Source organism: Bradyrhizobium sp. AC87j1, assembly GCF_002936975.1.
GTDB lineage: Bacteria > Pseudomonadota > Alphaproteobacteria > Rhizobiales > Xanthobacteraceae > Bradyrhizobium > Bradyrhizobium shewense.
Genome location: NZ_PTFE01000072.1, coordinates 1 through 43,868, shown reverse-complemented (window position 1 = coordinate 43,868; position 43,868 = coordinate 1). Strand labels below are relative to the sequence as shown.

Sequence of the window (43,868 nt, the reverse complement as noted above, 5' to 3'; positions counted from 1 at the left end):
CGAGATGCACACCTGTTGAACGCCATCATGCGGCGGCTGTAGAGACGACCGCGGAAAGAACCATGAACCCGGCAGTGGATCACTTTTGTCTATCGGGGTTGACATCGTGCCCGCGATTAAAGAACGGGCGACTAGTTATCCATCTCCCTCACCCGCCGCGCATAGAGCCGCCGCAGCGGCTCGAGCTGTGTCGCCGCAGTCGCTGCCTGATACGCCTCGCACGCTTCATCCTTGCGCCCCACCCGCCGCAGCAAATCCGCGCGCACTGCGGGCAGCAGCTCATAGCCGCGGAGCCCGCCTCGGGCGCTGATCGCATCGACGAGATCGAGCGCACGTGCCGGCCCATCGACCATCGACAGCGCGGCAGCGTGGTTGAGCTCGATCACCGGAGAGGGACTGATGCGCAGCAGCACCTCATAGAGCCCGGCGATCTGCCGCCAGTCGGTCTGCTCGAAGCTCGGCGCACGCGCATGCAGCGCGGCGATCGCGGCCTGCACAGCATAAGGCTGCGGCCGTCCGGGCACGCGCAGCGCATCCTCGACCAGGCGCAGGCCCTCCTCGATCTGCCTGCGGTCCCACAGCATGCGGTCCTGCTCCTCGAGCAGCACGATATCGCCGGCCGCGGTCTCGCGTCCGGCGCGGCGCGCATCGTGCAGCAGCATCAGGGCCAGCAGGCCCTTGATGCCGCCGCGATCCGGCATCAGCCGATCAAGCAAGCGGCCGAGCCGGATCGCTTCAGTTGCAAGATCAGGCCGCATCAGATCCGCGCCCTCGGTCGCGACATAACCTTCGGTGAAGACCAGATAGATCACGGCGAGCACGCCATCGAGCCGCGGCGCCAGCGTGTCGCGCTCGGGCACCTCGTAGGGGATGCCGGCGAGCCTGATCTTCTGCTTGGCGCGGACCAGCCGCTGCGCCATTGCCTCCTCGCCCACGAGAAAGGCGCGCGCGACCTGCGTGGTCGACAGCCCGCAGACCGTGCGCAGCGTCAGCGCGACCCGGACTTCGGGCGCGAAGGCCGGATGGCAACAGGTGAAGATCAGCCGCAGCATATCGTCGTCGAGCATTGTCGCCGGCTCGTCGACTGTTTGCGCATTGAGCTCGATCTCGTGCACGAGCACCTGCTGCTTGCCGCGGAAGATAGCCTGGCGCCTGACACGATCGATCGCCTTGTGCCTGGCGACATTGACCAGCCAGGCGCGCGGATTGTCGGGGACCTCGCACGCCGCCCAGCGTTCCAGCGCGACGGCAAAAGCATCCTGAAGCGCGTCCTCGGCGAGATCGAAATCGCCGACGAGGCGGATCAGCGTGGCCAGCGCCCGCCCCGCCTCATCGCGGAAGATTTTGTCGATCTCGCCAGGGGTCATGCGGCGACGCGCGGCCCGGCCGTCACTTGTCGTAGACCCAGATCGGCCGCACCTCGATCGAACCGACGCGCGCGCTCGGAATCCGCGCCGCGATCTCGATCGCGGCGTCGAGATCCTTGGCCTCGATCAGATAGTAGCCGCCGAGCTGCTCGCGGGTCTCCGCAAACGGTCCATCGGTCGTCAGCATCTTGCCGTCGCGCACACGCACCGTCGTCGCGGTCGTGGTCGGCCGCAGCCGATCGCCGGCCTTGAAATTGCCGTTCCGGATGATGGATTGCGTGAAGGCTTCATACTCCGCCGACATCTTCTGGCTGGTTCCCGTGTCAATCTTCGCGTACTCGGCCTCGTTCTGGTAGATCATCAGCAGATATTGCATCGCTTCACTCCTGTTGTTCGGCTGTGTCGCCGACATCCAGTCGATCGGGGCACGCAGCAAACGACATCTTCAGGATAAATTATTTCGGGCGGATCGTGGGCCGCGATATCGGCTTGACGAAACCGTCACAAATGCCCCATGCGTTGTCAGTCAGTCGGCCGGACGGCCGCTCCGGCAGGTGCCGAAAGGCCGCCGGGGAGGAAAGTCCGGGCTCCCTTGACATACGGTGCCGGATAACGTCCGGCGGGGGCGACCCCAGGGAAAGTGCCACAGAGAACGAACCGCCCGCCTTCGTCCCTACGGGGCTTTGGCGCGGCAAGCCCTCGGGCCTGCCGCGTCGTAGCAGCGAACGCTGCGTAGACGGGTAAGGGTGAAAAGGTGCGGTAAGAGCGCACCGCGGGTCCGGCAACGGAGCCGGCATGGCAAACCCCACCGGGAGCAAAACCGAATAGGGACAGCGTAGCGGGCTGTTCGCGCAAGCGATAACGCCGCGGGGCGATGTCAGGCCCGCCGTCCGGGTAGGTTGCTCGAGGCCATGTGTAAACATGGTCCCAGAGGAATGGCCGTCACGTATCGTTCGCGCAAGCGGACGGTGCCTTACAGAACCCGGCTTACAGGCCGGCTGATATCTTGCAACGAGGGGTTCGATGCTGACCGCATCGAACCCCTCACCACTTTCAGGAACGCCTCAACGTCGCCGCGCTTCAGGCCGCGCGCGTGTCCGCTTTTACCAGCACCGGCGCAAGCTCGTCCGCCTCACGCCGCTGCTTGCTCACTTCAAAACCGTGCATGCCGATCTGCCATTGCAGCCCGACGATGGCGCCCTTGGTCGGCTGCAGCAACGCGAGCGAGGCGAACAGCGTCACCGGCAACCACACCACGAGTTGCAGCCAGACCGCCGGCGCATACGCGGTCTCGACCGCGAGGATCGCGGGGACCACGAGATGGCCGACCACGACGATCACGAGATAGGCGGGAAAGTCATCGGCGCGCTGGTGGAACAGCTCCTCGCCGCAATGATCGCAGCTGTTTGCGACCTTCAGGAAACGGCCGAACAGATGGCCTTTGCGGCAGTTCGGGCACTTGCCGCGAAAGCCGCGCCACATCGCCTTCGCCAGAGAGACTGAATCGGCCGCCATGACCCACCTCTTCCTTTTCGACAATCCATACAATAATATCTTGCATCCATACATTCAAAGGATAAGGGCTTAATTGCATGGATTGGAGCCCGACAATCTCGGAGCTATCAGGGCCGCGCTACCAGCGCATCGTCGAGGCCATGGAGGCCGACATCGCCGCCGGCCGGCTCGTGCGTGGCCAGCAACTGCCGACGCAGCGCGCGCTGGCAAAGGCGCTCGACGTCGACCTCACCACGGTGACGCGCGCCTACACCGAGGCGCGGCGTCGCGGAATCATGGAGGCGCGGGTCGGACAGGGCTCGTTCGTGTCGGAGACCAGCGCGCGCCGCGCGGTCGATCTGCCGCATCCCGTCGCGATCGATCTTTCGATGAACGTGCCGCCGCATCCGCTGGAGGCGCAGCTCGACGAGCGCATCATCGCCGGGATGGAAACGATCCGCGCGCAATCGGGCCTGACGGCGTATCTCAACTATCAGCCGCCCGGCGGCAGCGCGCATGAGCGCGAGGTCGCCGCGCGCTGGATGCGCGCACGGGTACCGCACGCGCATGCCGGCAGGCTGGTGATCTTTCCCGGCACGCAGACGATCCTGTTCAACTTGCTCGCCCATCTGGCGCGGCCCGGCGACATCGTGCTGACGGAGGCGCTCACATTCCCCGGCATCAAGGCCGCAGCAGCGCGGCTCGGCATCAAGCTCGTCGGCGTCGCCATGGATGATGGCGGTATCCTGCCCGATGCGCTGGCAAAGGCGTGCCGCACGCACAAGCCGAAGGCCGTCTATCTCATTCCGACACTGCACAATCCGACCACGGCGACGCTTGCCGCCGAGCGGCGCAGTGCGATCGCAAAGATCATCGGCGATACCGACACGATCCTGATCGAGGACGACGCCTACGGCCTGCTCGACCGCTCGGCATCGCCAATCGCCAATCTCATTCCCGAGCGGTCTTATCTTGCGACCACGATGTCAAAATGCATCGCGCCGGCGCTCCGCGTTGCCTATCTGGTGACGCCCGACAGCGAGGCGCAGCGGGAGATGCGGACATATTTGCAGGCGACCGTGCAGATGCCGGCGCCGCTGATGGTCGCGCTGGTGACGCATTGGATCGAAAGCGGCATTGCCGATCGTATCATCACCGCCATCCGGAGCGAGGCGGTCGGCCGTCAGCAGCTCGCGCAGCGCGCATTGAAAGGCTTCCAGTTCCTGGCCAAGCCCGCGGCGCATCATCTGTGGCTGCGGCTGCCTGAGGACCGGCCCGATGTCGCGGCGCATCTGTTGCGAAACGGACTTGCGGTCGTCGCCGGCAATGCCTTCACAATCGATGGGACACCGCCGCATGCGGCGCGCGTCTCCCTGGGCGCGGCACGCAACAGGTCAGAATTGACGGAAGCGCTACGCATCCTGGTCGGCGCGCTGCAGAAGCCCGCCGACACCAGACAGATCGTCTAGATCATCGACGATGACGGCGATGGGTCGAGCGCACGACCGGCGCCCCAGGCGACGGATAGGCCTGCAAAGCATACGCATCGCTGGGCGTGCCCTGCTGGCCGAGAGCCGCACGCGCCGCAGGCGTGAGCTGGCCGCCATTCAGCACGTCGCGGTCGGGATGAGCTGCCTGATAGGCCGCAGGCTCGGAAAGCTGCGCCTGGGCCATTGTCGGCATCAGCGCCGCCGCCAACAGCGCGGCCGCAGCGGCGATTTCAGTGCGGGTCATGATCATTCTCCATCATCGCATTCGGGACCGACCGATCCGAGCGCAGGATGGCGGCGGGGCCCCCGATTTGAAGTACGACCGTCATGTAGGCGTGTCTTTCGCGAACGCCCGGCGCCGCAGATCACGCTTGCGTGCAGGGCGGATTGACTTGCACAGCAGCAAGCATGCTATGCGGGCGACGGCGATCAACAGTTCGAGATCGCCCCGGCGACGAGGACATTCCGTTGGAAACGCTCACCTACGCGCTGCTGCTGCTCGGCGCATTGGCCGGCGGCTTCGTCTCGGGCCTGGCCGGGTTCGGCACGGCGCTGATGGCGCTCGGCATCTGGCTCTACGTGCTGCCGCCCTCGCTCGCGGTGCCACTGGTGTTGATCTGCTCCGTGATCGCGCAGACCTCAACGCTGCCCTCGATGTGGAAGAGCTTCGACCTCTCGCTGGTCTGGCCGTTCCTGATCGGCGGTCTCATCGGCGTACCGATCGGCACCATGCTGATCGCCTCGGCCGATCCAAAAGTGTTCAAGCTGAGCGTCGGCATTTTAATTCTGATGTTCTCGAGCGCGCTCTATCTGAACAAGAGGCCGCTCGCGATCAAATTCGGCGGCCGCCTCGCCGACGGCGCGATCGGCTTTGCCGGCGGTATTCTTGGCGGCCTCGCCGGGTTGTCCGGGCCGCTGCCGATCCTGTGGGCCAACATCCGCGGCTGGAACAAGCACGAACGGCGCGGCATCTTCCAGCTCTTCAATTTCACGGTGCTCGCGACAGCGCTGGTGCTGCAGACCGCATCGGGTCTCGTCGAGCTCAAAGTGGTCTGGCTCGCGCTGGTCGCGTTTCCGGGCACCTTGATCGGCGCCTGGGCCGGCGCGCGCGTCTATCACGCCCTCAATGACAAGCATTTCGGCGATGTCGTGCTCGGCCTGTTGTTCCTGTCGGGCCTGACCCTGGTCTGGAACAGCCTCGGCGCGCTCTAATTCTGCGTCTTCCTGGCAAGCGCCATGCCGCCGGCGACACCGACGCCGAGGACGTAGATCCAGCCCGGCGTGAAGTCGAACAAATGCGTGTTGAGCAGTGAGGTCAGCATGTTCTGCACCACGACCAGCAGGCCGATCCAAGAGGCCAGCCCCGCGCCGCGAAACAGCGAGAGATGCGCAAACCAGAGCGCGTAGAGGATCAGGACACCGACGATTCCCCACTGCACGGCCACGCTGAGGGTCTGATTGTGCGGGTTGCTGACGATCTCGCCGCGCAGCGGATCGATCTTCGCATCGGCGGCCACGCTTGCGAACAGGCCGCGGATCGAGCCGGTGCCGTGACCGACCAGCGGTGCATCGGCGATGAAGCGAAGGGACTTCCGCCAGTATTCCAGACGCGAGCCCATGCCGCTGACCTGACTGTCCTGCACGCTCGTCTCATAGTCGGCCTGAAATTTCGCAACCGTCGTCCGCAGATGCGGCGACACGCCAAAGAGCAGCACCGCCGACAGCGCCATCGCGCCGGCGGCAAGCAGCGCCGCACGCAGGCGCAGATACAGCAGCGCGAACAGCACCACCAGGATCGGCAGCGTCACCAGCGCCGTGCGCGAGACCACGACGAAGATCATGTTGGCGAGAAATCCGATCGCGAGCACCGCGAACAGCGCCGCGGTGGCGGCGCGGCGCTGTCGCAGCAGCGACACGACCGGATAGACCAGCGCGAGCACACAGAGCGCGAACTCCTGGCTCTGGTCGATATAGTTGCGCACCGCGATCCCGCTCTCGACCCTGAAAGGCCCACGCGACAGATAGAGCTTCAGCGAGAGTGCGGGGTCGATGGCGACGGCGAAGGAATAGAGCATCAAGGCCGTGCAGGACGCCAGGAAGGCGCAAAACACCCAATGGCCGTAGGGCCAGCGCTCGAACTGGTAGATCAGGAGCGGAATGACCAGCAGCTTCGCCACCGGCCCGATCGCGTGGATCCGTTCCGGCCACGGCGCATCCGACCAGAGCGTGCCCACGGCGGCGAGCGCGACCAGCGCGATCGGCAGCAGGCAGATCGGGCGCAGCAGCGACCGCGGAAACGCGCGGAGATCGACGAACGCGAAGGCGATCAGCCAGGGTATGAGCGCGAAGGTCAGCCCGGTCGTGGTCCACGGCAGCAGCAGAGCGATCAGCGCGACGAAGCGGGCCGGCGTGCGATAGCGCGCCGCCCAGATCGCGGCGAGCCATGACGCCGCCCGCGGCTCGTTCGTCACTCCGGTCATTGGCCCTTCTGCAGCCCACCATCCTCGACCGGCCGGCAAGTTAGCCGGAGCAGCCAGGATGGAACAAGCCACCGTTACGCAGGCTCGCGGGCGAGAGGCGCAATGGGCTCGGCGCTCTCCTGCTCTGGGGTCTTCTCCTTCGGCGCCGAAGTCAGGCGCTTCCTGAACTCGCGGCGCAGCAACCACAGGCTCAAACCCGCCTGCAATATTGTCGCCGCGACCGACAAATACCAGACGTACTCCATGCGAAAGCCCGGCCGCGTCGACAGCCAGATCGCCGGCAGTGAATAGGTGAACACGCGCGTCGCCGAGCTCAAGAGCACCGGCCTGGTGTTGCCAAGGGCCTGGAACATGCTCGAGCAGGTGAAGATCAGCCCCTGTGCGACCATGTTGAGCGAGATGATCCGCAGGAACAGGTAGGCGATGTCCATGGTCTCGCGGTCGTTCGAGAATCCGGCGAGCAGCAGCTCCGGCTTCACTTGCGCAAGGATCATGAAGCCGGTCATCACGATCGTGACGATCAAAGCGGCCTTGACGAAAGTTTCCCGCACGCGCGCAGCGTTGGCTGCGCCGACGTTCTGGCCTGCGATCGGTCCGGCCGCCAGCCCAACCGCAAGCGCCGGCATATTGATCAGGCCGAGCACGCGCTGCCCGATGCCGAAGCCGGCCTGCGCCGCCGCGCCGAAATCGCGCAGCACGTAATAGACCACCGCCATGAAGATGAACATCATCGCGAACTCGCCGCCGGCCGGCAGGCCGACATTGAGAATGCGCTTCAAATGGTGCGGCTGCGGGCGCCATTGCGCCGGATTGAAAGCGACATAGCGCTCGACCTTGCGGAAATACGCCAGCAGCACCAGCACGCCGATGGCGACCGCGATCGAGCTCGCCAGCCCCGCACCAGCGACCCCGAGCGCATGGCCGGTGCCCCAGCCCGTGATCAGGACCGGCGCCAGCACGATATTGATGGCCACAGCAAACGCCTGCACCAGCATGGTGGGACGCACGATACCGGTCGCGCGCAGCGCAGCCCCCATGACTTGGGTCGCGAACTGCAGCGCGAGCGCCGGCATGAACCACAACAGATAAGTGGTTCCGGCCTCGATCGTGGCCTGGTCCGCTGCGATCGAACGCATGTAGGCGCGCGACAGCGCGGCACCTGCGAGCAGGGTCAACAGTCCGAACAGCACCGACAGCACGATCGCCTGGTTGAAGATCAGGTTCGCATCCGGCCGGTCCTTGCGTCCCACGGCATGCGCGATCAGTGCCCCCGCGCCGACACCGAGCACCTGCATCAGCCCGTTGACGAGAAAGCCAGCATTGCCGGCCGCGGCGACGCCCGCCACGGCGGCATCGCCCAGGCCCGACACGAAGTACAGATCGACCAGTTGGCAGACCATGATCGATATCATGCCGGCCATGATCGGAGGTGCCATGGCCAGGATGTGTCTCACGATGGAGCCGTTCGTCAGGTCTTTCATCTCATTTCATCCTTGACGCATTCCTTGACGAATTCCTTGGCGGCGTGACAGCGGGACCTTCGCCCCGCTGCCGCCCCCCTCACTCCGCCGCTGCGACGCGCCCGAGCTCCACCACCTGGCGCTCGAACAGGCCGCGATAGATGCCTGCGGGCTTGCTCGCGAGCACGGCGTGGGTGCCCTGCTCGACGATCTCGCCGCGGTCGAACACCAGGATGCGATCGAGGCTGCGCACCGTCGACAGCCGGTGCGCGATCACGATCGAGGTGCGGCCCTTCATCAGCCGCTCCATCGCCTCCTGGATCAGCGCCTCCGATTCCGAATCGAGGCTCGACGTCGCCTCGTCCAGGATCAGCACCGGCGCATCCGCCAGGAACGCGCGCGCCAGCGCCACGCGCTGCCGCTCACCGCCCGACAGCTTCACGCCGCGCTCGCCGACCAGCGTGCCGTAGCCCTTCGGCAGGCGCAGGATGAAGTCGTGCGCGTTCGCAAGCCGCGCCGCCTGCTCGATCGCCTCGAGGCTGGCGCCGGGCCGGCCATAGGCGATGTTCTCGGCGAGCGAGCGGTGAAACAGGACCGGGTCCTGCTGCACGATCGCGATCTGGCTGCGCAGCGATTGCTGTGTGGCCAATGCGATGTCCTGCCCGTCGATCAGCACGCGGCCGCCGGTGACGTCGTAGAGCCGCTGCACCAGCTTGACGAAGGTGGTCTTGCCGGAGCCGGAGCGTCCGACGAGGCCGACGCGTTCACCAGCCCGGATCGTCACCGACAGCCCGTCATAGAGCGGCGCGCGATGGCCGCCATAATGGAACGTCACGTCGTCGAACACGATCTCGCCGCCCTCGATCGCGATCGGCCGCGCACCGGTTGCATCGGCGATGCCGATGGGCTCGGCATGGATCGCCACCAGCTCGTCCATGTCGTTGACCGAGCGCTGGAGGTTGTTGATGTGCATGCCGACGTCACGCAAATAGGCGTGGATGATGTAGTAGCTGGTCAGCACATAGGTCACGTCGCCAGGCGAGGCATGTCCCGACATCCACAACAGCACCGCGCCGCCGATCACGGACGTGCGGAGGCAGAGCAGCAGCGACAGCTGCGCCATGGCCGTGTAATTGTAGCGCAGCCAGGTCCGCCGCACCCGCACGCGCCATCGGTTGATGACGCGGCCGAGCCGCGTATCCTCGCGCGCTTCCGCGCCGAACGACTTCACCACCGCGTTGCACGTCAGGGCATCCGCAAGCGTGCCGCCGACCTTGGTGTCCCAGGCATTGGAGACTCGGGCGGCCGGCGCGATGTAGCGCGTCGAGAACACGACGGTGATGGTGACGTAGAAGAACGCGCCGACTGCGATCACCACGCCGAGCGAGGCCCAATGCATCCCAATCAGGACCATCGAGCCGATCAACACCAGCAGCGAGGGCGCCAACGCCATCAGGATGGTGTCGTTGAGCAGGTCGAGCGCCCACATGCCGCGCGTGATCTTGCGCACGGTGGAGCCCGCGAAGGAGTTTGCGTGCCAGTCGGTGGAGAAGCGCTGCACACGGATGAAGGCCTCCTGTGCGACGTCCGACATGGTCTTGAGCGTGAACGGCACGATCGCCTGCAGGCCGGCCAGCCGCAGCGCCACGGAGGCTGCGCCCAGCGCCACGATGGCGCCGAAGGCAACCAGGGCGGCATGCCGCGCATCGGGATCGGACGGGCCACGCGTCAGCGCATCGACCAGCCGGCCCGAGAAGACCGGCATGAACAGGTCGGCAATGGTCGCACCCAGCAGGCCGCCGGCCACGATCAGTCCCCGTCCCGGCTGCTTCAGCCAGTGCCGGAACACGAAGGGCAGCACCAGGCGGATCGCCGCGGGCTTTTTTGACAGAGCGGTCATGACATCATCCGGCCGCCTTTGGCGCGGGCCGGCTCCATCGATGGACGCAGGCCGGCCGCGAGGGCCGAGACGGCGTCACTTAAGGTTGGCTTTGACTTGGGAAAGAAAGCGATCGGGACGCTTGGTCGAAAACTTGGCCCAATCGAAACTGGCGGAGGAGGCCTCTAACAGGCCGCGTACATACCGAACCAGAACATCATCGAGCGCGGGCGTACGATCTGCGAATGCGACGAAATCATGCAAATCTCTCCCCGGCTCGAGTGAATGAGGTGCGCTTTATAGATGTGTCGTTCGCGACTTGCAACGGGGCTCGCGCGAGATCACGGATGAGTGTTGCAATTTGGTGCGCGCGGCCTTGGTGCGCTCCACAGCCGCCCCACCCTCCGCCGTCATGCTCCGCGAAAGGGGGCATCCAGTACGCCGCGGCGGATGTGGTGAGAGCGAGTTCACCAACGCCGGCCTCTGGATACTGGATCGCTCGGTCGAGGCCGGGCGATGACACCGCCTTTGTGGCTTGCCCGATTTGGGCAGCATCAATGCGCGTCGCCGCCGCCGGTCAGTGGGGCCGGCTTGCTCAGCAGCGTCACCAGCAGGGTGAGGCCGAGATAGAACAGCGTCAGCACGAAGAAGGCATCGCCGAAGCTCATCACCACGGCCTGGCGATGCACGAGCTGAGAGAGCTGCTTCATCGCCATCAACGTGGAATCGCCGAGCCCCTGGAACTTCTGCATGAACATGGTCAGGGTTTCGGTCGCGGTCGCATTGCCCCAGGTCACGCGCTCCTGGAGGCGGGTGATGTGCAGATCGGTGCGGTCGTTGAGCACGGTGTTGATGACGGCAAGGCCGAGCGCGCCGCCGAGATTGCGCATCAGGTTGAACAGGCCGCTCGCGTTCTTCACCTTGTCCGGCGCCAGCGTGCCGAGCGCGATGTTGTTGGTCGGCACCATCGCGAACATCATGCCGACGCCGCGCAGGATCTGCGGCACCAGCAGCTCGTAGAAATCGTAGTCGCGCGTGATCCAGGTCATCTGGTAGGAGCCGATCGCGAACACGATGAGGCCGAATGCGATCATGTAGCGCATGTCGAGCTTCACCATGAGGCGGCCGACCAGCGGCGCGACCAGGAACATGGTGATGCCGGAGACGAACATGGTCTCGCCGATCATCAGCGCGCTGTAGCCGCGCACCTCGGCGAGATAGCGCGGATAGATGTAGGTCAGGCCGTAGAGGCCGATGCCGATGCAGAATTGCAGGACGCAGCCGATCGCGAAATTGCGGTTGGAGAAGGTGCGCAAATTGACGATCGGCTCGGCCGCCGTGAAGACGCGCCAGAAGAAGGCGATCGCCGAGATGGCGCAGATCCAGGCGCAGATCGCCACCGAGGTGTCCTGCATCCATTCATATTGCGGGCCCTCCTCCAACACATATTCCAGCGTGCCGAGGAAGCCGGCCATGAACAGCAGACCCCACCAGTCGAAGCGGTCGAGCAACTCGAAATGCGGCTCGTCGAAATCGACCAGCGCCAGCACGCCGACGGTGATGCCGATTCCGGGCACGACGTTGATGAAGAACAGCCAGTTCCACGACATCAGGTCGGTGATGTAGCCGCCGACCGTGGGCCCGATGGTGGGGGCGAGCGTCGCGACCAGCCCGATGATCGGGCCGACGATGTGGAATTTGGTGCGCGGGAAGACGGTGTAGGCCGAGGCGAACACCGTCGGGATCATGCCGGCGCCGAGGAAGCCTTGCAGCGCGCGCCAGAGGATCATCTCCTCGATGGTGGTGGCGAAGCCGCAGAGCAGGCTCGAAGCAGTGAAGCCGGCCGCCGAGATCGCGAACAGCAGCCGCGTGCCGAAGGCGCGCGACAGGAAGCCCGACAGCGGGATCGCGATCACCTCGGCGATCAGATAGGCGGTCTGGACCCAGGAGACTTCGCTGGAGCTCGCCGACAGCCCGGCCTGGATCTCGCTCAGGGACGCCGAGACGATCTGGATGTCCAGGATCGACATGAACATCCCGAACACCATGATGATGAAGGCGAACAGCCGCTTCGGCGCGATGCGCTCCGAAGCGGGCGCCGCCATCATGGCGGGTGAAGCAGTCGTGGCGTCAGCCATGGTCCGACCTCGCAGCGTTTAGCGCGCGCCTACTGCGGATGGATCGCGGTGGGATCGTCGAGATCGACCTCGCTGTCGGCATCGGCCGCGCCCTTGTTGGTGTCGACGGTCGCATAGACCGACATGCCGGCACGGAGCAGGTTCTGCTTGGCCACCGACTTCGGCACGCGGATGCGGACCGGCACGCGCTGCACGATCTTGGTGAAGTTGCCGGTGGCATTGTCGGGCGGCAGCAGCGTGAACACCGAGCCCGCGCCCGCCGCGATGCTGTCGACGACACCGGAGAACTTGCGCATGCCGTAGGCGTCGACCTTGATCGTCACCGGCTGGCCGGGGCGGATGCGCTTGAGCTGCGTTTCCTTGAAATTGGCGTCGATATAGACGTCGTCGAGCGGCACGACGTTGCCGAGGCGCTGGCCGACCGCGACGAAGTCGCCGGCGCTGACCAGGCGATTGGAGAACGTGCCGTTGACCGGCGCACGCACCGCGGTGAAGCCGAGGTCGCGCTCGGCCTTGGCAAGCGTGGTCTTGAGTTCTGCGAGCTGGGCCTGGGCTTCGGCCTGTTGCGCCTTGGCGACATCGACATTGCTGACGGCGACGTCATAGGCGGCCTGCGCGGCCTTGACCGCGGCGGCGCCCTGGTCGCGTCCGGCTTCCGAGCTCTCGAAGGTGGCGCGCGAGGCAAACCCCTTGTTGCTCAGGGCCTGCTGGCGCTCATAGTCGAGATCGGCGCGCTTGAGGCCCGCTTCAGCCGAGACGAGTTGCGCCCTGGCCTGCGCCACCTGGCTGTCGAGCGCCGCGACCTGGCGGCCGATGCGATCGATGGTGGCCTGCTGGGTCGCGATCCTGGTCGCGGCGGCATCGACCGCGATCTTGTAATCACCGTCGTCGATGCGGAGCACGACGTCGCCGGCGCGCACCACCGTGTTGTCGCCGGCGAGGATTGCGGCGATGTGGCCGGAAACGCGCGCGCCCAGCATGGTGTTGTTGGCGCGGACATAGGCGTCATCGGTGGAGATGTAGAAGCGGCCGACCAGCGTGTAGTAGCCGGCATAGCTCGCGGCCGCGAGCGCCAGCACGAGGCCGACGCCCATCAGAACGAATTTGCGCTTGCCGGACTTCGGCGCGCCGGCGGCGGGCGCGTCCGGCGCGGGTGCGGCCGGCTTGTCGGTCACTGGCTTCTCCGGCGCCTCGCCGGTGCGGCGTTTGGCTTCGTCGACCAATTGAGCGCGCAATTGCTCGGCAGGGGGTGCGGAGCTCTCGATCGCAGCCTCACCACCCGCGTGCTCCTCCGTCGCTTGCTGGCGAAGGACGCGCGCAGCCTGGTCTCTCGATACGGCCATAAAGGCCTCCTCAAAAAAAGCGCGATCAAGGAAACGACAGGCGTGCGGCCTGCCCCCCTTTCGCTGTTCCAAATACCATTGACCGAACGGTTCGGTCAATATACATAATGATCCCGGCCGGGGACCCTACTGACGAGAATCCTTTATTCGGGTTTCATGGCCGCAGACCCGACTCAAAAACCTTCCGAGACCCTGAACCAATGGTTGTAGCCGGCCACGACGATCTGCACGTCCTCCAAGAGGAGGACGGCTCCAAACGTCGCCAGATCCTGGACGGTGCCCGCAAGGTGTTCATGGATCTCGGCTTCGACGGCGCCAGCATGGGCGAGATCGCGCGCGCGGCGCAGGTTTCCAAGGGCACGCTCTACGTCTACTTCGCCGACAAATCCGCGCTGTTCGAAGCCATCCTCGAGCAGGAGGCGCTCCAGCACGGCCAGGTCGTGTTCAATTTCGATCCCACGCGCGATGCCGAGACCACGCTGAAGGAGTTCGGCCGGGCCTATATCCATTTGCTCTGCCGGCCCGGCGGCGGGTCGGCGATCCGCACCGTGATGGCGATCGCCGAGCGCATGCCCGATGTCGGCCGCCGCTATTATGCGCGGGTGCTGGACAAGACCATCAACCGCCTCTCCGACTATCTCAAAGCCCATGTCGCCTCGGGCCATCTCGCGATCGACGATTGCGATCTTGCCGCCTCGCAGTTCATGGAGCTGTGCAAGGCCTCGCTCTTCCTGCCCTTCGTCTTCCAGGCCGCGCCCGCGCCGTCGGAAGAGCGCATGACCGAGGTGGTCGACAGCGCGACGCGGATGTTTCTGGCGGCGTATAAGGCGAAATAGCAGCGCGTTGCGCAGGCGGGTCGGGCAACCCTATATTGCGGCCATGTCCCGTGATCTTCGCCCGCCCGTCGATATCCTCCATTACGAGATCGTCCAGGAACAGGCCTCGGCGCTTGGACGGATGGGGCGCACACTCGAACAGGCGCTAACGCGGTTGCGCGAGTTCGATGCCGCGCACCCGTCCTCGGAGGCGCCGGCCTCGCTGCAACCGGCCAGGCGCAAGCTGGTGGCGGAAGCCGGCCAGGCGCTCTGGATGTTCGTGGTGCAGCGTGAGGCGACCGGCTTGCGCGACAGCCGCCATATCATGCGCACCTACAATGTCCCCGGCGAGGTGCAGCTCTGCATGGGGTTGGTCCCCGCACCGGCGAAGCGGAAGTAGATCCGTAGCCTCCCTGAGCGCAGCTACAAGAGCAACTGCTCCGTCTAATCGTCGGCGTAGTCGTCTTCCTCGCGCTTGTGCCCCGTGCTCTTGCGCGCACCGAGCGAGCCGGTCACGGAAGGCTCGCGCGCATTCGCGTACGGCCTGCGCGACTGCGCGCGCGAGGCGACCTCCTCGCCGGAGACGGCGGCGGGCTGGCAGATCAGGCGGCGGCTGGCACGGCGCATCAGATCGACGTGGATGTGATCGTAGTGATAGACGTTCGACCCCGGCGCGAGCACCGTGGTGAAATGCGCGCAGGCGCCGGACTGCACGTCGCGCAAAAATCCCTGCTCCTCTGGCATGCCGCGCCAGCCGTCCTTCACGGTGACGCGGCGGCCGTCGGCGAGCACGAAGGCGGCAATGTCGAGCGCGTTGCCGAAGGCGTGTTCGGAGATGTGAGAATGCGGATTGCCGTTCATGCCGCGACAGGAATAGGCGGAGATCTGCTTGATCTCGGCGACGCGGACGCCGAACCAGCGCATCGCCGATGGCTGCACCGTGTCGGCGAGCCAGCGGTCGAGCTCGGACACGATCGGACAGGCGAGCGTCGCGGTCGGCTTGATCGCAACCGGACCGACGGCCGTGACGGGATTGCCCTGCGCCGGGCCAAGGCGCGGCGGCGGCTGCTGGGCAGGCGCCTGCGAGTAAGGTGCAGGCCGCGCCGGATAGCTCGGCGAATTCATGTAGCGCGCCGCGCCCGCGGCATCGGTGCCATCGGGCGGCAGGTCGATCTCGTCCTCCTGCGCCGCCACGCCGGGCGCGTTCAGTGACACCGGCCCGCTTGAGCTGCCATAGCCGGAGGGTTGGCGCACCGCGCTTTCGGGATAGTTCGATCGTTGCGGATAGGACGATGCCGGATAATTCTGGCTCTGAGGGTAATTCGACCGCGGCTGCGTCACCGGCCAGCGTGGCTGGCCGCCGATGCTGCCCGGCGGGCGCAGCTCCTCGTCGGCAAAGCCGTAACTGCTCGAGGCTTCGCCGATGGCGGCGACCTTGAGCGGAAACTCGGCGCCGCACATGCCGGGCCCGGAGATCGGATCGATGCGGACGAGATCCGGCCCCTCTTTCACCGCGCCCGATTTCAGGCATGCGGCTTCGGCCTCGGCCCGCCACGGTTCGCGTTCGGCCTGGAAGAAGCCGCGTCCGCAACCCGCTAGCGAAACAAGGACGATGGAGCCGACGAGATACAAACGAACTCCGCGCGTCATGCACGCACGTTCGGTGAATTTACTTAAAGACTCTTCAACACGTTGATTTCAGAGTTCTTTAACCATACGGCCCGCGCGCGCCGGGCGCCGGCTGAACTGAGCGACAACAAGGCTGACTTTTTCGCGAGGAGACTTTCTGTTAACCATAATGCCAGCGCGCAAAGCGGCGCGCATGGACGGAGCGACCTCATGACGTTCGCCGGGAGACTGAGCCTAGTCACCGCGTACCTCGCCATGGCGTTCGTTGGCGCCATCGTGCTCGGCATGATCTAGCGACTTCACTCACCACATCACGACCCCTCTTGAGCGCGCGCCTCGTCCTTCGAGACGACCGCTTCGCGGTCTCCTCAGGATGAGGCTCAGCAGCGTCACGCCTGTTGAAACGCCGCCGCACACTCCGCCCTCATCCTGAGGGCCCGCCATAGGCGGGCATCTCGAATGATGGCCGCAGGCAACGCTCTCTTAGGCGACGCCCTTCCAAAGAAGGCTACGACCGCGCACTCCATTGCCGCGACGTCGTGAGCATTTGCTCTCGCGGCGCCTCGATCCGCGTCCAGTCGTTGCCGGAGCACCAGAAACGGCCGAGCGCACAGGCTTCGACGTGGAGCCGGCCGGAGCTCTTCAGCGTCATGGTGGCGTAATAGGTGTTGCCGCTGGAGCGGCTGTAGATGTTGCCGGTCCAGACGTCGTGCGACTTCGGCTTCATGTTGACGAGCACGCTCTCGCCGCGGCTCGACGCCTCCGTCAGCGCGTAACCGCACAGTGCGGGGCCACAGCGTTCGATGCGGACCGTGCCCTTGGCGCCGGGGCTCTCCCATTCGCCAAGTGGCATATAGGCCGGCTCCTCGTCGCTGCGCTGTGCGACCGTTGCGGTCTGCTTGATCTCGGAACTCGGGAAGGGCGGCGGCTCCATGCGCGGCGGATCGAGCGTAACGATCTTCGGCGGATCCATTCGCGGCAGGTCGACCCGCGGCGGATTGAGGCTCGGCGCGACGAGAGTCGGCGTCTCGACCCCAGTTGGCGGCGGGACAATGGGCTGCGACGTCGTCGCGGCGACAACAGGGCCGCTCGGCGCCGGTGGCGGCACGACAACGGTTGCTTGCGCCGGTCGGACCGGAGCTGCGGGATAGGCCGGCTGCAGCGGTGCGACCGCAGGCGGCGCGGCTGATGTCGTGTTGACATCCTCTGTCGGTCGAAGGCTGCGGCTGGACACCGAAACACACGAAGCCGACCGGCAATTGCGCGGCGACTCGACGTGGAACCGGTGACCGCCGATCGAGAGGGAATAGGACCCGGCCACGGCCGCGGGCGTGATCGCCATCAGTGCGATCAAGGCGCCAAGCGAAGTCGCAAGCCGTTTCATCCACACCTCCCTGAGTGTCGCCACGAGCTTGCGCAGAGGCGATGCCGCTGAATGTGCGCTGCCTCACCCAGACGGCGCGCATTGTTGTGACCCCCATCACAGAACACCCGGCCGGTCCGGCGTAGGGTCGAACCACGCTTCATCCACCAGCGACTTCAGTCCATCGGGACCACGTCATTTTTCGGAGGTTGTCATGAACAAGCTCACCATCGCCGCCACCGCGCTCTTCCTGGCGTCCACCGCAGCCGCCCATGCCGGCGGCAACACGATCTCGTTCCAGATCGAGGGCCAGCACATCCGCATCGAGACGCCGCGCAACTGCGCCTCGCTCAACTGCGTGACCATCGTGGCACCGGGCCTGTCGGACAAGCCGATCAAGCTGAACAACATCAACCTGAAAGGCCTGGGCGGCTCCAAGGACGATGACGATACCACGCCAAGCACCACGACTGCGCAGCCTGCGCCGGCTCCGGTGCAGCAGCCGCCGGTGCAGCAGGCGCCAGCGCAGGCGACCGCGCCGGCCGCGCCCGCCGTCACGGCTCCCGCCGCTCCGACCGCGACAGTTGCTGCCGCGCCGTCGGCCGGCTTTGACGCCAATACGCAGCCGGCGCCCGTCGCGGCTCCTGCTCCCGCACCCGCGCCGGTCGCAGTTGCTCCGGCCCCTGTGGCCGCCGCGCCTGTGGTGGTTGCCAGCACGCCGATCGGCGTTTGGGCGACCGAAGAGAACAAGGGCAATGTCCGCGTCGAGCAGTGCGGCACCAATCTCTGCGGCTATGCCGTGAAGACCAATGCGCGCATCCTGATCAACATGAAGCCAGAGGGCTCGAAGTGGAGCGGCCGCATCCACGATCCCGACTCCGGCCGCAATTACGACTCGACCATCGCGATGAAGGGCCCGAATGCGATGCGCGTGCAGGGCTGCGCCTTCGGCGGCATGTTCTGCGGAGGCCAGACCTGGAAGCGCGTGAGCTGACATTATCTCCGTCATCCCGGGCGATGCGAAGCATCGACCCGGGATCTCTCGCGACAGCCTCACTCTATCCCCTCACCCTGAGGAGCCTGCATCGCAGGCGTCTCGAAGGGCGAGGCCCGGATCGACAGCGGAGCCGGCATGGTTCGAGACGCGCGCAAAGGGGCGCGCTCCTCACCATGAGGGGAGAGAGCGCCGGTTGAATGTTCGGCCCTCCTCCTGCGACACATGTTCATCCGCCATTCAGGTCTCCCCGGCTGATATCAACCGATCTCGCCTCGCGCTCTCACCGGGACTTCCTCGTGACATCAATGCTGGCCTGGCGCCGCTTCGTGTTCGCGCTCGTGCTGCCGGCATTGCCGCTGGCAGGCGCGAGCGTTGCGATCGCATCCGATGCGATCGAAGTCGCGCAGGCCGAGCCACAAGCGCAGCCGGCACCCGCCCCCTCCCCGACGCCGTCGGCTTCACCGACACCGGCCGCGGACGCACAACCCGGCGCCGTCGAGCCGATCGGCAACGTTGCGACCGTCACGGGCATCGCGACCGTGATCCGTGACAAGAATTCCTATCCGCTGCGCGTGCGCGACGACATCTATCTCAACGACGTGGTGCAGACCTCGTCGAACTCCACGGTCGGCATCACTTTCGACGACGCCACCACGTTCAATCTTTCAGCCAGCTCGAAGATCACCATCGACAATTACGTCTATGAGGACGGCGGCAAGCAGAACTCAGGGATATTCGACGTCGGAAAGGCACAGTGGCCTTCGTTGCAGCTGCGGTGGCGAAGACCGGTAACATGAAGATCACGACGCCGACCGCGACGCTCGGCATCCGCGGCACCACCGGCGTCGTCGACGTGCCCGAAGGCGCGGCAGCGAGCAGCGCGCGCAACGTCAACATCAAGCTCTATCCCGACGCCGACGGCCGCGTCGGCCACATCGACGTCGACGACCGCAGCAGCGGCACGCGGCTCGGCGCACTGACGCAAGGCGCGAGCGGCTTTGCGATCCGGCCCGGCGCAGCCACTGCCGGAATCATGCGCTTCGCCGCGGTGCCGATCACGATTCCCGCGCAGCAGATCGCGCGCGACCGCGGCTTCGTCGGCCAGGTGCATCTGGCGCAAACCACCGGCCGCCAGATCGTCACCGAGCAGCGTGACTTCCGCCGCGCCAATCCGACCGCGCTCAGCCGCATTCCGCGCCCGGCCCAGCCGCCGCAGCAACAACAATTGCGGCCGGCGACCGCACCTGGCCAACAGCCGCAGCGGCCGAACGGCCAGCCCGGTCAGAACAACCGTCCGGGTCAGCAGCAGCCGGGCACCCCGGGCCGGCAAGGAACACAGCAAGGCGCCCAGCCGCCGCAGCGGCAAGGCCAGGGACAACAAGGACAAGGCGGCGCCGTGCAGCCGGGTGGCCAGCGCGCGGGTCAGGGTCAGCAGCGAGGCCAGCAGCAAGGCGCCGGACGTCCAACTGCACCGCGCGCTGGACAAGGGATTCAGCCCAACGCCACGCCGCAAACCCAGCCGCAGCGCGGTGGACAGATTCAGCCCGGAGGGGTCGTGCCCCCGCGGCCGAGCGTGCCTCATCCGCAGCCGCAACTGCCGCACACCGGCATGCAGCCGGGCCAGCCGCCCGCGGCTCAACAGCCGGGCATGCAGCGCCCCGGCGGATTCCAGCAGCGCCTCCCCGCAGCGCCGCGCAAACCGGCGCCAGCTCCGAAAGAGAAGAAGGAGCGGCGATAGAATGTGCGGCGCTGTCGGTGCTCTCCCTCGCCCCGTTCTTACGGGGAGAGGGTTGGGGTGAGGGGCTGCTTCCGCGAAAATAGTGACAGAGAGATTCGCTGAGAGTCCCCCTCACCCGGATTGCATCTGCGATGCAATCCGACCTCTCCCCGCAAGCGGGGCGAGGTGACTGCAACTCACGCCTCGCCGCGCAGCCAGGCCCGCACCTTTTGCAGCAGGCCGTGCTGCAGTTCGTCGACGGAGGCGGCTTCGGCTGCTGTCAGCGTCTGCATGGCGGCGTCGATGTCGTCGGTGGCGGGCGGCCGTGTCACGTCGGCATTGGTGGTTGCCAGCCCCGCTGCTGAGAGCGCGATCGGGCCGATCTGGGTCAGGAAGGCGCGCTCATATTCGCGCGACAGGCGCGCAAGCGCGTCGTCGAGCGGCAGCCAGTCGACCGCCTTGATGTCGTTCATCAGCTTGCGGACCGGACCACCCTCGGCTTCCATGCGCCAGAAATGCACGACCTTGGAACGCCCTCCGGACTGGTAGACGAGCGTGCCGAGGAATTCGTGGATGGCGACGTCGTGTCCGGTTTCCTCGAGCACCTCACGGTGCGCGGCTTGTTTCGGCGTCTCGCCGTCGTCGAGCTTGCCCTTGGGCAGGACCCATTCGTTGCGCTTGCGCTGGCGCACGACCGCGATCAGCGGCACGGCTCCTCGCCGCAACACAATACCGCCCGCCGCCATGACCGGCGCCCGCGCCATCACTCACATCCGTGTCGATCTATGCATCCCCGCAGGACGATATAGGCGGCGGACGCGGCGGATTGAAGGCTATCCTCTCCTCAACAGCGCTTGACCGGCGCGAATGCGCGTGCCCTCGGCGATGCCGTCGCAGAAGGTAAAATCGCCGGGCGCAAGGATGATGATGGTCGAGCCGTGCTCGAACCAGCCGAGCTCCTCGCCCTTGGCCACGTTGACGTCGCAGGGGAAATTGACCGGGCCGCGGGTCTGCGCGTTCAGCACCATGTCGAGGAAGTGCAGGCGGATGCTCGCGACCAGGATCGCGGCGACCGGCACCAGCGTCACGGCCTCGCCGGTCGAAAGGTGCGTGCGGATCACTGCGCGCTCGTTCTTGCAGAAGAGACGCTCGACCCGCTTCAGCGCGATCGGGTTGACGTTCCAGACATCGCCATGGATCAGCGTGACCCGCTCGATATGCGCGTCATAGGGCGCGTGGAAGCGGTGATACATGCTCGACGTCAGCCGCAGCGTGACGAAGCTTCCGTTGCGATGCTGATCAACCAGCGCGGAATCGCCGACCAGGTCGAGCAGCGAATAGGGCGCGCCCTTGACCTGGAACAGCTCGGTGTCGGCGATCCGGCCATGGGCGCCGACGATGCCGTCAGACGGGCTGGCGACGACCGCCTGGTCCGGATCGAACGGCCGCAGACCCGGCTTGAGCTCCCGGGTGAAGCAATCGTGCAGGCTCTTGAAACGATCTTTTCGCGCCTCGGACAGATCGAGGTCGGAAAACAGCTTCCACAGCGCGATCGAGAAATCCCGCACCAGCGGATTCTCGATCTTGGAGAACCAGCCCATGAAGCGGGTCAGGGCTGCGCGAGGGATGCGGTTGGTCAACAGGAAATTGAGGTCTTCCTGCTGGGTGAAAGAGGCGATGAGGGCTTTGACTGTCATGAATCTGTCAGCTCACAGGGTTAGCGCTTGTTGTCATGGAAACGACACTCCCGATTCTCTCGATGTCCGTGGCCGCCGCAGCGTCCGCTGCCGCCGTCTTCCCGAAGCTCAAGGCGCGGGTCGAATTGTCCCGCGCCAAGCACCGCTCGCTCGCTGGGCACTCCAAGATGTCGCGCCGGGTGGCGAAGCTGCTCCCGTTCTACGAGTTCGGGGAGGACAACTACTTCTCCTGCGACGGTGCGCCCGCGAACATCGCCGCGCAGCGCAAGGACGCTTTCTTCCGCCTCGCCAAACTCTATGCCGAGCGCTATCCCAAGGGACGCGCGATGACGAAGGAAGCGGCGGAAAAGATCTCCGACCTGCACTTCACCGAGACCTACCGCGTGCCGTTCCAGTTCTCGCGTCTCGTCCGCGAGTACCTGGGCACCTCGACCTTCGCAGACTCCTCCAGTGGCGTCACCGTTACCGATGTCGACGGCAACACTTCGTACGATCTCACCGGGTCCTACGGCGTCAACATCTTCGGCAACGACTTCTACAAGGAGTGCATCGAGGGCTCCGAGAAGCGGGCGCATGCGCTGGGTCCCGTGCTCGGCCCCTATCATCCCGTCATCCTCGAGAACGTGCAGCGTCTGTGCCAGCTCTCCGGCCTCGACGAAGTCTCGTTCCACATGTCCGGCACCGAAGCGGTGATGCAGGCGGTGCGGCTGGCGCGCTATCACACCAAGCGCACGCATCTGGTTCGTTTCGCCGGCGCCTATCACGGCTGGTGGGGCGACGTGCAGCCCGGCGTCGGCAACCCAATTCCCGCGCACGAGACCTACACCCTCGCCGAGATGTCCGATAAGACGCTGCAGGTCCTGCGCACGCGCAAGGACATCGCGTGCGTGCTGGTCAATCCGCTGCAGGGCCTGCATCCGAACGCCAACGCGCCCGGCGATTCCTCCCTGGTGGATTCCTCTCGCGGCGGCAATTTCGATCGCGCGGCCTACACCGAATGGCTCACGAGGCTGCGTGAAGTCTGCACCGAGCGCGGCATCGTACTGATCTTCGACGAGGTCTTCGTCGGCTTCCGCCTCGCCGCCGGCGGCGCCCAGGAATATTTCGGCGTGCGCGCCGACATGGTGACCTACGGCAAGAGCCTCGCCGGCGGCCTGCCGGTCGGCGTGGTCTGCGGCAAGCGCGAGCTGATGCGCCGCTTCCGCGACGACCGTCCCGCCGACATCTGCTTCGCCCGCGGCACCTTCAACTCGCACCCCTACGTCATGACGGCCATGGACGAGTTCCTGAGCCGGCTCGCCAGCCCGAACTTCCGCGCCATCTATGACGGGCTGGACGCGACCTGGAATAGCCGCGCCGAGAGGCTCAACCAGATGATGACCGACGCTGGCCTGCCGGTGCGGTTCGCCAACTTCTCGTCGATCTGGACGGTGAAATACGCCACGCCGTCCCGCTACAACTGGATGCTGCAATATTACCTGCGCGCCGAAGGCCTGTCCTTGAGCTGGGTCGGCACCGGCCGGCTGATCTTCAGCCTGAACTACACCGACGCCGACTTCAGCGAAGTCGCAGAGCGCTTCGTCCGCGCCGCCGGAAAAATGAAGGCGGACGGCTTCTGGTGGCACGACGGCGTGCTCACCAACAAGAACATCAAGCGGCAGATCCTGAAAGAGATGCTGGCCAAGCGCTTCGGGTGCTGAGGCCGGCTCTCTCCACATAACGACTGTCATTCCGGGGCGGTCCGAAGGATCGAACTCTGGTGCGCAATTGCGCACCTGAGAATCTCGAGATTCCGGGTCTGGTCCTTCGGACCATCCCGGAATGACGGCACTTGTGGCCGCGCTCGCTCCCATTTCCCCGCAAGCGAGGAGAGGCGAAGAATCCCCCAACACGTGGATGCCCGGGACAAGCCCGGGCATGACGCAACCATTAGACATCGGAGTGTGTCGTGTACGCAGCGCGCTCAGGCGTGCTGCTCTTCGAGCGTGGGCTCGCCGATGAGGCCCAGCGTGTGCTCGGGGTTGAGGTGCAGGCCGGGGTCCATCAGCTCGCCGCGCATCAGGGCGAGCGGCGCGCTGCGATAGAGCATCAGATCGTGGAAGGGATCGGTCAGGATCTTGGTCATCCAGACGAGGCCGGTTTCGACGTCGCGGATGAAGAACAGGTGCACGGTGCGAAACAACAGACCGCCGCCGCCGACCACGAGCCAGATCTTGGCGACCTGCCGCATGAAGTCCGTCGCACTCGCCCAGGGGGTGAACAGGCCGAACAGCGAGGGATCGGCGAACAGCACCAGCGGCGAAGCCGCCCAGATCGCCATCAGCACCACCTTGCGCTGAAGGTTGTAGCCGACCTTGATCTCTTCCTTGTGCTCGTGGGTGGCCTGGTTGATGTGGTCGTAGCCGTGCGGCTCGAAGAAGAAGTGACCGGCCTGGCGCGAGGTCATCGAGACCAGCCAGCCGACCAGCGCGGAGATGACAGGGTCGATGAACAGCCAGACATAGGCGAAGAGAAAGCTCAGCGCGCTGACGAAGTGCAGGCTCTGGTTGATGCGGCTGTGGTGATAGTAGCGATGGTCGTCCCAGCGCTGGATCCGCAGCTGCTCGAGATAATTCTTGATCATGCTCTCCCCCAAAATGCTTTCGGGTACGGGATTACAGGGATTCGATGTAGGCCGTATGACATCATCATTTTGTCATGTGACCATGTGCAGCGGCGCGATGACGCACGCGACGCTTGACCTTCAGCTCACGCCGCTTTCGCGACGTCGACCTTGCGGAAGCGCACCAGCGAGAAATGGCCGAGCGGCGGAATCAGGCGGCGCTCGGCGAGCTCGATGCCGTGGGCGCCGGCCAGCCATTTGGCATAGCGCGACCAGGCGAACTCGGCGGTGCGGAAGCCGAGCGGACGCACCACCGGCTGCAGCTTCTGCTCGATGAACCGGCGCATGCCGGCGTCGGCGCTGACGCGGGTGAGGATGATCAGCTCGCCGCCGGGACGCAGCACGCGGGCGAATTCGTCGAGCGCCTTCTCCGGGTTCGGCACGGCGGTGACGACATATTGCGCCATCACGACGTCGAAGGAATTGTCGGGGAATTCGAGCTTCTCGGCATCCATCACCGCGAGGCCCTCGACGTTCTTCAGCTTGCCCTCGGCGACGCGCTGGCGCGCCTTGTCCAGCATCGCTTCCGAGATATCGGTGCCGAAGATGCGCAGGTTCGGCGCATAGAGCGGCAGTGAGATGCCGGTGCCGACGCCAACCTCGAGCACGCGGCCGCCGATCTTGTTGGTCGCCACGATCGCAGCCTGCCGGCCCTTGGCGAACACGCCGCCGAACACGAGATCGTAGACGGGCGCCCAGCGGTCATAGGCCTGCTCGACCGTGCCACGGGTGAGATCGAGCTGCTCGGTGCCGTCAAGGTGCATGATCTTAGCCATCGATGAGGTTCTCGCTGTGGGTCAGACGTTTGGGATCAACCGCGCACTGGCCGCCGCGCCATCCGAGGCGAGGCGCGCAAGGCGCGGCTGGGCTGAAGTGAGGTGAGATTGCCGACGAACTGGCGCGCGCTGTTTTCCCAGGAACGCTCCAGCGCGAAGTTGCGGCAGGTCTCGCGCGACATGGTGAGCGCGCGCAGGCACGCGGTACGCAAATCGTGGTCGATCGCACCGATCGGATGATCGGCGATCACGTCCTTGGGACCCGTCACGGGAAACGCCGCAACCGGCGTGCCGCAGGCCAGCGCCTCCAGCTGCACCACGCCAAACGTATCGGTCAGGCTCGGAAACACGAACACGTCGGCGGCGGCGAGATGCGCGGTGAGATCCGCGCCCTTCTTCTCGCCGAGGAACACCCCGTCCGGATATTTTTTCTCGAGCGCCGCCTTCTGCGGGCCGTCGCCGACGACGACTTTGGTGCCGGGCAGATCGAGCGAGAGAAACGCTTCGAGATTCTTTTCCACCGCGACCCGGCCCATGGTCATGAAGATCGGCCCCGGCAGATCGAACCGTGCCGGAGAGTCGGGATGAAACAGCTCAGTGTTGACGCCGCGGGTCCAGAAGCCGAGCCGCTTGAAGCCGCGCTCGGAGAGCTCCTGCCGCAGCGAGGGCGTCGCCACCATCGTCATCGCGGCGGCATCATGGAAGTGGCGCAGCACGGCATAACCGACGGCGGCGGGGATGCCGGTCCGCACCGAGACGTATTCGGGAAAGCGCGTCGTGTAGGACGTGGTGAAGGCAAGCCGTTTGCGGCGGCAATAGGCTCGCGCGGCCCAGCCGATCGGGCCTTCGGTCGCGATGTGGAGCGCGTCCGGCGCAGCCTTCTCGATCCGTCGCGCGATCTCCTTTCCGCTCGGCAGCGCGATGCGCAGGCCCGGATAGGTCGGCAGTGGCCAGGACGGAAAGCCGTCCGGCGTCAGGAAGTCGATCTCGACATCGAGGGCCTTGGCGGCATTCGCCAGCGAGGTCAGGGTGCGGACCACACCGTTAACCTGGGGATGCCAGGCGTCAGTCGCGATTAATACCCGCATGGGGAAATCCCGAGAGTTTGATGATTCTCGGTTTCCGACCATCAACGAAGGATATTTCAGGCGTGTGACGTCACAGAAGTGTCGGCCCACCGTTTTGTTCGTTAACGGGCGCCTGCGGCCACGAAACTGTCATGAAACAATCCTTGCCGCCGTGAAACCGTTTTCGGTTTTCCGCGCAAATGTCCCGAAACGTTTTGCCGTTAGTGATCTCAGCAAGAGAGCACCGCAACGGTGCCGCGGTGGCCGAGGCCACCGAGCAAACAGGGGCGATCACATGTTCAATCTGGATACGTTCAAGACGTTTTCGCGCGCCGTTGCATTCGGCGCAGTCGCGGTCTCCGCAATCGCATTCGCAGGTGCAGCCAAGGCCGCGCCGGTGCAGCTCTTCCCCTTCTTCCAGCCGCTGCCGCCGTTCGCCGCGCCGCAGCCGATCCAGCCCTACCAGGCGCCGACCTATCAGACCGAGCCGTCCGAGGATCAGGACGCCGTCGAGATGCCGGCGCGCTTCCGCCGCCAGACCGTCTCCTACGCGACGCGTGAGGCGCCGGGCACCATCATCATCGATACGCCCAACACCTATCTCTATTACGTGCTCGGCAACGGCCAGGCACTGCGCTACGGCATCGGCGTCGGCCGCGACGGCTTCACCTGGTCGGGCACGCAGTCCGTCACCAGAAAGGCCGAGTGGCCGGCCTGGACTCCGCCCCCGGAAATGATCGCCCGCCAGCCCTATCTGCCGCGCCACATGGCCGGCGGCCCCGGCAACCCGCTTGGCGCCCGCGCCATGTATCTCGGCGGCACCATCTATCGCATCCACGGCACCAACGCCCCCGACACCATCGGCAAGCGCGTCTCCTCCGGCTGCATTCGCCTGACCAACGATGACGTTTCCGACCTCTATTCCCGCGTCAACGTCGGCACCAAGGTGATTGTGCTGCCGATGACGGAACGGAGAGCGGAGCTCGGAACCGTGACACGCTGAACCGACAGGACATTGTGACGCAAACGGCCCCGGAACATCCCCGGGGCCGCTTTCGTTTGCCCTCGACATTCCGGCGCGCGCTTGCTGCGGCGCGGATCCTCCATGGAGGCGCAAATGCAATTCTCGCCGAACTCATGGCTGCGCCCAGTCGCCGGTGCCGGAGCAATGACGCTGCTGCTGTCCGCGCCCTCCTCGCTCGCGCAGCAGCCGGCGAGCGACGAGGCAGCCCACCAAGCCTTCAACAATTCCTGCCGCACCTGCCATTCCGTGAAGGAAGGCGACAACCGCCTGGGCCCCAATCTCAACAAGATTCTGGGACGCAAGGCCGGCGCGCTACCGGACTATAATTATTCCTCGTCGATGAAGGATGCCGGTTTCGTCTGGGACCAGGACAAGCTCACCCGCTTCATGGTTAAGCCGGACGAGGTCGTGTCCGGCAACAAGATGCAGCCCTATGGCGGCATCTCGGCCGAGGAGGCGGCGAAGGTGGTGGCTTATTTGCAGGCGGCGTCTCAGTGACGCCAGGCGATGCCGTTTCGTGTGGCACCGGTGGTTGTGGCACGGAGTGCGTGGCAGCATTTTCGCTGGGGGACCGCTCGCAGTTAGCCTCATCCTGAGGAGACCGCGAAGCGGTCGTCTCGAAGGACGAGGCGTTCAAACCGGCGGAATCTCCTAGCTCCCACCCCGCCGCTCCGCAATCAACCTCAGCCACGCCGCCGAATGAAACGCGCTCATCAGCAGATACATCGGCACCATGCCGCCGAGCACAGATCCCTGCCCGGCGCCGCACAGCATGTCCGGCCCACCCCCGATCATGGCCGTTAGCACGGCCATGATCGCGAAGGTTGGCGTCGCCGCCAAGGCCAGCCACTTGGTGAGATGGCGCGCAGCCACCACGCCATCGCGGCCGGCGCCGGCCGTTGCGTTAAGCGGACTAGTCACGTCCTTCCGCGGCCTCGTCGCGAAAGGCCTTCTCGCCGGCGTCCGAGATCTCGACCCATTTCTTGTCGGGCGCCGCACCGTCCGTGTAGCTGTCGTGCCAGTTCCACCATTTGTAGGTTGGCGTCTGCGGATAGCCTTTTGGCGAGTCTTCCCAGACCTCCTGGCGGCCGAGCGGCGTGATGTCGAGATAGTTCCAGGTGCCGCCCATCTGCTCGTCGCCGCGGCTCTTGACGAAATAGGTGCGGAAGATGCGGTTGCCGTCGCGATAGAACACGTTGGTGCCGTGCCATTCGTCGACGCCGAAATCGACGTCAAAGCTGTCAGTGACGGTGACCCACGGCATGGTCCAGCCCATATGCTTCTTCAGCCTGACGATGTCGGCTTGCGGCGCCCGCGAGGCGAACACCAGCGTGGTATCGCGGGCGTTGAGATGCGCGACATGGGCGACCTGGTCGGCCACCATGGAGCAGCCGCGGCAGGCGTGATCGGGCCAGCCGAACACGCCGGGCTCGAAGAAGGCGCGGTAGACGATCAGCTGCCGTCGGCCCTGGAACAGGCCGAGCAGGCTGACCTTGCCGCCGGGCCCCTCGAACGCATAGGTTTTGCTCACTTCCATCCACGGCATGCGCCGGCGCTCGGCGGCCAGGGCGTCGCGGGCACGGGTATGCGCCTTTTCCTTCACGAGCAGTTGCTGACGGGCGGCCTCCCAGTCCTGCGGCGACACTACCGGCGGTGTTTGCATGCCTGCCTGTCCGTTATTCCGTTCGTTTTGGGCTAATGTCATCATGACTCTCCGAATTCCTTGCTTGACGTCTTGCCTGGGCGATCACTCCGCGTCTCGCGGAACCGCTCGCCCTTCACCGCACCTTGTCGGCCGTCAACGAATTCTGGCACCTCGCGGTTGCGCGGTGGGAGTAACAAGTGTGGCGGGATTGACATGGAGTCGCTGATCACGGCCGCAGCGCGCGCGCTCGAGGCCGGCGATCCGCTCGGCGCGCTGAACCGCGTCGCGCTGCGCAACGATGCGCCGTCGCTGGCGCTGCGCGGCATCGCGATGGCGCAGCTCGGCGATCTTGCGAAGGCGAAGACGCTGCTGCGAAGCGCGGCGCGCGCGTTCGGTCCGCGCGAGGCGGTGGCGCGCGCCAGATGCGTGGTGGCCGAAGCCGAGATCGCGCTGGTTTCGCGCGATCTGAGCTGGCCGACGAAGACGCTCGCGGCGGCGCGGACGACGCTCGAAAAGCACGGCGATGTCGCCAATGCCACGCATGCAGGCCACATCGAGGCACGTCGTCTTCTTCTCGTCGGACGGCTCGAGGAAGCCGAGCGTATCCTCGCCGAACTCGGCACCTCCCCGCTCCCGCCTGCCCCGCAGGTCGTCCGCGAGCTCGTGGTCGCCGGCATCGCAATACGGCGGCTCAGAACCAAAGACGCGCGCGCGGCGCTTGCCCGGGCGACCCGCGCAGCGAGCCTGGCGAGCATCCCTGGGCTCACAGCCGAGGTCGAGAGCACGAACCGCGTGCTCGATACGCCCGCGGCACGCCTGATCACGCATGGCGACGAACGTCCGTTGCTGCTGGAGCAGGTCGAGGAGCTCGCGACCTCGGACGCGCTGGTCGTGGACATGTTCCATCATTCGGTGCGCAGGCGAGCCACGATCGTATCGCTCGGGACTCGCCCGGTGCTGTTCGCGCTCGCCCGCGTCCTGGCGCAGGCGTGGCCTGTGGACGTCTCGCGAGAAAAGCTCATCACCGGGGCGTTCGGCGCCAGGCACGTCGATGAATCGCATCGCGCGCGCTTGCGCGTGGAGATCGGCCGCCTCCGCGCCAAGCTCAAGCCTGTGGCCGATGTGACTGCGACGAAACAGGGTTTTGCGCTGGCGCCGCGCAAGACGCGGCAGGTCATGGTGCTGGCGCGGCCCGTCGAGGAGAAGCACGCCACTGTCCTCGCCTTCCTCTCCGACGGCGAACCGTGGTCGAGCTCAGCGCTCGCATTGGCACTGGGAACCAGTGCGCGCACGGTGCAGCGCGCGCTCGACGAGCTGGCGCGATCGAACAAGGTGCAGTCGTTCGGACATGGGCGGGCGCGGCGCTGGATGACCCCGCCTGTCCCGGGTTTCCCGACAGGCTTGTTACTCCCCACGCCGCTGCTGAAGACGTAAGGTAGGAGCACATCACAGGGAGCGAGTACATGAAGCGTTCAGCCGCCGAGATCGTCAGGGAGTACGGGCCGTTTGAGGGCGTCGAGGCCGTGCATGGCGTCACCTATGACGGCAGCCATGTCTGGTTCGCTTCCGGCGACAAGCTGAATGCGGTCGATCCTGATAGCGGCAAGGTCGCGCGCTCCCTCGATGTCGCAGCCCATGCGGGAACGGCGTTCGACGGAAGGCACCTGTTCCAGATCGCCGAGGATCGCATCCAGAAAATCGATGCGGCCTCAGGCAAGGTGCTCGCCAGCATTCCGGCGCCGGGTGGCGGTGGCGATTCCGGCCTGGCCTGGGCCGAGGGCTCCCTGTGGGTCGGGCAATATCGCGAGCGCAAGATCCATCAGGTCGATCCGGACACCGGGAAGGTGCTTCGCACTATCGAAAGCAAACGCTTCGTGACCGGGGTGACCTGGGTCGACGGCGAGCTCTGGCACGGCACCTGGGAAGGCGAGGATAGCGATATCAGGCGTATCGACCCTGCCACGGGCAAGGTGCTCGAGCAACTCGACCTGCCTGCCGGGACGATGGTGTCAGGGCTGGAGTCCGACGGCGGCGACCGCTTCTTCTGCGGCGGTGGCCCTAACGGCAATGTGAGAGCGGTCCGCCGTCCCCGGCGCGGCTAGCCCCCGACGATGGTCTGAATGCACGGCAGCGATGCGGTCGCTGCCGTTAGCCCATTCGCCCCAATTCCACCCCATCGGTGCGCTCTAGCGCCCTCCTCGCCTGCCCTGTAGAATCCCTGCCGGGGCGGCTTGGGGGATCAATGCGACTGACGTTGAATCTGAAGACCATCACGATCGCCGTCGTAGTGCTCGCGGCGTCGTTCTTCATCAGCCTGAAGGCCATGGACTGGCTGTCGCCGCGCGCGACGAATTCCGCGCCACCGGTGGCGCAACTGCCGCCGTTGCCGCCGGTCGCGAAGACCTCGATCGTCGTGGCGCCGGTCGCCATCGCGCTGTCGGCGATCCGCGACCAGGCCGAGAAGGCCGCCCCGCGCAATTTCGCCGGTAAGACCGACAACCCGATCTCGCAGATCCTGGAGAACGCCGACATCGGCTGGACCGCCGTACGCGGGCCGATGGCGACCGCCGGCGACAAGGACGTGCTGACGATCTCGACACCGCTCAGCGGCAAGCTGAACGTGACGGGCTCGCTGTCGGCGAAGGCCACAGGCGCGCTCGGCGACGCGCTCGGCAGCGTGCTCGGCGGTGACGCGGCGAAACGGATCGGCGCCGTCAACATCAAGAATTTGAACGCCAGCGCCGAGATCAAGGGCAACGTGGTCGTCACCTCGCGCCCGAAGCTCGCGGCCAACTGGCATCTGGAGCCCAATCTCGGCGCCCAGGTCAATCTCGGCGACACCAACCTCAACGTCGCCGGCGCCAAGGTCAACGTGCCGGCGCAGGTCAAGCCGCTGATCGACAAGAATGTCGGCGAGCAGATCAACATCGTCTCCGAACGCATCCGCAACGATCCCTCGCTGCGCGAGAATGCGAAGCTGCAATGGGCCAAGGCCTGCCGCTCGATTCCGCTGCAGGGATCTAGCGCCTCGGGCGCACTGCCGCCGCTCTGGCTGGAGATGAAGCCGATCCGCGCCATTGCCGCGCAGCCGCGCGTCGATGCCCAGGCCGTCACGCTGCTGATGGGGCTGGAAGCGGAGACGCGCGTGACGTCGACGCAGACCAAGCCGGACTGCCCGTTCCCCGACAAGATCTCGATCGTGCCGCCGACCGGCACCGGCGTGAACATCGGCGTGCCCATCGACGTGCCCTTCACCGAGATCAACAAGCTGATCGCCGCGCAGATGGTCGGCCACACCTATCCCGAGGACGGCTCCGGCCCCGTCGACGTGACCGTCAAGAGCGTCAACGTGGTCCCGTCGGGCGAGCGCCTGCTGATCTCGCTTTTGGTGCGCGCGAAGGAAAAGAAGAGCTGGCTCGGTCTCGGCGCCGAGGCGACCGTGCATATCTGGGGCCGGCCGGTGCTCGACCAAGCACAGCAGACGCTGCGGCTCACCGACATCCAGCTTGCTGTGGAATCGGAAGCCGCTTTTGGCCTCTTGGGTGCCGCGGCGCGCGCGGTGGTGCCGCAGATGCAGCAAGCGCTGGTGCAGAAGGCTACGCTCGACCTGAAGCCGATCGCCGCCAACGCGCGCGAGAAGATCGCTGGCGTCATCGCCGATTTCCAGAAAAGCGAGGACGGCGTCAAGGTCGACGCCAAGATCGACAGCCTGACGCTGGCCGACATCGCCTTCGATTCCAAGACGCTGCGCGTGGTCGCGGAAGCCGGCGGCACGCTGAATGTGTCGGTGACGAAGCTGTCGGGGATGTAGCGCCCCTTCAAGCACCGCCCCGCGCGCATCGCTTGCGCCGCTGGCATTCTGATCGGAGGATGCTAAGCTGTTCCTCGCAGCCTCGAATGAGGTGCTGACAGCACTGTAGTGAGTAACGCGAGGGACAAGATGGAAGCCGGCATGGTCACGCCTGCGCCGGCACTGGTGCGCTTTTCCGGCATTCAGAAGACCTATGATGGCGAGCATCTCGTGGTGAAGAACCTCGATCTCGACATCAGGAAGGGCGAGTTCATCACGCTGCTTGGCCCGTCGGGCTCGGGCAAGACGACCACGCTGATGATGCTGGCCGGCTTCGAGGTTCCGACCCATGGCGAGATCTACCTCGCTGGCCGGCCCATCAAGAACATGCCGCCGCACAAGCGCGACATCGGCATGGTGTTCCAGAACTATGCCTTGTTTCCGCACCTGACAATCGCGGAGAATATTGCCTTCCCGCTATCCGTTCGCAAGACGAACAAGGCGGACGTGCAGGAACGCGTTGGATCGGCGTTACGCATGATCAAGATGGAAAACCTGGCGCACCGGCGGCCCGGACAGCTGTCCGGCGGTCAGCAGCAGCGCGTGGCGCTGGCCCGCGCGCTGGTCTTCAATCCGCAGCTCGTGCTGATGGACGAGCCTCTGGGCGCTCTCGACAAGCGCCTGCGGGAGCAGATGCAGCTGGAGATCAAGCAACTGCACGAGACGATGGGCATTACCGTCGTTTACGTCACCCACGATCAGAGCGAAGCGCTCACCATGTCGGACCGCATCGCCGTGTTCAATGACGGCATCGTGCAGCAGATCGACCGGCCCGACGCGCTGTACGAGCACCCGGTGAACAGCTTCGTCGCCCATTTCATCGGCGAGAACAATGTGCTCGCCGGCACAGTCGAGACGGTCGACAAGGATTATTGCCGCGTCGCGCTGGCTGGCGGCGGCGCTGTCACCGCACGGGCGGTCAATATATCAGGCGCGGGCGCATCGACCTCGCTGTCGGTGCGGCCGGAGCGGATCACCATTATCCCGGACGGCACCTCCAGCGACAAACCGAACCGGCTGCCGGCCAAGGTGCAGAACACCATCTATCTCGGCGACCACGCGCTGGCCGTGCTCGATGTCTCAGGGAATGCCGAGTTCATGGTCAAGCTTCAGCCCGGCGCGCATGACAGCCTGACACACGGTGCAAACGTGTTCGTCACCTTTCACCCTGAGGACTGCCTCGCCCTCGATCCCGTCTGACCCAGCGATCGAACTCAACGCAACGCACATGAAGAAGGAACCATGACCATGCTGAAGCGCAAGATTGGCAAGATTGCTCTGGGTTTCGCCGCGGCCTTCACCGCCAGCGCCGCGCTGGCCACGGTCGGGCAGGCGCGTGACCTCACCGTCGTGTCGTGGGGCGGCGCGTATCAGGATGCCCAGAAGAAGGCCTATTTCGAGCCGTTCAAGAAGGCGGCCGGAATTGCCATGAACGATGAATCCTGGGACGGCGGCGTCGGCGTGCTGCGCGCCAAGGTGCAGGGCGGCGCCGCCACCTGGGACGTCGTCCAGGTCGAGAGCGACGAGCTCGCGGTCGGCTGCGAGGAAGGCCTGTTCGAGAAGCTGGACTATTCCAAGATCGGCGGCGAGGCCGCCTATATCCCGCCGTCGGTTAATCCCTGCGGCGTCGGCGCCATCCTCTATGACTTTGTTCTCGGCTATGACAAGGACAAGCTGAAGGAAGCGCCCAAGGGCTGGGCCGACTTCTTCGACACCAAGAAGATTCCAGGCAAGCGCGCCCTGCGTCAGGGCCCGAAGACCACGCTGGAGATTGCACTCATGGCCGACGGCGTCGCACCGAAGGACGTCTACAAGGTGCTGGCGACCGACGAGGGCGTCGAGCGCGCGTTCAAGAAACTGGACACCATCAAGGGCGACATCGTCTGGTGGAAGGCCGGCGCCCAGCCGCCGCAACTGCTCGCCTCCGGCGAAGTCGCGATGACCTCGGTCTACAATGGCCGCATCGACACCGCGAACAAGAACGAGAAGAAGAATTTCGGCATGGTCTGGGACGGCGCGCTGTTCACCCTCGACAGCTGGGTCATCCTGAAGGGCAGCCCTAACAAGGACGCCGCCTACAAGTTCCTGGACTTCGCAGGCAAGGCGGAGAACCAGTCGAAACTGTCGGAGAATATCTCCTATGGCACCTCGAACAAGGACGCCGCCGGCAAGCTGCAGCCCGCCGTTCTGAAGGACCTGCCGACGGCGCCCGACAACATCAAGAACGCGGTCGAGATCAACGTCGGCTTCTGGCTCGAGAACATCGACCGCCTGACCGAGCGATTCAACAAATGGGCCGCGAAATAGCGCGCGGCTCAAGGCTCGACCAATGACGGAAGCGTCCCTGACCGGCGCCAATGCGTCGACCGAGGTGCCGCTCAAGCGCCGATTGAGGCGCGCAGAGCGGACACGCCAGGTCAAGGCGTTGGCGCTGGTCCTGCCGCTTCTCGTCTTCCTGCTCTTCACCTTCGCGGGTCCCATCGCCGGCATGCTGTGGCGCGCGGTCGATGACCGGGAGGTGCGTCAGGTTCTGCCTCAAACCGTCGCGGCTCTCGCCAGCTGGGACGGCAAGGATCTGCCGGACGAGGAGGCCTTTGCTGCGCTGGCAAGCGACATCGTGGCGGCGCGTACCTCCGGCACCATTGCGATTGCGGCCAAGCGGCTGAACTACGCACTCAACGGTTTTCGCACGATCCTGACCAGCACGGCACGCAACCTGAAGGCCGCGCCCGAGCGAGGGACCGCCAAGGAGACGCTGGGCAAGATCAATCCGGCCTGGCGCGAACGCGCCACCTGGACGACGATCAGGGATGCCAGTGGCCCCGTGACCGGCTTCTACCTGCTGGCGGCGCTCGACCTTGTCAGGAACGTTGACGGCGCGATCGTTGCGGCCCCGCCGGATCAGGCCATCTACCGCAGCCTGTTCACCCGCACCTTCATCATCAGCCTCAGCGTCACCGCGCTCTGCCTGATCCTCGGCTTCCCGGTCGCCTACCTCCTGGCGACGCTGCCGCCGGGACGATCGAACCTGCTGATGATCTTCGTCCTGCTGCCGTTCTGGACGTCGCTCCTGGTCCGCACCTGCGCCTGGATCGTGCTGTTGCAGAGCAAGGGCGTCGTGAACGACAGCCTGCACTGGCTCGGCATCATCGACGAGCCGTTGCGCCTGATCTACAACCGCTTCGGCGTCTGCGTGGCGATGACCCACGTGCTCCTGCCCTTCATGATCCTGCCGCTCTACAGCAGCATGAAGGCGATCTCGCCTGCTTACATGCGTGCCGCCGCCTCGCTCGGCGCGCCACCGGTCACCGCCTTCCTGCGAATCTACCTGCCGCAGACCCTGCCCGGCATCGGCGCAGGAAGCCTGCTCGTCTTCATCCTGGCGCTCGGCTACTACATCACACCTGCGCTCGTCGGCGGCGCCGCCGATCAAATGATCAGCTACTTCATCGCGCTCTACACCACCGAAACCGCCAATTGGGGGCTTGCTTCGGCGCTCGGTGCGGTGCTGCTGCTCGCCACCATTCTGCTGGCACTGGTCTACGGCAAGCTGGCGCAGGGCCAGCAGGTCACGGGAGGCATGAAGAATTGAGCGACAATGCTTCTCTCCGCACGCCAAGCCAGCGCATTGCGTGGACCGCAACCATCATTGTCTCCACGCTGGTGTTCATCTTCCTGATCGCGCCGATCCTGGCGATCATGCCGCTGTCCTTCAGCTCGGGCTCGTACCTGACCTATCCGCTGCCGGGCCTGTCGTTGCGCTGGTACGACGACTTCATCAATTCGCCGCGCTGGATGAATTCGCTGAAGAACAGCATGATCATCGGCGTCGCCTCGACGCTGCTGTCCATGGTGCTCGGCACGCTAGCCGCGCTCGGGCTGGCGCAATGGAAGAGCCGGTTCAAACCGCTCGTGCTGGCCTTCGTGCTGTCGCCGGTCGTCGTGCCCGGCGTCATCACCGCGGTCGGCCTGTATTTCTTCTTCGCGCCGATCGGACTGACCGGCAGTTATCTCGGCTTGATCCTGGCCCATACCGCGCTGGCGACGCCGTTTGTGGTGATCACGGTCGGTGCGACGCTGCAGAGCTTCGATACCAATCTTTCGCGCGCCGCCGCCTCACTCGGCGCCTCGCCGGTTGAGGCATTCCGCCGTGTGATCCTGCCACTGATCCTGCCCGGCCTTGCATCGGGCGCACTGTTCGCCTTCGCAACCAGCTTCGACGAGGTCGTGATCGTGCTGTTCATGGCAGGTCCCGAGCAGCGCACCCTGCCGCGCGAAATGTTCAGCGGCATCCGCGAGAACATCAGCCCGACCATCACGGCAGCGGCTGTGATCCTGACGACGGTCTCGGTCATCCTCCTCGCCACCCTCGAAGGCCTGCGCCGACGCAACGAACGGCTCAAGGGTGGCGGCGCCTGAGCGCTCTTCCTTCTCCCCCTTGTGGGAGAAGGTGGCGCGAAGCGCCGGATGAGGGGTCTCTCTCCGCGTGCTCTGCTGCGAGACAGTTCCTCGCGGAGAGAGACCCCTCACCCGAGCGAGCTTGTGTCCACCGGAGTCGCTGCCCTCTCCCACAAGGGGAGAGGGCGCAGCAATGGGCATCGTGCGGTTGCGATACTCATCCTTCTCCCGGAACACCGCCCCTTCTCTTTTTGCATTCCGCTATGGCGCACACCGCTTAGCTGCCGTGGCCGATTGTCGCTAGAACAGTCCCCGCAACAAAGCCCGAACAACAACACACAGGGAGAACAACATGCAAAAACTCATCGCCGCCGTCGCGGCCGGTCTCGCCCTCGCCGCAACATCCGGCACGGCGCAGGCGCAGATTTCCGACGACATCGTCAAGATCGGCGTGCTCACGGACATGTCGAGCCTCTATGCGGACGCCACCGGCAAGGGCTCGCTCGCCGCCGTCGAGATGGCGGTCGCGGATTACGGCGCCAAGGTCGCGGGCAAGCCCGTGCAGGTGGTCGCCGCCGATCACCAGAACAAGCCCGACGTCGGCGTCAACATCGCCCGCAACTGGTACGACAACGACAAGGTCGACGCGATCTTCGACGTTCCGACGTCGTCGGTGGCGTTGCCGGTCTCGGCCCTGACGCGCGAGAAGAACAAGATCAACATCAATTCCGGCGGCGGCTCGTCCGACATCACCGGCACCGCCTGCTCGCCCAACACCGTGCACTGGACCTACGACACCTATGCGCTGTCGAATGTCGCCGGCAAGGCGATGGTGAAACGCGGCGAGGACAGCTGGTTCTTCGTCACCGCCGACTACGCCTTCGGCATGGCGCTGCAGCGAGACGCCGCCAACGTTGTCAAGGAGAGCGGCGGCAAGGTGCTCGGCGAGGTCCGCCATCCGCTCAATTCGTCGGACTTCTCCTCCTTCCTGCTCCAGGCCCAGGCCTCCAAGGCCAAGGTGGTCGCGCTGGCCAATGCGGGCGGCGACACCACGAATGCCCTGAAACAGGCGTCCGAGTTCGGCCTGACCCAGGGTGGCCAGAAGATGATCGCGCTCCTGCAGGAGATTACCGACACGCATTCGCTCGGCATCAAGGCAACCCAAGGCCTGATCGTCACCGACGCCTTCTACTGGGACATGAACGAGGAGACGCGCGCCTTCTCCAAGCGCTTCAACGAGAAGGTCGGCCACATGCCGACCATGATCCAGGCCGGGCTCTACTCGGCGACCATGCACTATCTGAAGGCGATCGACGCCATCAAGACCGACGAGGCGCCGAAGGTGATGGAGCAGATGCGCAAGACGCCGGTCAACGACTTCTTCGCCAAGAACGGCAAGATCCGCATCGACGGCCGCATGGTCCACGACATGTATCTGTTCGAGGTCAAGAAGCCCGAGGAATCCAAGGGCGAGTGGGACCTCTACAAGCTGATCGCCACCGTGCCCGGCGACGAGGCCTTCCGTCCGCTCGACAAGGGCGGCTGCCCTCTGGTGACGCACTAGCTCTTCCACGTCCCTACCAACTCCTCATCCTAAGGAGCTTGCGAAGCAAGCGTCTCGAAGGATGAAGGCCCGGCCCGGGGCCTCGCCCTTCGAGACGCGCGCCGAAGGCGCGCTCCTCAGGGTGAGGGTCAAAAGGACGGCAGAAAAACGACACGACAGCGCGCCCGGCGAAACCAGGCGCGCTTCGTTTAGGCAGTTACGCGGGCTGCATTACTCCGCGTACTTGAACTCCGGCATGTTCTTCAGCTCGTCCTTGCTGGCATTGAACACAGCGTGGTCCGGATACCACTTCGAGGTGGACGACGTCGTGGTCGCAGCCGGCCTGTCGGTGCCGGTCGCAGCGCCTGTCGTGGTGGATGCGGCGGGCTTGGCGCCCGGGTTCGTGCCGGTGCCGGTATAGGCGACGGCCTCGTTGACGAACTTCAATTTCTCATAGGGCACGGCGACCAGATGCTCGCCCATGCCGAGGAAGCCGCCGACGCCGATCACGGCAATCTTGACGTTGCCGCTCTTGTCCATCAGCAGCTCGTTGATCGAGCCGATGTTCTCGTTGGCCTCGTTATAGACCTTCAGGCCCGACATCTTCGACGTACGCCACTCGCCGGAAGCGGTCGTGGCGGCCGTCGTCGCGGTGGCCGCGGTCGGCGCCTTGTCGGTGGTGGCGGTCGGCGATTGCGCGAACGCAACGGTCGCAAGCAGTGCGGTGCCGGCGAGGCCGGCGGCGATTGATTTCGTCAGCATGTTGTCCTCTCCTTCACAGAAAAAGCTCGTGTGGAGAAAACAGCGCTGATCACACGCAGTTCCGTGCGCGCCGCAATTTCGTCGCGCGATGCGCGAGCGCGACAACCTCGCAGGGACTGTTCCTGCGTCACCCAGGAACATTTTGCGGCGCACGGTTCCCCGCCGACGATCATGCGCCCTGGGTGAAGCACGATCGCGGCGAGGGCCCGCGCCGACCCGCGTCGCTCAGGGTCAGCTCTTGTAGTCGATCAGAAGCGCAGAGAAGTCGGAATTGCCGGACGAGCCTCCGTTGGCGCCGTAGGACGAGCTCGACGATTGCGACTGCTGGAGCGCCTGCAGGAACTGCTGGAGGATATCGGCCGTGGTGGCGTCAGTCGACGTGCTGCTGATCGAGACCGTGGACGACGCCGAATCCGAAGAGCTGTCGTCCGGCGGCGGACCGGGCGGAGGTCCGCCGGGGCCGCCCGCCCCGCCCGGACCGCTCGCGAAGGCTGACTGAAACACGTTCTTCAGGTCCTCGGCCTGGTCCGAGGTCAGCGTGCCGTTCGACACCTCGTTCGAGATGAGGTCGTCGATCTTCGACTGCATCTCGTCCTTGGAGGGGCGCGTGCCACTGGACTGGTCGCTCGACCGGTTCTGCTGGAGTGCCGTGTCGATGTCGGTCAGCGCCGTCGAGAGCGCTGACTGGTCCGACGACGAGATCGTGCCGGCGGACACTTCCGATTGCAATTCCTGCTGCAGCCGCTGCAGCGGCGACTGGTGGTTGCCGGCGGAGGCCGCCGAAATCGAGGTCATGATGGCTCCGTGGATTTTGCGGGGTTTCGTCGCGGACCACGGCACGGTATGGTTAACGGCCTTAACGAGACCTTGCCGCTTCGCGACGGCGCGATTGCCGCCTGTTGCGGGAAGCCCGGCAGAAACAATCCGAAACAAAAATCTTCGCCATTTGGCCCGAATCCTGGACAAACAAAGCGCATGGCCATTCCCAATCCCAACATCCTGGTCGTCGAAGACGACCGCGAAACCCGGACGTTGATTGCGAAGTACCTGCGCAACAACGCCTGCAACGTCACCGCCGTGAGCGACGGCCGCGAGATGTCGCGCGCCATGGCCGATCACCGCGTCGACCTCATCATCCTCGACGTCATGCTGCCGGGCGAGGACGGCCTCAGCCTGTGCCGCAAGGTGCGCGCCGAGGCGCAGACGCCGATCATCATGCTGACCGCGCGCGGCGAGGACGTCGACCGCATCGTCGGCCTCGAGATGGGCGCGGACGACTATCTGCCGAAACCCTTCAACCCGCGCGAGCTGCTCGCCCGCATCAACGCCGTGCTGCGCCGCCAGGCCGCGGCTCAAGCGGCAAGCTCGATCGAAGGCGCCTCCACGCTCACCTTCGAGGGCTGGCACATCGACCTGCGGCTGCGCGAATTGCGCAATCCCGAAGGCGCGCGCGTCGCGGTGACCAGCGCCGAATTCGATCTCTTGCGCACGTTCTGCGAACGGCCCGGCCGCGTGCTGTCGCGCGATAGCCTGCTCGACCTCACGCAAGGGCGCAGCACCGGATCGTTCGAGCGCTCCATCGACGTGCTGGTCAGCCGCATCCGCCGCAAGATCGAGCCCAATCCGGCCGATCCCACCCTCATCAAGACGGTGCGCTCCGGCGGCTATCTGTTCACGCCGCGAACGCAAGCTGCGAGCCCTCAAGCGGCAAGCACTCAAGCGGTTGCGGCGCCCCTGAGCAGTTGAAGCGGACGCCGACGATGAAGCCGTTCGGGTTCTTCCACCTCAAGGGGATCGGCGGGCAGATCGCCGCGCTGGTGCTGGCTTCGACCGTCGCGCTCCATCTCGTCGTCACCACCGCCTTCCTGATCAGCCGGCCCGACCGCCCCGACACGCCGCCGGACGGAGCGCATCAGCTGACCGATGCCGCGCTGCTGCTTGGCTCGGCCGAGGCCGGCGACCGTCCGCGCCTCGTCGCCGATCTCGCGCGCGCGTTCCCCAAGCTCGGCATCGAAATGCTCGCGCCCGGCACCGCGAGGGTCGAGGAGAGCAACAATCAGCACCTGCGCGGGATACGCCGTCATCTCGGACGCGGCTACCGGGCGGTCCAGCTCACCTCGGGCGGCACAGTGTCCCGCGTCGGCGTCGAGTTGCCCGACGGCACCGTGATCGCCGGACATGTCGATGGCGGCCCGCGCCCGTGGTTCTGGGGTGCACCCTGGCTGACGGCGCTGATGACCGCCTTCATCTGCGTCAGCGTGCTCGGCCTGTGGGCGGCGCGCGCGCTGGCAGCACCGCTATCGTCCTTCGCCAAGGCCGCCGAGAATTTCAGCGTCGACGGCGAGGCGGAGCCGCTGCCCGAGCGCGGCCCGGAAGAGATCCGCTCGGTGGCGCGTGCGCTCAACCGCATGCATGAGCGGATCGCCCGCCTGATGTCGGATCGCACCAGGATGCTCGCCGCGATCAGCCACGATCTGCGCACGCCGATCACGCGGCTGCGCCTGCGCGCCGAGTTCATCGAGGACGAGGGCAACCGCAAGCGCATGCTGATGGACCTCGACCAGATGCGCGCGATGCTGGAATCGGTGCTGTCGCTACTGCGCAACGACCGCAAGGTCGAAGCCGTGACGCTGGTCGACATCGCCAGCACGCTGCAGCTCGTCGCCGACCAGTTCGGCGATATGGGCCATGTCGTGCATTATGACGGGCCGGCGTCCGCGACCGCCGCCGCGCGGCCTGACGATCTGCATCGCGGCGTCACCAACCTCGTCGAGAACGCGGTGCGCTTCGGCGCCGAGGTGACGATCCGCCTCGACATCTCGGGCACCACACTCGTCATCGACGTCGAGGACGACGGCCCCGGCATTTCGGATGCGCGCAAGCAGGAGATGCTCGAGCCGTTCGTGCGCGGCGACGATGCGCGCACCATGGATGAATCCACCGGCTTCGGGCTCGGCCTGTCGATCGCGCGCGCGATCGCGCTCGCCCATGGCGGCGACCTGTCGCTGCACGACCGCGCGCCACATGGACTAATCGTACGGATGCAATTGCCGCTCTGGCAGCAGCCGCGGCTCGCCGCCTGACTCAAGCCGCGAGCGGCGGGTGCTGGATGGCGGTCTCGTCGAAGATGGCCACGGCCTCGAAGCGATAATTGCAGGCGTGGCAATTCCAGAGATAGGAGACGCGCCCCTCGCCCGGCTCGATCCAGTCAGGCTGCGGGATCGGCGTGCCGCATTGGGCACAGGGGTTCTGTCTGGGGATGTCGCCGGCGTACAGCCTGGCCATGTTTGAATTTGTCATGGCACCTCTCCCGATTTGCAGCGTCTTCTTACTCGCTTTCGCTGGCACGCGCGAATAGACAGGCGTGCTGCCGCGAGCGGGGGTCGTCCGCCCCCGAAGCTCTCTTGCGCCAGCTTTGAGTCGTAACAGCGGCTCGGCACTGCAAAAACGGGCGACGGCGGCGTTTGGTCACATCATCGCCGCGTTCGGAAGGCCTAACGACGACTGGGCGCAGGTCACTCCAGGGGACCTCAGGGATATCTGATGAAAATTTTATGCATTGCCGCGCTGCTCGCGGCCGGATTGACATTGCCGCAGGCCGCATTCGCGGGTGAAGCCGAATATGCCGAGATGGTCGCGGCGCATGCCCGCGCCAACGGCGTGCCGGAAGCGCTGGTGCATCGCGTGATCGTGCGCGAGAGCCGCTACCAGCCGCACCTTGTCGGCCGCGGCGGCACCATCGGGCTGATGCAGATCAAGCTCGCGACCGCCCGCGGGGTCGGCTACACCGGCGACGCCGCCGGCCTGCGCGATCCCAACACCAACCTCACTTATGCCGTGAAATACCTCGCGGGCGCCTATCGCGCCGCCAATGGCGACCATGCCCGCGCCGTGCGTTATTTCGCCGGCGGCTATTACTACGCCGCCAAGCGCCAGCGGCAGGAGACAGTGCAGCTCGCCAATATGGGCGATACCAATATGGGCAATATGGGCCAACCCTGGCTCGAGCCGAACGGCAACCCGCAACCGATGTTCGGCAACGTCCCGCATAAGAAGCTGGCCCAGCGCGTCCGCAATGCGCGGGCGCAGGCGCTGAAGTAACTCCCGTGTCCCGGACGCGCTGCAGCGTGCAACGCTGCTGCGCTGAGCCGGCAACTGTTATTGGGGGCCGGCCTTCAGGTACGGTTTCCTGTCGCGCATCATAGCGTTAAGGACCGTTAGCAGCTTCCTGGCAACGGCAATGAGGGCGAGCTTGGCCGGTTTGCCGACCTG

The 43,868-nt window shown here is 65.6% G+C and carries 41 protein-coding genes, 1 other RNA gene and 2 pseudogenes; 22 read left to right on the top strand and 22 right to left on the bottom strand.

Annotated features, from left to right (window positions below; translation table 11 throughout):
• Nucleotides 1-131: 131 nt before the first annotated feature.
• Nucleotides 132-1,367, bottom strand: a complete 1,236-nt coding sequence (locus CV770_RS29320; protein ID WP_104464851.1) for an RNA polymerase sigma factor — start codon at nt 1,365-1,367, stop codon at nt 132-134.
• Nucleotides 1,368-1,389: 22 nt separating this feature from the next.
• Nucleotides 1,390-1,743 carry a YciI family protein gene (locus tag CV770_RS29315; RefSeq protein ID WP_026202052.1) on the bottom strand — a complete coding sequence of 118 codons (354 nt, stop codon included), beginning with the start codon at nt 1,741-1,743 and terminating at the stop codon, nt 1,390-1,392.
• Nucleotides 1,744-1,893: 150 nt separating this feature from the next.
• On the opposite strand from CV770_RS29315, the gene rnpB reads away from it, so the two are divergent.
• Nucleotides 1,894-2,373, top strand: an RNA gene (gene rnpB, locus CV770_RS29310) — RNase P RNA component class A.
• 74 nt (nt 2,374-2,447) lie between these two features.
• Here the strand turns inward: rnpB and CV770_RS29305 are convergent.
• Entirely contained in the window at nt 2,448-2,882 is a 435-nt protein-coding gene (locus CV770_RS29305; protein ID WP_104464850.1) for a DUF983 domain-containing protein, read from the bottom strand.
• 77 nt (nt 2,883-2,959) lie between these two features.
• Between CV770_RS29305 and CV770_RS29300 the strand changes: the two genes are divergently transcribed.
• A complete protein-coding gene (locus CV770_RS29300; protein WP_104464849.1) occupies nt 2,960-4,330 on the top strand; it encodes an aminotransferase-like domain-containing protein in 1,371 nt (456 codons plus the stop codon).
• A 1-nt stretch (nt 4,331) separates the two neighbouring features.
• Here CV770_RS29300 and CV770_RS29295 read toward each other — a convergent pair whose 3' ends face one another.
• Nucleotides 4,332-4,595, bottom strand: a complete 264-nt coding sequence (locus tag CV770_RS29295; protein ID WP_165637551.1) for a hypothetical protein — start codon at nt 4,593-4,595, stop codon at nt 4,332-4,334.
• 224 nt (nt 4,596-4,819) lie between these two features.
• Between CV770_RS29295 and CV770_RS29290 the strand changes: the two genes are divergently transcribed.
• The gene (locus CV770_RS29290) at nt 4,820-5,563 is read left to right on the top strand and encodes a sulfite exporter TauE/SafE family protein (RefSeq protein WP_038947689.1); all 744 of its coding nucleotides are present in this window, start codon (nt 4,820-4,822) and stop codon (nt 5,561-5,563) included.
• On the opposite strand, the gene CV770_RS29285 is transcribed toward CV770_RS29290, so the two are convergent.
• The 5 genes from CV770_RS29285 to CV770_RS29265 form a co-directional block, all read right to left on the bottom strand.
• Nucleotides 5,560-6,831 (bottom strand): O-antigen ligase family protein, encoded by a 1,272-nt coding sequence (locus tag CV770_RS29285; RefSeq protein WP_104464848.1) that lies wholly within the window; start codon nt 6,829-6,831, stop codon nt 5,560-5,562. The two genes, CV770_RS29290 and CV770_RS29285, sit on opposite strands and share 4 nt — an antisense overlap.
• 74 nt (nt 6,832-6,905) lie before the next feature.
• Nucleotides 6,906-8,312 carry an MATE family efflux transporter gene (locus CV770_RS29280; RefSeq protein ID WP_104464847.1) on the bottom strand — a complete coding sequence of 469 codons (1,407 nt, stop codon included), beginning with the start codon at nt 8,310-8,312 and terminating at the stop codon, nt 6,906-6,908.
• A 79-nt stretch (nt 8,313-8,391) separates the two neighbouring features.
• Entirely contained in the window at nt 8,392-10,191 is a 1,800-nt protein-coding gene (locus CV770_RS29275) for an ABC transporter ATP-binding protein (RefSeq protein WP_201760097.1), read from the bottom strand.
• 533 nt (nt 10,192-10,724) lie between these two features.
• Nucleotides 10,725-12,308: a DHA2 family efflux MFS transporter permease subunit gene (locus CV770_RS29270; protein WP_104464845.1), complete on the bottom strand. Its 1,584-nt coding sequence runs from the start codon at nt 12,306-12,308 to the stop codon at nt 10,725-10,727.
• A 29-nt stretch (nt 12,309-12,337) separates the two neighbouring features.
• Entirely contained in the window at nt 12,338-13,651 is a 1,314-nt protein-coding gene (locus CV770_RS29265) for an HlyD family secretion protein (RefSeq protein WP_104464844.1), read from the bottom strand.
• A gap of 200 nt (nt 13,652-13,851) precedes the next feature.
• Here CV770_RS29265 and CV770_RS29260 point away from each other — a divergent pair, with 200 nt between their 5' ends.
• Both CV770_RS29260 and CV770_RS29255 read left to right on the top strand, forming a co-directional pair.
• Nucleotides 13,852-14,487, top strand: a complete 636-nt coding sequence (locus CV770_RS29260) for a TetR/AcrR family transcriptional regulator (protein ID WP_104464843.1) — start codon at nt 13,852-13,854, stop codon at nt 14,485-14,487.
• A gap of 43 nt (nt 14,488-14,530) precedes the next feature.
• Nucleotides 14,531-14,866 carry a DUF6665 family protein gene (locus CV770_RS29255; RefSeq protein ID WP_104464842.1) on the top strand — a complete coding sequence of 112 codons (336 nt, stop codon included), beginning with the start codon at nt 14,531-14,533 and terminating at the stop codon, nt 14,864-14,866.
• Nucleotides 14,867-14,910: 44 nt separating this feature from the next.
• On the opposite strand, the gene CV770_RS29250 is transcribed toward CV770_RS29255, so the two are convergent.
• Entirely contained in the window at nt 14,911-16,116 is a 1,206-nt protein-coding gene (locus CV770_RS29250; RefSeq protein WP_091961793.1) for an extensin family protein, read from the bottom strand.
• A gap of 42 nt (nt 16,117-16,158) precedes the next feature.
• Here CV770_RS29250 and CV770_RS42220 point away from each other — a divergent pair, with 42 nt between their 5' ends.
• Entirely contained in the window at nt 16,159-16,389 is a 231-nt protein-coding gene (locus CV770_RS42220) for a hypothetical protein (RefSeq protein ID WP_161500038.1), read from the top strand.
• Nucleotides 16,390-16,603: 214 nt separating this feature from the next.
• Here CV770_RS42220 and CV770_RS29240 read toward each other — a convergent pair whose 3' ends face one another.
• Entirely contained in the window at nt 16,604-17,479 is an 876-nt protein-coding gene (locus CV770_RS29240) for a DUF2147 domain-containing protein (RefSeq protein ID WP_104464854.1), read from the bottom strand.
• 193 nt (nt 17,480-17,672) lie between these two features.
• On the opposite strand from CV770_RS29240, the gene CV770_RS29235 reads away from it, so the two are divergent.
• Nucleotides 17,673-18,452: a DUF2147 domain-containing protein gene (locus CV770_RS29235; RefSeq protein WP_104464841.1), complete on the top strand. Its 780-nt coding sequence runs from the start codon at nt 17,673-17,675 to the stop codon at nt 18,450-18,452.
• A 308-nt stretch (nt 18,453-18,760) separates the two neighbouring features.
• A pseudogene (locus CV770_RS29230) lies at nt 18,761-20,193 on the top strand (FecR domain-containing protein).
• A 176-nt stretch (nt 20,194-20,369) separates the two neighbouring features.
• On the opposite strand, the gene CV770_RS29225 reads toward CV770_RS29230, so the two are convergent.
• Together CV770_RS29225 and asd are read right to left on the bottom strand one after the other, a co-directional pair.
• Nucleotides 20,370-20,936 carry an NUDIX hydrolase gene (locus CV770_RS29225; RefSeq protein WP_104464840.1) on the bottom strand — a complete coding sequence of 189 codons (567 nt, stop codon included), beginning with the start codon at nt 20,934-20,936 and terminating at the stop codon, nt 20,370-20,372.
• Between the two features lie 69 nt (nt 20,937-21,005).
• A complete protein-coding gene (gene asd / locus CV770_RS29220) occupies nt 21,006-21,869 on the bottom strand; it encodes an archaetidylserine decarboxylase (protein ID WP_104464839.1) in 864 nt (287 codons plus the stop codon).
• 35 nt (nt 21,870-21,904) lie between these two features.
• On the opposite strand from asd, the gene CV770_RS29215 reads away from it, so the two are divergent.
• Nucleotides 21,905-23,569, top strand: a complete 1,665-nt coding sequence (locus CV770_RS29215; RefSeq protein ID WP_104464838.1) for an aminotransferase class III-fold pyridoxal phosphate-dependent enzyme — start codon at nt 21,905-21,907, stop codon at nt 23,567-23,569.
• Between the two features lie 263 nt (nt 23,570-23,832).
• Here the strand turns inward: CV770_RS29215 and CV770_RS29210 are convergent, their stop codons facing one another.
• From CV770_RS29210 to CV770_RS29200, 3 genes are all read right to left on the bottom strand, one after another.
• The gene (locus CV770_RS29210; protein WP_104464837.1) at nt 23,833-24,492 is read right to left on the bottom strand and encodes a hypothetical protein; all 660 of its coding nucleotides are present in this window, start codon (nt 24,490-24,492) and stop codon (nt 23,833-23,835) included.
• A gap of 125 nt (nt 24,493-24,617) precedes the next feature.
• Nucleotides 24,618-25,307, bottom strand: a complete 690-nt coding sequence (locus tag CV770_RS29205) for a class I SAM-dependent methyltransferase (RefSeq protein WP_104464836.1) — start codon at nt 25,305-25,307, stop codon at nt 24,618-24,620.
• 35 nt (nt 25,308-25,342) lie between these two features.
• On the bottom strand, nt 25,343-26,395 hold the full coding sequence (locus tag CV770_RS29200; protein ID WP_201760096.1) for a glycosyltransferase family 4 protein: 1,053 nt from the start codon (nt 26,393-26,395) through the stop codon (nt 25,343-25,345).
• Nucleotides 26,396-26,669: 274 nt separating this feature from the next.
• Between CV770_RS29200 and CV770_RS29195 the strand changes: the two genes are divergently transcribed.
• Both CV770_RS29195 and CV770_RS29190 read left to right on the top strand, forming a co-directional pair.
• Nucleotides 26,670-27,377 (top strand): L,D-transpeptidase, encoded by a 708-nt coding sequence (locus tag CV770_RS29195; RefSeq protein ID WP_091961833.1) that lies wholly within the window; start codon nt 26,670-26,672, stop codon nt 27,375-27,377.
• A 102-nt stretch (nt 27,378-27,479) separates the two neighbouring features.
• Entirely contained in the window at nt 27,480-27,896 is a 417-nt protein-coding gene (locus CV770_RS29190) for a c-type cytochrome (protein WP_104464834.1), read from the top strand.
• Between the two features lie 153 nt (nt 27,897-28,049).
• Here the strand turns inward: CV770_RS29190 and CV770_RS29185 are convergent, their stop codons facing one another.
• Together CV770_RS29185 and CV770_RS29180 are read right to left on the bottom strand one after the other, a co-directional pair.
• Nucleotides 28,050-28,319 carry a hypothetical protein gene (locus tag CV770_RS29185; protein ID WP_104464833.1) on the bottom strand — a complete coding sequence of 90 codons (270 nt, stop codon included), beginning with the start codon at nt 28,317-28,319 and terminating at the stop codon, nt 28,050-28,052.
• The gene (locus CV770_RS29180; RefSeq protein ID WP_502693620.1) at nt 28,312-29,103 is read right to left on the bottom strand and encodes a DUF899 domain-containing protein; all 792 of its coding nucleotides are present in this window, start codon (nt 29,101-29,103) and stop codon (nt 28,312-28,314) included. Before CV770_RS29180 ends, CV770_RS29185 begins: the two co-directional genes overlap by 8 nt.
• A 153-nt stretch (nt 29,104-29,256) precedes the next feature.
• Here CV770_RS29180 and CV770_RS29175 point away from each other — a divergent pair, with 153 nt between their 5' ends.
• The 8 genes from CV770_RS29175 (at nt 29,257) to CV770_RS29140 (ending at nt 38,855) form a co-directional block, all read left to right on the top strand.
• Nucleotides 29,257-30,477, top strand: a complete 1,221-nt coding sequence (locus tag CV770_RS29175) for a winged helix-turn-helix domain-containing protein (protein ID WP_104464831.1) — start codon at nt 29,257-29,259, stop codon at nt 30,475-30,477.
• Between the two features lie 29 nt (nt 30,478-30,506).
• Nucleotides 30,507-31,145: a Vgb family protein gene (locus CV770_RS29170; RefSeq protein ID WP_091961848.1), complete on the top strand. Its 639-nt coding sequence runs from the start codon at nt 30,507-30,509 to the stop codon at nt 31,143-31,145.
• A gap of 140 nt (nt 31,146-31,285) precedes the next feature.
• Nucleotides 31,286-32,854 (top strand): DUF4403 family protein, encoded by a 1,569-nt coding sequence (locus tag CV770_RS29165; RefSeq protein WP_104464830.1) that lies wholly within the window; start codon nt 31,286-31,288, stop codon nt 32,852-32,854.
• Between the two features lie 129 nt (nt 32,855-32,983).
• Nucleotides 32,984-34,093: an ABC transporter ATP-binding protein gene (locus CV770_RS29160; RefSeq protein ID WP_104464829.1), complete on the top strand. Its 1,110-nt coding sequence runs from the start codon at nt 32,984-32,986 to the stop codon at nt 34,091-34,093.
• Nucleotides 34,094-34,141: 48 nt separating this feature from the next.
• Nucleotides 34,142-35,200 carry an ABC transporter substrate-binding protein gene (locus tag CV770_RS29155; protein WP_104464853.1) on the top strand — a complete coding sequence of 353 codons (1,059 nt, stop codon included), beginning with the start codon at nt 34,142-34,144 and terminating at the stop codon, nt 35,198-35,200.
• A gap of 22 nt (nt 35,201-35,222) precedes the next feature.
• Complete coding sequence (locus tag CV770_RS29150; RefSeq protein ID WP_104464828.1) at nt 35,223-36,485, top strand: ABC transporter permease; 1,263 nt, start codon at nt 35,223-35,225, stop codon at nt 36,483-36,485.
• Nucleotides 36,482-37,312: an ABC transporter permease gene (locus tag CV770_RS29145; RefSeq protein ID WP_165637555.1), complete on the top strand. Its 831-nt coding sequence runs from the start codon at nt 36,482-36,484 to the stop codon at nt 37,310-37,312. The genes CV770_RS29150 and CV770_RS29145 overlap by 4 nt, the downstream gene beginning before the upstream one ends.
• A 331-nt stretch (nt 37,313-37,643) precedes the next feature.
• Nucleotides 37,644-38,855, top strand: a complete 1,212-nt coding sequence (locus CV770_RS29140; RefSeq protein WP_104464827.1) for an ABC transporter substrate-binding protein — start codon at nt 37,644-37,646, stop codon at nt 38,853-38,855.
• 210 nt (nt 38,856-39,065) lie between these two features.
• On the opposite strand, the gene CV770_RS29135 is transcribed toward CV770_RS29140, so the two are convergent.
• Complete coding sequence (locus tag CV770_RS29135; RefSeq protein WP_104464826.1) at nt 39,066-39,596, bottom strand: PRC-barrel domain-containing protein; 531 nt, start codon at nt 39,594-39,596, stop codon at nt 39,066-39,068.
• 231 nt (nt 39,597-39,827) lie between these two features.
• A complete protein-coding gene (locus tag CV770_RS29130; RefSeq protein ID WP_201760095.1) occupies nt 39,828-40,391 on the bottom strand; it encodes a hypothetical protein in 564 nt (187 codons plus the stop codon).
• 180 nt (nt 40,392-40,571) lie between these two features.
• On the opposite strand from CV770_RS29130, the gene CV770_RS29125 reads away from it, so the two are divergent.
• Together CV770_RS29125 and CV770_RS29120 are read left to right on the top strand one after the other, a co-directional pair.
• Nucleotides 40,572-41,342 (top strand): response regulator, encoded by a 771-nt coding sequence (locus CV770_RS29125; protein WP_091966117.1) that lies wholly within the window; start codon nt 40,572-40,574, stop codon nt 41,340-41,342.
• Nucleotides 41,343-41,356: 14 nt separating this feature from the next.
• Complete coding sequence (locus CV770_RS29120; RefSeq protein ID WP_104464825.1) at nt 41,357-42,679, top strand: ATP-binding protein; 1,323 nt, start codon at nt 41,357-41,359, stop codon at nt 42,677-42,679.
• A gap of 1 nt (nt 42,680) precedes the next feature.
• Here the strand turns inward: CV770_RS29120 and CV770_RS29115 are convergent, their stop codons facing one another.
• Nucleotides 42,681-42,896 (bottom strand): hypothetical protein, encoded by a 216-nt coding sequence (locus tag CV770_RS29115; protein WP_091966118.1) that lies wholly within the window; start codon nt 42,894-42,896, stop codon nt 42,681-42,683.
• A gap of 243 nt (nt 42,897-43,139) precedes the next feature.
• On the opposite strand from CV770_RS29115, the gene CV770_RS29110 reads away from it, so the two are divergent.
• The gene (locus CV770_RS29110; RefSeq protein ID WP_201760094.1) at nt 43,140-43,697 is read left to right on the top strand and encodes a lytic transglycosylase domain-containing protein; all 558 of its coding nucleotides are present in this window, start codon (nt 43,140-43,142) and stop codon (nt 43,695-43,697) included.
• A 57-nt stretch (nt 43,698-43,754) separates the two neighbouring features.
• On the opposite strand, the pseudogene CV770_RS43490 reads toward CV770_RS29110, so the two are convergent.
• A pseudogene (locus CV770_RS43490) lies at nt 43,755-43,868 on the bottom strand (IS110 family transposase); the annotation flags it as partial.

Coding starts and splice junctions, on each gene's coding strand:
- CV770_RS29320 (WP_104464851.1), bottom strand. CDS start 1,367: ATGACCCCTGGCGAGATCGACAAAATCTTCCGCGATGAGGCGGGGCGG.
- CV770_RS29315 (WP_026202052.1), bottom strand. CDS start 1,743: ATGCAATATCTGCTGATGATCTACCAGAACGAGGCCGAGTACGCGAAG.
- CV770_RS29305 (WP_104464850.1), bottom strand. CDS start 2,882: ATGGCGGCCGATTCAGTCTCTCTGGCGAAGGCGATGTGGCGCGGCTTT.
- CV770_RS29300 (WP_104464849.1), top strand. CDS start 2,960: ATGGATTGGAGCCCGACAATCTCGGAGCTATCAGGGCCGCGCTACCAG.
- CV770_RS29295 (WP_165637551.1), bottom strand. CDS start 4,595: ATGACCCGCACTGAAATCGCCGCTGCGGCCGCGCTGTTGGCGGCGGCG.
- CV770_RS29285 (WP_104464848.1), bottom strand. CDS start 6,831: ATGACCGGAGTGACGAACGAGCCGCGGGCGGCGTCATGGCTCGCCGCG.
- CV770_RS29280 (WP_104464847.1), bottom strand. CDS start 8,312: ATGAAAGACCTGACGAACGGCTCCATCGTGAGACACATCCTGGCCATG.
- CV770_RS29275 (WP_201760097.1), bottom strand. CDS start 10,191: ATGACCGCTCTGTCAAAAAAGCCCGCGGCGATCCGCCTGGTGCTGCCC.
- CV770_RS29270 (WP_104464845.1), bottom strand. CDS start 12,308: ATGGCTGACGCCACGACTGCTTCACCCGCCATGATGGCGGCGCCCGCT.
- CV770_RS29265 (WP_104464844.1), bottom strand. CDS start 13,651: ATGGCCGTATCGAGAGACCAGGCTGCGCGCGTCCTTCGCCAGCAAGCG.
- CV770_RS29260 (WP_104464843.1), top strand. CDS start 13,852: ATGGTTGTAGCCGGCCACGACGATCTGCACGTCCTCCAAGAGGAGGAC.
- CV770_RS29255 (WP_104464842.1), top strand. CDS start 14,531: ATGTCCCGTGATCTTCGCCCGCCCGTCGATATCCTCCATTACGAGATC.
- CV770_RS29250 (WP_091961793.1), bottom strand. CDS start 16,116: ATGACGCGCGGAGTTCGTTTGTATCTCGTCGGCTCCATCGTCCTTGTT.
- CV770_RS29240 (WP_104464854.1), bottom strand. CDS start 17,479: ATGAAACGGCTTGCGACTTCGCTTGGCGCCTTGATCGCACTGATGGCG.
- CV770_RS29235 (WP_104464841.1), top strand. CDS start 17,673: ATGAACAAGCTCACCATCGCCGCCACCGCGCTCTTCCTGGCGTCCACC.
- CV770_RS29225 (WP_104464840.1), bottom strand. CDS start 20,936: ATGGCGCGGGCGCCGGTCATGGCGGCGGGCGGTATTGTGTTGCGGCGA.
- asd (WP_104464839.1), bottom strand. CDS start 21,869: ATGACAGTCAAAGCCCTCATCGCCTCTTTCACCCAGCAGGAAGACCTC.
- CV770_RS29215 (WP_104464838.1), top strand. CDS start 21,905: ATGGAAACGACACTCCCGATTCTCTCGATGTCCGTGGCCGCCGCAGCG.
- CV770_RS29210 (WP_104464837.1), bottom strand. CDS start 24,492: ATGATCAAGAATTATCTCGAGCAGCTGCGGATCCAGCGCTGGGACGAC.
- CV770_RS29205 (WP_104464836.1), bottom strand. CDS start 25,307: ATGGCTAAGATCATGCACCTTGACGGCACCGAGCAGCTCGATCTCACC.
- CV770_RS29200 (WP_201760096.1), bottom strand. CDS start 26,395: ATGCGGGTATTAATCGCGACTGACGCCTGGCATCCCCAGGTTAACGGT.
- CV770_RS29195 (WP_091961833.1), top strand. CDS start 26,670: ATGTTCAATCTGGATACGTTCAAGACGTTTTCGCGCGCCGTTGCATTC.
- CV770_RS29190 (WP_104464834.1), top strand. CDS start 27,480: ATGGAGGCGCAAATGCAATTCTCGCCGAACTCATGGCTGCGCCCAGTC.
- CV770_RS29180 (WP_502693620.1), bottom strand. CDS start 29,103: ATGACATTAGCCCAAAACGAACGGAATAACGGACAGGCAGGCATGCAA.
- CV770_RS29175 (WP_104464831.1), top strand. CDS start 29,257: ATGGAGTCGCTGATCACGGCCGCAGCGCGCGCGCTCGAGGCCGGCGAT.
- CV770_RS29170 (WP_091961848.1), top strand. CDS start 30,507: ATGAAGCGTTCAGCCGCCGAGATCGTCAGGGAGTACGGGCCGTTTGAG.
- CV770_RS29165 (WP_104464830.1), top strand. CDS start 31,286: ATGCGACTGACGTTGAATCTGAAGACCATCACGATCGCCGTCGTAGTG.
- CV770_RS29160 (WP_104464829.1), top strand. CDS start 32,984: ATGGAAGCCGGCATGGTCACGCCTGCGCCGGCACTGGTGCGCTTTTCC.
- CV770_RS29155 (WP_104464853.1), top strand. CDS start 34,142: ATGCTGAAGCGCAAGATTGGCAAGATTGCTCTGGGTTTCGCCGCGGCC.
- CV770_RS29150 (WP_104464828.1), top strand. CDS start 35,223: ATGACGGAAGCGTCCCTGACCGGCGCCAATGCGTCGACCGAGGTGCCG.
- CV770_RS29140 (WP_104464827.1), top strand. CDS start 37,644: ATGCAAAAACTCATCGCCGCCGTCGCGGCCGGTCTCGCCCTCGCCGCA.
- CV770_RS29135 (WP_104464826.1), bottom strand. CDS start 39,596: ATGCTGACGAAATCAATCGCCGCCGGCCTCGCCGGCACCGCACTGCTT.
- CV770_RS29130 (WP_201760095.1), bottom strand. CDS start 40,391: ATGACCTCGATTTCGGCGGCCTCCGCCGGCAACCACCAGTCGCCGCTG.
- CV770_RS29125 (WP_091966117.1), top strand. CDS start 40,572: ATGGCCATTCCCAATCCCAACATCCTGGTCGTCGAAGACGACCGCGAA.
- CV770_RS29120 (WP_104464825.1), top strand. CDS start 41,357: ATGAAGCCGTTCGGGTTCTTCCACCTCAAGGGGATCGGCGGGCAGATC.
- CV770_RS29115 (WP_091966118.1), bottom strand. CDS start 42,896: ATGACAAATTCAAACATGGCCAGGCTGTACGCCGGCGACATCCCCAGA.
- CV770_RS29110 (WP_201760094.1), top strand. CDS start 43,140: ATGAAAATTTTATGCATTGCCGCGCTGCTCGCGGCCGGATTGACATTG.